This is a genomic window from Kitasatospora sp. NPDC059462, assembly GCF_042749955.1.
GTDB lineage: Bacteria > Actinomycetota > Actinomycetes > Streptomycetales > Streptomycetaceae > Kitasatospora.
The window spans coordinates 1-55,640 of sequence record NZ_JBHYUU010000001.1 but is presented as its reverse complement, the minus strand read 5'-3'; the positions used below and the strand labels follow the sequence as shown (position 1 = coordinate 55,640).

At 73.6% G+C, this 55,640-nt stretch carries 39 protein-coding genes, 3 pseudogenes and 1 riboswitch; of the genes and pseudogenes, 34 read left to right on the top strand and 8 right to left on the bottom strand.

The features are described from left to right. Positions 1-100: 100 nt before the first annotated feature. The 4 genes and pseudogenes from ACFXAM_RS00210 to gcvT form a co-directional block, all read right to left on the bottom strand. On the bottom strand, positions 101-1,468 hold the full coding sequence (locus tag ACFXAM_RS00210) for an L-serine ammonia-lyase (protein WP_380286671.1): 1,368 nt from the start codon (positions 1,466-1,468) through the stop codon (positions 101-103). A gap of 199 nt (positions 1,469-1,667) precedes the next feature. After that, positions 1,668-2,936 carry a serine hydroxymethyltransferase gene (gene glyA, locus ACFXAM_RS00205; protein ID WP_380286670.1) on the bottom strand — a complete coding sequence of 423 codons (1,269 nt, stop codon included), beginning with the start codon at positions 2,934-2,936 and terminating at the stop codon, positions 1,668-1,670. Between the two features lie 106 nt (positions 2,937-3,042). Further along, positions 3,043-3,396 (bottom strand): annotated as a pseudogene (gene gcvH / locus ACFXAM_RS00200) (glycine cleavage system protein GcvH); the annotation flags it as partial. Between the two features lie 86 nt (positions 3,397-3,482). Continuing rightward, complete coding sequence (gene gcvT, locus ACFXAM_RS00195) at positions 3,483-4,604, bottom strand: glycine cleavage system aminomethyltransferase GcvT (RefSeq protein ID WP_380286669.1); 1,122 nt, start codon at positions 4,602-4,604, stop codon at positions 3,483-3,485. Positions 4,605-4,824: 220 nt separating this feature from the next. Beyond that, positions 4,825-4,931: riboswitch (glycine riboswitch) on the bottom strand. A gap of 178 nt (positions 4,932-5,109) precedes the next feature. Between gcvT and ACFXAM_RS00190 the strand changes: the two genes are divergently transcribed. The 8 genes from ACFXAM_RS00190 (at position 5,110) to ACFXAM_RS00155 (ending at position 14,333) form a co-directional block, all read left to right on the top strand. Further along, positions 5,110-5,913, top strand: a complete 804-nt coding sequence (locus tag ACFXAM_RS00190; RefSeq protein WP_380286668.1) for an enhanced serine sensitivity protein SseB — start codon at positions 5,110-5,112, stop codon at positions 5,911-5,913. Positions 5,914-6,088: 175 nt separating this feature from the next. Continuing rightward, positions 6,089-7,036 carry an enhanced serine sensitivity protein SseB C-terminal domain-containing protein gene (locus ACFXAM_RS00185; protein ID WP_380286667.1) on the top strand — a complete coding sequence of 316 codons (948 nt, stop codon included), beginning with the start codon at positions 6,089-6,091 and terminating at the stop codon, positions 7,034-7,036. A gap of 476 nt (positions 7,037-7,512) precedes the next feature. After that, positions 7,513-8,502 (top strand): ABC transporter permease, encoded by a 990-nt coding sequence (locus tag ACFXAM_RS00180; protein WP_380286666.1) that lies wholly within the window; start codon positions 7,513-7,515, stop codon positions 8,500-8,502. Between the two features lie 56 nt (positions 8,503-8,558). Further along, entirely contained in the window at positions 8,559-10,337 is a 1,779-nt protein-coding gene (locus ACFXAM_RS00175) for an ABC transporter substrate-binding protein (RefSeq protein ID WP_380286665.1), read from the top strand. Between the two features lie 98 nt (positions 10,338-10,435). Next, positions 10,436-11,446, top strand: a complete 1,011-nt coding sequence (locus ACFXAM_RS00170; RefSeq protein ID WP_380286664.1) for an ABC transporter permease — start codon at positions 10,436-10,438, stop codon at positions 11,444-11,446. Next, complete coding sequence (locus ACFXAM_RS00165; RefSeq protein WP_380286663.1) at positions 11,443-12,513, top strand: ABC transporter ATP-binding protein; 1,071 nt, start codon at positions 11,443-11,445, stop codon at positions 12,511-12,513. Before ACFXAM_RS00170 ends, ACFXAM_RS00165 begins: the two co-directional genes overlap by 4 nt. A gap of 34 nt (positions 12,514-12,547) precedes the next feature. Continuing rightward, positions 12,548-13,630, top strand: coding sequence for an ABC transporter ATP-binding protein (locus tag ACFXAM_RS00160; protein WP_380286662.1), 1,083 nt, complete (start codon positions 12,548-12,550; stop codon positions 13,628-13,630). A 43-nt stretch (positions 13,631-13,673) separates the two neighbouring features. After that, on the top strand, positions 13,674-14,333 hold the full coding sequence (locus ACFXAM_RS00155; RefSeq protein WP_380286661.1) for a trimeric intracellular cation channel family protein: 660 nt from the start codon (positions 13,674-13,676) through the stop codon (positions 14,331-14,333). Here ACFXAM_RS00155 and ACFXAM_RS00150 read toward each other — a convergent pair. Beyond that, a complete protein-coding gene (locus ACFXAM_RS00150) occupies positions 14,269-15,024 on the bottom strand; it encodes an IclR family transcriptional regulator (protein ID WP_380286660.1) in 756 nt (251 codons plus the stop codon). The genes ACFXAM_RS00155 and ACFXAM_RS00150 overlap by 65 nt on opposite strands. Positions 15,025-15,240: 216 nt before the next feature. Between ACFXAM_RS00150 and ACFXAM_RS00145 the strand changes: the two genes are divergently transcribed. Both ACFXAM_RS00145 and mnmA read left to right on the top strand, forming a co-directional pair. Further along, positions 15,241-16,422 carry a cysteine desulfurase family protein gene (locus tag ACFXAM_RS00145; RefSeq protein WP_380286659.1) on the top strand — a complete coding sequence of 394 codons (1,182 nt, stop codon included), beginning with the start codon at positions 15,241-15,243 and terminating at the stop codon, positions 16,420-16,422. Between the two features lie 17 nt (positions 16,423-16,439). Further along, positions 16,440-17,579 carry a tRNA 2-thiouridine(34) synthase MnmA gene (mnmA, locus tag ACFXAM_RS00140; RefSeq protein WP_380286658.1) on the top strand — a complete coding sequence of 380 codons (1,140 nt, stop codon included), beginning with the start codon at positions 16,440-16,442 and terminating at the stop codon, positions 17,577-17,579. Positions 17,580-17,710: 131 nt separating this feature from the next. On the opposite strand, the gene ACFXAM_RS00135 is transcribed toward mnmA, so the two are convergent. After that, complete coding sequence (locus ACFXAM_RS00135) at positions 17,711-18,490, bottom strand: GntR family transcriptional regulator (protein ID WP_380286657.1); 780 nt, start codon at positions 18,488-18,490, stop codon at positions 17,711-17,713. Between the two features lie 17 nt (positions 18,491-18,507). Here ACFXAM_RS00135 and ACFXAM_RS00130 point away from each other — a divergent pair, with 17 nt between their 5' ends. After that, a complete protein-coding gene (locus ACFXAM_RS00130; RefSeq protein WP_380286767.1) occupies positions 18,508-18,972 on the top strand; it encodes an NUDIX hydrolase in 465 nt (154 codons plus the stop codon). A 28-nt stretch (positions 18,973-19,000) separates the two neighbouring features. Next, positions 19,001-19,558: a Uma2 family endonuclease gene (locus ACFXAM_RS00125; protein ID WP_380286656.1), complete on the top strand. Its 558-nt coding sequence runs from the start codon at positions 19,001-19,003 to the stop codon at positions 19,556-19,558. Here ACFXAM_RS00125 and ACFXAM_RS00120 read toward each other — a convergent pair. Then, on the bottom strand, positions 19,518-22,892 hold the full coding sequence (locus ACFXAM_RS00120; protein WP_380286655.1) for a BTAD domain-containing putative transcriptional regulator: 3,375 nt from the start codon (positions 22,890-22,892) through the stop codon (positions 19,518-19,520). The two genes, ACFXAM_RS00125 and ACFXAM_RS00120, sit on opposite strands and share 41 nt — an antisense overlap. A gap of 154 nt (positions 22,893-23,046) precedes the next feature. On the opposite strand from ACFXAM_RS00120, the gene ACFXAM_RS00115 reads away from it, so the two are divergent. The 22 genes and pseudogenes from ACFXAM_RS00115 (at position 23,047) to cimA (ending at position 55,426) form a co-directional block, all read left to right on the top strand. Beyond that, a complete protein-coding gene (locus tag ACFXAM_RS00115) occupies positions 23,047-23,460 on the top strand; it encodes a DUF4267 domain-containing protein (RefSeq protein WP_380286654.1) in 414 nt (137 codons plus the stop codon). 103 nt (positions 23,461-23,563) lie between these two features. Further along, positions 23,564-24,088, top strand: coding sequence for a TIGR00730 family Rossman fold protein (locus ACFXAM_RS00110; protein ID WP_380286653.1), 525 nt, complete (start codon positions 23,564-23,566; stop codon positions 24,086-24,088). A 13-nt stretch (positions 24,089-24,101) separates the two neighbouring features. Then, positions 24,102-24,791 (top strand): SDR family oxidoreductase, encoded by a 690-nt coding sequence (locus ACFXAM_RS00105; RefSeq protein ID WP_380286652.1) that lies wholly within the window; start codon positions 24,102-24,104, stop codon positions 24,789-24,791. Positions 24,792-24,827: 36 nt separating this feature from the next. Then, positions 24,828-25,838: a methionine synthase gene (locus ACFXAM_RS00100; protein WP_380286651.1), complete on the top strand. Its 1,011-nt coding sequence runs from the start codon at positions 24,828-24,830 to the stop codon at positions 25,836-25,838. Between the two features lie 24 nt (positions 25,839-25,862). After that, a complete protein-coding gene (ligA, locus tag ACFXAM_RS00095; RefSeq protein ID WP_380286766.1) occupies positions 25,863-28,262 on the top strand; it encodes an NAD-dependent DNA ligase LigA in 2,400 nt (799 codons plus the stop codon). Positions 28,263-28,640: 378 nt separating this feature from the next. Next, positions 28,641-30,299 (top strand): annotated as a pseudogene (locus ACFXAM_RS00090) (putative bifunctional diguanylate cyclase/phosphodiesterase); the annotation flags it as partial. Between the two features lie 208 nt (positions 30,300-30,507). Next, a complete protein-coding gene (gene gatC / locus ACFXAM_RS00085) occupies positions 30,508-30,804 on the top strand; it encodes an Asp-tRNA(Asn)/Glu-tRNA(Gln) amidotransferase subunit GatC (protein WP_035845952.1) in 297 nt (98 codons plus the stop codon). Positions 30,805-30,809: 5 nt separating this feature from the next. Next, entirely contained in the window at positions 30,810-32,303 is a 1,494-nt protein-coding gene (gatA, locus tag ACFXAM_RS00080; RefSeq protein ID WP_380286650.1) for an Asp-tRNA(Asn)/Glu-tRNA(Gln) amidotransferase subunit GatA, read from the top strand. Beyond that, positions 32,300-32,560, top strand: coding sequence for a hypothetical protein (locus tag ACFXAM_RS00075; RefSeq protein ID WP_380286648.1), 261 nt, complete (start codon positions 32,300-32,302; stop codon positions 32,558-32,560). The genes gatA and ACFXAM_RS00075 overlap by 4 nt, the downstream gene beginning before the upstream one ends. Before the next feature lie 74 nt (positions 32,561-32,634). Continuing rightward, positions 32,635-34,143 carry an Asp-tRNA(Asn)/Glu-tRNA(Gln) amidotransferase subunit GatB gene (gene gatB, locus ACFXAM_RS00070; protein ID WP_380286647.1) on the top strand — a complete coding sequence of 503 codons (1,509 nt, stop codon included), beginning with the start codon at positions 32,635-32,637 and terminating at the stop codon, positions 34,141-34,143. Between the two features lie 223 nt (positions 34,144-34,366). Next, positions 34,367-34,528, top strand: coding sequence for a hypothetical protein (locus tag ACFXAM_RS00065; RefSeq protein ID WP_380286646.1), 162 nt, complete (start codon positions 34,367-34,369; stop codon positions 34,526-34,528). A 131-nt stretch (positions 34,529-34,659) separates the two neighbouring features. Next, positions 34,660-37,695, top strand: coding sequence for an AAA family ATPase (locus ACFXAM_RS00060; protein ID WP_380286645.1), 3,036 nt, complete (start codon positions 34,660-34,662; stop codon positions 37,693-37,695). 598 nt (positions 37,696-38,293) lie between these two features. Beyond that, positions 38,294-41,218 (top strand): putative bifunctional diguanylate cyclase/phosphodiesterase, encoded by a 2,925-nt coding sequence (locus ACFXAM_RS00055; RefSeq protein ID WP_380286765.1) that lies wholly within the window; start codon positions 38,294-38,296, stop codon positions 41,216-41,218. Between the two features lie 308 nt (positions 41,219-41,526). After that, positions 41,527-43,380: an acetolactate synthase large subunit gene (locus ACFXAM_RS00050; RefSeq protein WP_380286644.1), complete on the top strand. Its 1,854-nt coding sequence runs from the start codon at positions 41,527-41,529 to the stop codon at positions 43,378-43,380. 35 nt (positions 43,381-43,415) lie between these two features. After that, positions 43,416-43,940: an acetolactate synthase small subunit gene (ilvN, locus tag ACFXAM_RS00045; RefSeq protein WP_030302941.1), complete on the top strand. Its 525-nt coding sequence runs from the start codon at positions 43,416-43,418 to the stop codon at positions 43,938-43,940. Positions 43,941-44,049: 109 nt separating this feature from the next. Further along, a complete protein-coding gene (gene ilvC / locus ACFXAM_RS00040) occupies positions 44,050-45,048 on the top strand; it encodes a ketol-acid reductoisomerase (RefSeq protein ID WP_350550163.1) in 999 nt (332 codons plus the stop codon). A 241-nt stretch (positions 45,049-45,289) separates the two neighbouring features. Continuing rightward, on the top strand, positions 45,290-46,873 hold the full coding sequence (gene serA, locus ACFXAM_RS00035) for a phosphoglycerate dehydrogenase (protein WP_380286643.1): 1,584 nt from the start codon (positions 45,290-45,292) through the stop codon (positions 46,871-46,873). A gap of 309 nt (positions 46,874-47,182) precedes the next feature. Continuing rightward, on the top strand, positions 47,183-47,344 hold the full coding sequence (locus ACFXAM_RS00030; protein ID WP_350550157.1) for a hypothetical protein: 162 nt from the start codon (positions 47,183-47,185) through the stop codon (positions 47,342-47,344). A gap of 242 nt (positions 47,345-47,586) precedes the next feature. Further along, positions 47,587-50,961, top strand: a complete 3,375-nt coding sequence (locus ACFXAM_RS00025) for a S8 family serine peptidase (protein ID WP_380286642.1) — start codon at positions 47,587-47,589, stop codon at positions 50,959-50,961. A 109-nt stretch (positions 50,962-51,070) separates the two neighbouring features. Further along, positions 51,071-52,108: a 3-isopropylmalate dehydrogenase gene (locus tag ACFXAM_RS00020; protein WP_380286641.1), complete on the top strand. Its 1,038-nt coding sequence runs from the start codon at positions 51,071-51,073 to the stop codon at positions 52,106-52,108. A gap of 219 nt (positions 52,109-52,327) precedes the next feature. Beyond that, positions 52,328-53,440: a branched-chain amino acid aminotransferase gene (locus tag ACFXAM_RS00015; protein ID WP_380286640.1), complete on the top strand. Its 1,113-nt coding sequence runs from the start codon at positions 52,328-52,330 to the stop codon at positions 53,438-53,440. Positions 53,441-53,800: 360 nt separating this feature from the next. Continuing rightward, positions 53,801-55,426, top strand: coding sequence for a citramalate synthase (gene cimA / locus ACFXAM_RS00010; protein WP_380286639.1), 1,626 nt, complete (start codon positions 53,801-53,803; stop codon positions 55,424-55,426). Between the two features lie 115 nt (positions 55,427-55,541). Here cimA and ACFXAM_RS00005 read toward each other — a convergent pair. Beyond that, positions 55,542-55,640 (bottom strand): annotated as a pseudogene (locus ACFXAM_RS00005) (ATP-binding protein); the annotation flags it as partial.

Below are 55,640 nucleotides of genomic sequence, written 5' to 3'. Positions count from 1 at the left end.
CCGCCGCCCGGGTTCGGGGGTCCCGCCCCGGGGGGGCCCACCCCCCCGCCCGCCCCCCCCCGGGGGGGGGGGGGGGGGCGCGGCCGTCGGCGGGGAGGGGTCAGCACTCGATGACGTTGACGGCGAGGCCGCCGCGCGAGGTCTCCTTGTACTTGATCTTCATGTCGGCGCCGGTCTCCTTCATGGTCTTGATCGCCTTGTCGAGGGAGACGTGGTGGCGGCCGTCGCCGCGCAGGGCCATCCGGGCGGCGGTGACGGCCTTGACGGAGGCCATGCCGTTGCGCTCGATGCAGGGGATCTGGACCAGGCCGCCGACCGGGTCGCAGGTGAGGCCGAGGTTGTGCTCGATGCCGATCTCGGCGGCGTTCTCGACCTGCTCGGGGCTGCCGCCGAGGACCTCGGCGAGGCCGCCGGCGGCCATCGAGCAGGCGGAGCCGACCTCGCCCTGGCAGCCGACCTCGGCGCCGGAGATGGAGGCGTTCTCCTTGAAGAGCATGCCGATGGCGCCGGCGGCGAGCAGGAAGCGGACGATGCCGTCCTCGTCGGCGCCCGGGATGAAGTTCAGGTAGTAGTGCAGGACGGCGGGGATGATGCCGGCCGCGCCGTTGGTCGGGGCGGTGACCACCCGGCGGCCGGAGGCGTTCTCCTCGTTGACCGCCATCGCGTAGAGGGTGACCCACTCCATCGCGTTGGCCGGGCCGATGCCCTCGGCGCGCAGCGCGCGGGCGGCCGCGGCGGCGCGCCGGCGCACCTTGAGGCCGCCGGGGAGTATGCCCTCGCGGGACATGCCGGCCCGCACGCACTCCTGCATGACCCGCCAGATCTCCAGCAGGCCGGCCCGGATCTCCTCCTCGGTGCGCCAGGCCTTCTCGTTCTCCAGCATCAGGCCGGAGATCGACAGGCCGGTCTCCCGGGTGAGCCGCAGCAGCTCCTCGCCGGTGCGGAAGGGGTACTTCAGCACGGTGTCGTCGGGCTTGACCCGGTCGGCGCCGATCGCGTCCTCGTCGACGACGAAGCCGCCGCCGACCGAGTAGTAGGTCTTCTCCAGCACGGTGGAGCCGTCGGCGCGGTAGGCCCAGAGGGTCATGCCGTTGGCGTGGTAGGGCAGCGAGCGGCGCCGGTGCAGCACCAGCTGGCTGTCCGGGTCGAAGTCGATGGCGTGGACGCCGAGCAGGTTGATCCGCTTCTCGGCGGTGATCCGCTCGACGTCGCGGTCGGCCTGGTCGACGTCGACGGTGCGGGGGGAGGCGTTCTCCAGGCCCAGCAGCACCGCCTTGGGGGTGCCGTGGCCGTGGCCGGTGGCGCCCAGCGAGCCGTACAGCTCGGCGCGGACGGCCGTCACCTCGGTCAGCAGGCCCTCCGACTTCAGGCGGCGGGCGAACATCCGGGCGGCCCGCATCGGGCCGACGGTGTGGGAACTCGACGGACCGATGCCGATGGAGAAGAGGTCGAAGACGCTGATGGCCACGGAGGGACGTCCTTGTCTGGTCTCGTGGGTGGTGCCGGCAGGGAGGGAGGACGGCGGTGGCGGGAGGGGGAGGGTCGGGCGCGGTCGGCGGGCTGACACGGGACGGGGCACCGCGCGCACTCTCCAGTGTGCGCGGTGCCCCGGAATCCCCGGTGTCCGGACGGCGTGAGCCCGGTCACCGGCCGCCGAACGACAGGACCTACAGGTTCGGGTAGAGCGGGTACTTCTCGGCCAGGGCGGTGACCCGGGCCTTGAGCGCCTCGGCGGTGCCCTCGTCGAAGGCGGGCTTCAGGGCCTCGGCGATGATGTCGGCGACCTCGCGGAAGTCCTCGGCCAGGAAGCCGCGGGTGGCGAGCGCCGGGGTGCCGATCCGCAGGCCGGAGGTGACCATCGGCGGGCGCGGGTCGTTCGGGATGGCGTTGCGGTTGACCGTGATGCCGACCTCGTGCAGACGGTCCTCGGCCTGCTGGCCGTCGAGCCGGCTGTTGCGCAGGTCGACCAGGACGAGGTGGACGTCGGTGCCGCCGGACAGCACGGAGACGCCGGCCTCGGTGACGTCGGCCTGCAGCAGGCGCTCGGCGAGGATCCGGGCCCCCTCCAGGGTGCGCTGCTGGCGCTCCTTGAACTCCTCCGAGGCGGCGACCTTGAAGGCGACCGCCTTGCCGGCGATGACGTGCTCCAGCGGGCCGCCCTGCTGGCCGGGGAAGACCGCGGAGTTGATCTTCTTGGCGTGCTCGGCCTTGGAGAGGATGACGCCGCCGCGCGGGCCGCCCAGGGTCTTGTGGGTGGTGGTGGTGACCACGTCCGCGAACGGCACCGGGTTGGGGTGCAGGCCCGCCGCGACCAGGCCGGCGAAGTGCGCCATGTCGACCATCAGCAGCGCGCCGACCTCGTCGGCGATCCGGCGGAACTCGGCGAAGTCGAGCTGGCGCGGGTAGGCGGACCAGCCGGCGATGATCAGCTGCGGCCGGTGCTCCTTGGCGAGGCGCTCGACCTCGGCCATGTCGACCTGGCCGCTCTTGTCGTCCACGTGGTACGGCACCACGTTGTAGAGCTTGCCGGAGAAGTTGATCTTCATGCCGTGGGTCAGGTGACCGCCGTGGGCCAGGTTCAGGCCCAGGATGGTGTCGCCCGGCTTGATCAGCGCGAACATCGCGGCGGCGTTGGCCTGCGCGCCGGAGTGCGGCTGGACGTTGGCGTGCTCGGCGCCGAACAGGGCCTTGATCCGGTCGATCGCGATCTGCTCGACCACGTCGACGTGCTCGCAGCCGCCGTAGTAGCGGCGGCCGGGGTAGCCCTCGGCGTACTTGTTGGTCAGCACCGAGCCCTGGGCCTCCATGACCGCCACCGGGGCGAAGTTCTCGGAGGCGATCATCTCCAGGGTGGTCTGCTGGCGGTGCAGCTCGGCGTCGACCGCGGCGGCGATCTCCGGGTCGAGGGCGTGCAGGGACTGGTTCAGAACCGTCATGGTGGGGTCTTCCCGGGAGGAGGGGGGAGGAGGCGCGGGGCGGGCGCGGGGGGGGGGCCGGCCCCGCGGGGGGGCAGGCCGCGGGGGTGGTGTGGGCGGGGGTAACGGCGGCGCTCAGCAGCGGGCCGGTCGACTCGACGCGGACCTTGAACAGCCAGCCACCCTCGAACGGCTCGCCGTTGACCAGGCTGTTGTCGTTCTTGACGTCCTCGTTGACCTCGGTGACCTCACCGGTCACCGGGGAGAACAGGTCGCTGACCGACTTGGTCGACTCCAGCTCGCCACAGGTCTCCCCGGCGGTCACGGTGGCGCCCACCTCGGGGAGCTCCACGTAGACGATGTCACCGAGGGCGTCGGCGGCGTGCTGGGTGATGCCGATCGTGGACACACCGTCGGCGTCGGCGGCGGTCAGCCACTCGTGCTCCTCGGTGTACTGCAGGTGCTGGGGGTTGGTGCTCATGGCGTCATTCTCCAGGATGGGAAGCGGGTACGACGAAGCGGCCCGGCGCGCGGACGTTCCTCGCGGGGGAAACAGGTGGGGAAGGGTCAGCGGGCGCGCTTGTAGAACGGCAGCGCCACGACCCGGACCGGCTCGTGCTTGCCGCGCACGTCCACCGCGACGGTGGAGCCGGGGGCGGCGTGGGCCGCGTCCACGTAGGCCATCGCGATCGGCTTCTCCAGCGTGGGGGAGGGCGCGCCGGAGGTGATCCGGCCGATCGGCTCGCCGTCGGCGGAGACCACGGTGTACTCGGCGCGCGGCACGCGCTTGCCCTCGGAGACCAGGCCGACCAGCACCCGCGGCGGGTTGGCCTCGGCCTCGGCGGCGGCCCGCTCCAGGGCCTTGCGGCCGACGAAGGCGCCCTCGTTGGTGGTCTTGTCGAAGCGCACGACCCGGCCCAGGCCCGCGTCGAACGGGGTCAGGTCGGTGGACAGCTCGTGGCCGTACAGTGGCATGCCGGCCTCCAGGCGCAGCGTGTCGCGGCAGGACAGGCCGCAGGGGACGAGGCCGCGGCCGGCGCCGGCCTCGGTCAGCGCCTGCCAGATCTGCTCGGCGTCGCCCGGGTTGCAGAAGATCTCGAAGCCGTCCTCGCCGGTGTAGCCGGTGCGGGCGAGCAGCACGTCGCGGCCGGCCACCTGGGCCGGGAGGATCGCGTAGTACTTCAGGCCCGGCAGGTCGGCCTCGGTGGTGTCGGCCAGGATCGCGGTGGACTCCGGGCCCTGGACGGCGATCAGCGCGTAGGCGTCGCGGTCGTCGGAGACGACGGCGTTGTAGCCCTTGGCGCGGGCGATCAGCTCGTCCAGCACCAGCTGGGCGTTGGAGGCGTTGGCGACGACCAGGAAGGCGTCCTCGCGCAGGCGGTAGACGATGAGGTCGTCCAGGATGCCGCCGTCCTCGGCGCAGATCATGGTGTAGCGGGCGCGCAGCTCGCCGAGCGCGGAGACGAAGCCGACCAGCGCGTGGTCCAGCATCTCGCCGGCCTGCGGGCCGGTGACGGTGATCTCGCCCATGTGGGAGAGGTCGAACAGGCCCGCCCTGGTGCGGACGGCGAGGTGCTCCTCGCGCTCGCTGCCGTAGCGCAGCGGCATGTCCCAGCCGGCGAAGTCGGTCATGGTGGCGCCGAGGGCGCGGTGGAGCGCGTCGAGCGCGGTGAGGCGGAGGGACGACATGGCCAGGAACTCCTCGGTCGGGGCACTCAGGGGTGCGCACGCCGGGACCGGCCCTGTCTCGGGGGCGGCGGACCCTGCGCGCGGGCATGCGGCGGCTGGGTCTCCCCATCTGTCGTCGAACCTGAGAGCTTCACCGTCCACTGCCCTGTAGGGGACCAGCATGGCGGCTTGCACCGTGGGTGGGCGTACGGCAGGGCCGTGCGCCGCTTTCCAGATGTGCCTAACCCGTGCGGTAGGGGTGCCTGAGAGATTCCGGGGAGGACTTGCTCCTTCGGCGCCGGCTGTGCCGCCTGGACGGGGCACTCCGGACTCTCCCGCGCGGGTTCGAGCGGCCGGTATGGAGTTGGCGGGGCCTGGGTGGATGCCACCGCAGACGCGCACATCATGGCACGTCCGCGGGAATGAGGGGAGGGGGGCCTCCGTCACCGCGGGCCTGACCGCCCGGTGCGGGGCGCCGGAACGCTAGGCTGCGGGCATCGGTGAGCAGAGGACGGTACGGCGGCGGATGGAGTACCCGGTGGAGCAGCAGGGGTGGGGCGGGGCGGAGGCGGCGCCGCCGGGCGGCACGTGGCCGGCCAACGAGCTGGAGCAGGTGCTCACCGCCGCGCTCGGCGACCCGGGTGCGACCCCCCGGGTGATCGAGGTGCTGGCGCGCGGCCAGGTGTGGATCCCGCTGCCGTCGGGCGGCGACCCGCAGGGGCGGTCGCTGGACCTGCCGACGATCGAACTGGCCGGCGACCCCTATGTCCCGGTGTTCTCCTCGCAGGAGGTGTTCCTCCAGCAGGCGCCCGGGATGCCGTTCGCGGTCGCGCCGGTGTGGGAGTTCGCCCGCGGCCTGCCGCTGGGCGTGGGCATCGCGGTCAACCCCGGGGCGGCGGTGGGCATCCCGGTGCCGCCGGAGGGCGTGGCCGAGCTGCGCCGCGGACCGCGCGAGGACCGCTGGGACGCCGGCCCGGACGCGCCGGAGGCTCCCGGCGGCGGCCGGGTGGCGCTGCGCGAGCCGGTGCCGGGCGAGGACCCGGAGGCGTTCCTGACCGCCTGCCGCGGGGAACTCGCGGCGCTGCCGGGAGTGCTGACCGCGCGGCGGGCGCTGGCGAGCGTCGAGGGCGAGCCGACCGTGATGTTCGTGGGCGTCCAGCTGGACCCGCTGGCCCCGGCCGACCCGGGCGCGGTGAACGAGGCATTGGGGCGAGCGCTGGGAACCGCGCCGCTGCCCGGAGGCGTCCACCTCGTACTGCTCGACCTCGCGGACGATCCGGTGGTCGACTGGTTGGTGAACCGGGTCGCGCCGTTCTACGTGCGGGGCTGATCCGGCCCCCGTCCGTCCGTCCGGCACCCGCCGGCCGGGGTGCGGGCGGGGCGGCGGTACGAACCCTGGCACGTCGGCGTGGCGGCGGTCGGCGGCCGCCCCATAGGGTGCGTGCTGACGGCCGCCGGGCCGCCGGTGACGGACGAGGAACGAAGAAGCGCAGCGAGGTGGGCGCATGAGTGCGGGATCGGTAGCTGGCGGTGCACCGGGGCCCTGGGGCCAGGCGCCCACCGGACGCCCGGATCCGGGCGCGCTGGAGCGCGCGCTGCGCGAGGTGGCGCCGGAGCGCTACGAGGCCTACGAGACGATGCTGCACGCGCTCGCCGAGGGCCGGGTCTGGATGCTGCTCTGGCACGGCACGCCGGGCAGCGCGGACGCCCAGTACGGGAACATGGAGATCAGCGGCCACGGCTACGCGCCGGCCGTCACCTCGCCCGAGCAGCTGGCGGCCTCCGGCTGGGCGCGGGCCCACGAGGTGATCTCCGGCAAGGAGGTCGCGGCCTCGCTCTACCGCACCCGCTGGGGCCTGTGGCTGAACCCGCACGCCCCGGGCGGCGGGGTCGGCGTGCCGTGGGCGGACCTGCGGCGGGTCGCGGCGGGCCTGGACCGGCTGCCGGCCGGGCCGCTGAAGCTGAGCGAGCCGCAGGTGCCGGCCCAGCAGTTCTTCGCGCTGCTGGAGCGCCAGGCGGTCGAGGTGCGCGCGGTGAAGGCGCTGCGCCGGGCCTGGGTGCGGCCGTCGGTGGGCGAACCGTACCTCGCCATCGGCCTGGACCTGTACGAGAGTTCACCGCCCACGGTGGAGGCCGTGCGGGCGCTGATGCAGCGGGCGATCGCGGTCGCTCCGGAGGGCCTCGCGGTCTCGACGGTGGCGATGGCGGACGAGTACGACCCGGTGGCGCTGTGGATGCGGGCCAACGCGCGCCCGTTCTACGACCGCGAGGCGGGCGGGCACGGCCGGGCGCAGACGGGCCCGTACCCGCCGGTGCCCCCGCCGCCGTACACCGCGCAGCAGGGCCCGGCGCAGGGTCAGGGCTTCGGCTACGGCACCCATCCGCCGGCGCAGGGCTGGCCCGGGCAGCAGCCGCCGCCGCAGCAGCCGTGGCCCGGATACCCCGGTCGCTGACCGGCGGAACGCGCCCGGAACCCTCCACAGGAACCGGCTTGACGTCACGTCAGGCCGGTTTCGGCGTTTTTCCGGACGATCTCGCCGAAGGGGGTGGCAGACATCTTGACATGGCTGTTACAGCTGTGTGAAGAGGGATATGCCGAAGATCGTGGAGGTGCATGCGGACAGATCACAGTTGGGCATCTGTCGGTTGGCAGGGCTGGCGCAAGCCAGTTCGGATGGCAGAGAGTTCTGCAACAGCCCACCGCGCGTGGTTGGCGCCTCACAAAGGCGAACGCGCTGGCGGACCGCATGATCCACGTGACGCCCATCCCGCGTGGCAGCAGTACTGAGCACGCCGTACCGCTGGGAACACCCCCGTACCTGCACTTCCGCACGTCCGCACCCAAAGCACGTCCGCACCAGCCGAGCCGCCGATCCCGGCGTCCGGCACCCGTGGGCCGGCCACCGTCGGCGAGGGGACCGAACTGACCATGACCGCACCCATCAAGACCGCCGGCAACGCACCGGAGGCAGACGCCGCCGCGAGCCCGGCCAAGAAGATCGAGGGCCGCTCGCTCGGCCAGATCGCCTGGACCCGCTTCAAGCGGGACAAGGCCGCCGTCGCCGGCGGCATCGTGGTGATCCTGCTGATCCTGCTCGCCGTGCTCGCCAAGCCGATCGAGTCGATCTTCGGCCTGGATCCCGACGCCCTCCACCAGGACCTCCTGGACGCCGACCTCGGCGGTCTCCCGCTGGGCGACTGGGGCGGCATGAGCTGGGACCACCCGCTCGGCGTCGACCCGCTGCAGGGCCGTGACCTGCTGACCCGTGTGATCGAGGGCTCCTGGGTCTCCCTGCTGGTCGCCTTCGGCGCGACCGTGCTGTCCAACACCATCGGCACCGTGCTCGGCATCATGGCCGGCTACTACGGCGGCTGGGTGGACGCCGTGATCAGCCGGGTGATGGACGTCTTCCTCGCCTTCCCGCTGCTGCTCTTCGCCATCGCGATCTCCACGTCGCTGCAGGGCGGCGCGTTCGGCCTGCACGGCCTGCCGCTGCACATCCTGGTGCTGATCTTCGTGATCGGCTTCTTCAACTGGCCCTACATCGGCCGCATCGTGCGCGCCCAGACCCTCTCGCTGCGCGAGCGGGAGTTCGTGCACGCAGCCCGCAGCCTGGGTGCCCGGGGCCCGTTCATCCTGTTCAGGGAGCTGCTGCCCAACCTGGTCGGCCCGATCCTGGTCTACGCGACCCTGCTGATCCCGACCAACATCCTCTTCGAGGCCGGTCTGAGCTTCCTCGGCGTCGGCATCCAGCCCCCGCAGGCCTCCTGGGGCGGGATGCTCCAGGACGCGATCCGGTACTACCAGGTGGATCCCCAGTACATGGTGGTCCCCGGTCTGGCGATCTTCATCACCGTGCTCGCCTTCAACCTGCTCGGCGACGGGCTGCGTGACGCCCTCGATCCCAAGAACAACTGACCGAGCGTCAGGATCCCTCGTACAGCCACCACTTCCCCAAGGGGTTGATCTCACCCATGCGTAGGTCCCGTACCGTCGCGCTGACCGCCATGGCCGCTGCCGCGGTCCTGGTCGTCACCGGCTGCTCGTCGAGCTCGAAGAGCGGCGACGCCAAGTCCACCGCCACCGGCACCGAGGCCGCGGGCGGCTCCGGGGCCAACGCGGCCACCAAGAACATCGTCAACGCCTCGGACAAGAAGGGCGGGACGGTCACCTTCGAGATGAAGGGCACCCCGGACTCGCTCGACCCGGGCAACACGTACTACGCCTACATCTACAACTTCTCGCGCCTGTACGGGCGTCCGCTCACCACCTTCCAGCCGGGCGCCGGCGAGGCGGGCAACAAGCTCGTCCCGGACCTCGCCGAGTCGCTCGGCCAGGTCAGCGCGGACGGCCTCACCTGGACGTACAAGCTGCGCAAGGGCCTGAAGTACGACGACGGCACCCCGATCACCTCGAAGGACGTCAAGTACGCCGTCGAGCGCTCCAACTTCGCGCCGGACGTGAACTCCAACGGCCCGACGTACTTCAAGGAACTGCTGGTCGACAACGAGGGCACGCCGTACGCGGGCCCGTACAAGGACAAGACCGGCGACCTGAAGTCGATCGAGACGCCGGACGACACCACGATCGTCTTCCACCTGAAGCACGCCTTCGCGGACTTCGACTACCTGGTCAGCGCCCCGCAGACGGCCCCGGTGCCGCAGGCCAAGGACACCGGCGCCGACTACGTGAAGAAGATCGTCTCGTCCGGCTCCTTCAAGTTCGAGTCCTACGAGGACGGCAAGCAGGCCGTCCTGGTCCCGAACACCAACTGGGACCCGAGCACCGACCCGATCCGCAAGCAGCTGCCGGACAAGATCGTGCTCAAGATGAACATCGACCAGTCCACCATCGACAAGGACCTGCTGGCCGGCAACGCCCAGGTCGACCTGGTGGGCGGCGGTGTCGACCCGCAGACCCAGGCGCAGATCCTGCAGAACCCGAAGCTCAAGGCGAACACCGACAACGCCTACGGCGGCCGCCTGGTCTACATGGCGATCAACACCGACGTCGCGCCGTTCGACAACATCGAGTGCCGCAAGGCCGTGCAGTACGCGGTCGACAAGGTCTCGGTGCAGACCTCGCTCGGCGGCCCGATCCGCGGCCAGGTCGCCAACACCGTGCTCCCGCCGGACATCCCGGGCCACCAGGACTTCAACGCCTGGGAGACCAAGGACAACAAGGGCGACGAGGCCAAGGCCAAGGAGGCCCTGAAGGCCTGCGGCAAGGACGGCGGCTTCAGCACCGTGCTCTCCGCCCGCACCGAGCGCGCCACCGAGGTCGCCGCCGCGACCTCGATCCAGGCCGCGCTGAAGAAGGTCGGCATCAACGCCGAGATCCAGCAGTACCCGCAGGGCAAGTACCTGGCCGACAGCGCGGGCGCCCCGGCGTTCGCCAAGGAGCACAACATCGGCCTGATGATGATGCAGTGGGGCGCCGACTGGCCGACCGGCTACGGCTTCCTGCAGCAGATCGTCGACGGCCGCGCGATCAAGGCCTCGGGCAACAGCAACCTGGCCTCGCTGAACGACCCCGCGGTCAACAAGCTGCTCGACGACGCCGCGACCAACCCGGACCGGGCGGCCCGCGAGAAGATCTACGGCGACATCGACAAGAAGGTCATGGACCAGGCGGTCTACGTCCCGCTGACCTACTTCAAGGTCTTCCTGTACCGCCCGGACAACGCCACCAACCTCGCGTCCACGCCGGCCTTCTCGGGTGAGTACGACTACCTGAACATCGGCACCAAGTAAGAGCCTGGCTCCGCATCCCTGAAGGCAGGTGAAGGCAGCGGCGCCCGCCGCCGTCCGGAGGACCCCGGACGGCGGCGGGCGGCCGGAGCCGACCAACTGTGTTTGCCTACATCATCCGCAGGATCCTCGCGGCCGTGGTGCTGCTGCTGGTCGTCAGCGCGGTCACCTTCGCGATCTTCTTCCTGCTCCCGCGCCTCGCCGGCGAGACGGTCGACCAGCTGGCCACCCAGTACATCGGGAAGAATCCTTCCCCCGAGGCGGTCCAGGCGGTCAAACAGAACCTCGGCCTCGACCAGCCGCTGTACACGCAGTACTGGAACTTCCTCAAGGCACTGGTCACCGGTGCCGAGTACAAGTTCGGCCCGGAACCGGCCACCTGCCACGTGCCCTGCTTCGGCTACTCCTTCAAGAACCACCTGGAGGTCTGGCCCGAGCTGTCCAAGCGGATCCCGGTGACCCTCTCGCTGGCCATCGGCGCCGCGGTGATCTGGCTGGTCTCCGGCGTCGCCACCGGTGTCGTCTCCGCGCTCAAGCCGCGCTCGATCTTCGACCGGCTCTCGATGGGCATCGCGCTCGCCGGCGTCTCGCTGCCGGTCTTCTTCACCGGCGCGCTGCTGCTCACGGTGTTCAGCTACGAGTGGCCGATCCTGGACAACCTGGAGTACACCAACTTCACCGACAACCCGGTGATGTGGGCCCGCAACCTGATCCTGCCGTGGATCTCGCTGGCCTTCCTCTACTCCGCGCTCTACGCCCGGCTCACCCGCGCCGGGATGCTGGAGACGATGAGCGAGGACTACATCCGCACCGCCCGGGCCAAGGGCCTGGCCGAGTCCAAGGTCGTCACCCGGCACGGGCTGCGCGCCGCGCTCACCCCGATCGTCACCATCTTCGGCATGGACCTCGGGCTGCTGCTCGGCGGCGCGCTGATCACCGAGCAGGTCTTCTCGCTCCAGGGCGTCGGCCAGTTCGCCGTCCAGGCGATCACCGACAACGACCTGCCGAAGATCCTCGGCGTCACGCTGCTCGCCGCCTTCTTCATCGTCCTCTGCAACCTCGTGGTTGACCTCCTGTACGCCGCTGTCGACCCCCGGGTGAGGCTGTCGTGACCGAGCTCCAGAAGACCCCGGCCCGCGCGGCCGCCCCGGGCGGCCAGGAGCCCTTCCTCTCGGTGCGGGACCTGCGGATCCACTTCGACACCGACGACGGCCTGGTCCGTTCCGTCGACGGGGTCAGCTTCGACCTCGCCAAGGGCCGCACCCTCGGCATCGTCGGCGAGTCCGGCTCCGGCAAGTCCGTCACCTCGCTCGGCATCATGGGCCTGCACCGCTCCAAGCGGGCCCGGATCACCGGCGAGATCCGGCTCGACGGCGAGGACCTCATCGCGGCCGGACCCGAGCGGGTCCGCGAACTGCGTGGCCGGCAGATGGCGATGATCTTCCAGGACCCGCTCACCGCGATGCACCCCTACTACACGGTGGGGCAGCAGATCGTCGAGGCCTACCGGGTGCACCACCCGCAGGCGAGCAAGAAGCAGGCCCGGGCCCGCGCCGTCGAGATGCTCGACCGGGTCGGCATCCCGCAGCCCGACCGCCGGGTCGACGACTACCCGCACCAGTTCTCCGGCGGCATGCGCCAGCGCGCGATGATCGCCATGGCGCTGGTCAACGACCCCTCGCTGCTGATCGCCGACGAGCCCACCACCGCCCTGGACGTCACCGTCCAGGCGCAGATCCTGGACCTCATCCGGGACCTCCAGGAGGAGTTCGGCTCGGCGGTCATCATCATCACCCACGACCTCGGGGTGGTCGCCGAGCTCGCCGACGACATCCTCGTCATGTACGGCGGCAAGTGCGTCGAGCGGGGCCCGGCCGAGACGCTCTTCGACGCGCCCGAACACCCCTACACCTGGGGCCTGCTGGGCTCGATGCCGCGCCTCGACCGGGAGCTGCAGGACCGGCTCGTCCCGGTCAGGGGCACCCCGCCCAGCCTGATCAACGTGCCGTCCGGCTGCGCCTTCCACCCGCGCTGCCCCTACGCCGGGCTGACCGGCGGGCGCTCCTCGGAGGAGACCCCGGGCCTCACCGAGGTCGCGCCCGGACACCACGCCGCCTGCCACCTCGCGCTCGCCGAGCGGCACCGCATCTTCGCCGAAGAGATCGCGCCCCGGCTGTGAGCCCGGCCTCGTACCACCATTCTGGAGAGAACCGATGACGGACACTCAGGCGGCGGGTCCCGACCCCATGAAGAAGGTGCCCGCGCAGGCGCCCGCCCCGGACCGGCAGCCGCTGCTCAAGGTGACCGGCCTGGTCCGGCACTTCCCCATTCACAGCGGCCTGCTGCGGCGCCAGACGGGCGCCGTCCGGGCGGTCGACGGCATCGACTTCACGGTCAACGCCGGCGAGACCCTGGGCGTCGTCGGGGAGTCCGGCTGCGGCAAGTCGACGATGGGCCGGCTGGTCACCCGGCTGGACGAACCGACCGGCGGGAAGGTCGAGTTCGAGGGCACCGACATCACCCACCTGGGCGTCGGGGCGATGCGGCCGCTGCGCCGCGACATCCAGATGATCTTCCAGGACCCGTACTCCTCGCTGAACCCCCGGCACACCGTCGGCACCATCGTCGGCGCGCCGTTCAAGCTGCAGAAGGCCGAGCCCGAGGGCGGGATCAAGAAGGCCGTCCAGGAGCTGCTGGAGCTGTGCGGGCTCAGCCCCGAGCACTACAACCGCTACCCGCACGAGTTCTCCGGCGGCCAGCGCCAGCGCATCGGCATCGCCCGGGCGCTCGCCCTGCGGCCCAGGATGATCGTGGCGGACGAGCCGGTCTCCGCGCTCGACGTCTCGATCCAGGCCCAGGTGGTCAACCTGCTCGACGACCTCCAGCGGGAGCTCGGCCTGACCTACCTGATCATCGCGCACGACCTCTCGGTGGTCCGGCACGTCTCCGACCGGGTCGCGGTGATGTACCTCGGCAAGATCGTCGAGATCGCCGACCGGGACTCGCTCTACCGCACACCGATGCACCCGTACACCACCGCGCTGATGTCCGCAGTGCCGGTGCCCGACCCGCGCCGCCGTCAGCGCGCCGGGCGCGAGCGCATCCTGCTCAAGGGCGACGTGCCCTCGCCGATCAACCCGCCCAGCGGCTGCCGCTTCCGCACCCGCTGCTGGAAGGCGCAGGAGATCTGCGCGAGCCAGGAGCCGCCGCTCGCCGCCGGCAGGGAGGGGCACCAGGTGGCGTGCCACTTCCCGGAGAACGCCGTCCCGGGGGAGAAGCTGCTCGCCTCCGCCTGACCGTCGGACCGGAGGGGAGGCTCGGCCGGGTCACACTGGTGCGGTGACCTCGCAGATCTTCCCCTCCGACGTGCAGCAGTCGCTGGACCTCGTCGGCATCTTCGTCTTCGCCCTCTCCGGGGGGCTGCTCGCCGTCCGCAAGAACATGGACATCTTCGGCATCTGTGTGCTCGCCGAGGTCACCGCGCTCGGCGGCGGCGTGATGCGCGACCTGGTCATCGGGGCCACCCCGGTCGCCGCCTTCACCAACCTGGGCTACTTCGTCGACCCGCTGATCGCCGCCCTGGTCGTCTTCTTCCTGCACCCCGAGGTCGAACGGATCAACCGCGCCGTGCAGACCCTCGACGCGCTCGGTCTCGGCCTGTTCTGCGTCACCGGCACCGCCAAGGCCCACGACTACGGCCTCGGCGCCGTCTCCGCCGTCGCCCTCGGCATGGTGACCGCTGCCGGGGGCGGCGTGATGCGCGACGTCCTGGCCGGCGAGATCCCCTCGCTGCTGCGCTGGGACCGCGAGATCTACGCCGTGCCCGCGCTGGTCGGCGCCGCGCTGGTCGCCGTCCTGATCGCGCTCGACAGCCTCACCGCCGTCACCGGCACCGCAGCCGCGCTCACCGCGTTCGTCCTGCGGATGCTCGCCCTCAAGTACGGCTGGCGCGCACCGCGGGCCTGGCACCGCAACGGTTCTCGCACCAGCGAGGAGTAGGCGAGCCGCCGTAGGCCAGCGAGATCGCCTCCGCCGTGCAGAGCAGCTCGGGCACCAGCCGCACCAGCTCGGCCGGCGACACCCGGTCCGTCGGCGCCGAGATCGCGCACGCCGCGACCGCCCGCCGGTCGCTGCCCGCCACCGGCGCGGCGACGCAGGTCACCGCCTCCAGGTGCTCGGCCGACTCCGCCGCCCAGCCCCGCCGGCGCACCGCCGCCAGATCGGCCGAAAGCTCCTCCTCGGCCAGGCCGTCCTGCGGCAGCCCCGCCAGCAGCACCCGGCCGATCGCCGTCCCGTTGGCCGGCGCGCGCCGCCCGATCCGGGTCGGCCGGCCCGCCGCGCTGCTCCACCGCCCCGCCAGCTCGTCCAGGTACAGCACCTCGTCGTCCTGCAGCACCGCCAGCTGCACCGTGCAGCCGCAGCGCTCGTGCAGCGACGCCAGGAACGGCGCGGCGACCTGCCGGACGTCGATCTCCTGGAGGGCCCGCTGCGCCAGCGACAGCACCCGTCCGCCCAGCCGGTAGCGCCGGTCGGACAGCCGGTGGACGAACCCGTGCTCCTCCAGCGTGCGCAGCAGGCGCAGCGCGGTGGACTTGTGCACGCCGATCGAGGTGGCGGCCTGCTCCAGGGTGACCGGGCCGTCGCCGAGCGACCCGAGCAGGGTCAGCGCGCGATCGACCGACTGCGACATCCCGTCCCCCCGACTCCCGGTTCCGCTCACGCCGCGTGGTGGTGGCCGTCAGGCTAACCGCTCGCGGGCCCCGCGCCGTACCGGGGCTGCCCGGAGGGGCAGCGTCGCGGTGCGCGGCGTCCGGTGGCCGGATCGGTGCGCTGCGGCGTGACGCGGCCGACCCGTGCGTCCGTGCCGGTCCGGCTCCGGCCGGGGGGCCTCTACAATCGGATGGTTATGCCATACCTGGACCATGCGGCGACCACGCCGATGCTGCCCGAGGCGATCGCCGCGATGACGGCGCACCTGGGGGTCGTCGGCAACGCCTCCTCCCTGCACGCGTCCGGCCGCCGGGCCCGCCGGGTGGTCGAGGAGGCCCGCGAGTCGCTGGCCGACTCGCTCGGCGCCCGGCCCAGCGAGATCGTCCTCACCGGCGGCGGCACCGAGTCCGACAACCTGGCCGTCAAGGGCCTGTACTGGGCCCGCCGCGGCGCCGACCCGGCCCGCACCCGGGTGCTCTGCAGCCCGGTCGAGCACCACGCGGTGCTGGACGCGGTGCACTGGCTCGCCGAGCACGAGGGCGCCACCGTCGACTACCTGCCGGTGGACGCGCTCGGCCGGGTCCACCCGGCGGCGCTGCGCGAGGCGATCGAGCGCGATCCGGGCTCGGTCGCGCTGGTCACCGTGATGTGGGCGAACAACGAGGTCGGCACCGTCCAGCCGGTCGCCGAACTCGCCGCCGTGGCCGCCGAGTACGGCATCCCGGTGCACGCCGACGCGGTGCAGGCGCTCGGCCAGGTCCCGGTGTCCTTCGCCGACTCCGGGCTGACCGCGCTCACCGTCACCGGCCACAAGATCGGCGGCCCGTTCGGCATCGGCGCGCTGCTGCTGTCGCGCGGTGCGGCGCCCGTTCCGCTGCTGCACGGCGGCGGCCAGGAGCGCGACGTCCGCTCCGGCACCCTGGACGCGCCCGGCGCGGCCGGGTTCGCCGCCGCGGCGACGGTCGCCGTGGAGCGGCGCGCGGAGCACGCCGTGACGCTGGGCGCGCTCCGTGACGAGCTGGTCGCCTCGGTGCTGGCGGCCGTCCCGGACGCGGTGCTCAACGGCGACCCGGCGGCCGAGGGGCGGCTGCCCGCCAACGCGCACTTCTCCTTCCCCGGCTGCGAGGGCGACGCGCTGCTGATGCTGCTCGACGCCCAGGGCATCGAGTGCTCCACCGGCTCGGCCTGCTCGGCCGGCGTCCCGCAGCCCAGCCACGTGCTGCTGGCGATGGGCGTCGACCCGCTGCTGGCCCGCGCCTCGCTGCGGTTCTCGCTCGGCCACACGTCGGGCCGGGAGGACGTCACCGCGCTCGCCGGGGCCATCGCCCCGGCCGTCCAGCGCGCCCGCAACGCGGGCCTGGCGGCCGTCCGGCGGTAGGTACGCTTGGTGGCATCATGACTGACTTCCCGGGTGCCCCGACCGCTCCGTCCGCCACTGGCCGCCTGCGCGTGCTCGCGGCGATGTCCGGCGGGGTGGACTCCGCCGTCGCCGCCGCCCGCGCCGTCGAAGCCGGGCACGAGGTGACCGGCGTGCACCTGGCGCTCTCCAGCAACCCGCAGTCCTTCCGGACCGGTGCGCGCGGCTGCTGCACCATCGAGGACTCCCGGGACGCGCGCCGGGCCGCCGACGTGATCGGCATCCCGTTCTACGTCTGGGACCTCGCCGAGCGCTTCCGCGAGGACGTCATCGACGACTTCGTCGCCGAGTACGCGGCCGGCCGCACCCCCAACCCGTGCCTGCGCTGCAACGAGAAGATCAAGTTCGCCGCCCTGCTGGACAAGGCGATCGCGCTCGGCTTCGACGCCGTCTGCACCGGCCACTACGCCCGGATCGTGGACCTCCCGGACGGCTCGCGCGAGCTGCACCGGGCCGTGGACGCCGCCAAGGACCAGTCCTACGTGCTCGGCGTGCTCGACGCCGACCAGCTCGCCCACTCGCTGTTCCCGCTCGGCGACACCACCAAGGACGTCATCCGCGAGGAGGCCGAGCGGCGCGGCCTGGCCGTCGCCAAGAAGCCGGACTCGCACGACATCTGCTTCATCGCGGACGGCGACACCCAGGGCTTCCTGGCCAAGCACCTCGGCACCGCGACCGGCGACATCCTGGACGTCGACGGCACCAAGCTCGGCGAGCACGACGGCGCGTACGGCTTCACCATCGGCCAGCGCAAGGGCCTGCGGATCGGCCGCCCGGCCGCCGACGGCAAGCCGCGCTACGTCCTCGACATCTCCCCGGTGAACAACACCGTGACGGTCGGCCCGGTCGAGGGCCTGGACGTCACCGGCCTGACCGCCATCCGCCCCCGCTGGTGCGGCACCGAGCCGCTCGCCGACGGCCGCTACACCGCCCAGCTCCGCGCCCACGGCGAGGAGGTCCCCGTCACCGCCTCCGTCGTCGACGACGCCCTCCACGTCACCCTCGACACCCCCGCCCGCGGCATCGCCCCCGGCCAGGCCGTCGTGCTCTACGACGGCCCCCGCGTCATCGGCTCCGCCACCATCGCCACCACCCACCGCCCCACCGTCACCGCCTGATCCCGCACCCGGGCCGGCACCGCCCGCGCCGCCGGCCCGGCAGCGCGGGCGGCGTTCAGCGAGAGCGGTTGATCAGCACCAGAGCCGCTGCATGAGTCAACCTGTCGCGGGAGAATCCCGCGACATGCTCCTCAGTCCCGCGCGGGGAAGCGGTAGTCGAGGACGAACTGGTCGGCGGCCATGACGGTGTCGCACACCTCCACCACTCGGCCATCCGTGGAGATGGCGTCGCGCAGGAGGTGGATCACCGGCGCGCCCGGGCTCAGGGCGAGGGCCTTGGTCTCGGGCTTGGTCGCGAGACGGGCTCGCACGGACTCGGTGAACTCGGCGAGGGAGTACCCGTGTTCTTCGAGCCGGGCGTAGATGCCGCCGCCACCGGGGTTCTCGGCGAAAACCTCCGGGATGTCCTTGGCCACGTCCCACGGGAGGTAGGAGGTGGCTTCCTCCGTCGGGACGCCGTCCCGGAAGTACCGGCGTTTGCGGGCCAGTACCTGGGTGCCGACGGGAAGGCCGAGGCGCTCGGCGATCTCCGGCGGTGCGGGTGTGGGTCCCACGAACAGCACTGCCACGGACGGGACACCGCCCGACGCCTCCGCCTCGGCGAGGTAGGCGGCCTTGCCGGCCTTGCGGTGGGTGCGGCGGAAGCGGTCCGCGGACTTGCGCTGAACCGGTGGGCGGGAGCGGACGAAGGAGCCGCGGCCGTGGTGCGTCTCGATCAGCTGGGCCGTTCGAAGCTCTGCGATGGCCTTGCGCACTGTTCCGGACGCCACTCCGTACCGCTGCATGAGCTCGGCTTCGCTGGGCACGGTCGCGCCGGGCGCAAGCACTCCCGACGTGATCTGCGCGGCGAGATCGGCCGCGATCTGCAAGTACTTCGCTGTGGCCGCCGAGGCCACGTCACCATTCGCCATAGTCCTTCAAGGCTCCTATTCTCCTGCACATGAGTAACAGCGTCGGGAAGTCCGAGTCAACGCCGCTCCACTCGGTGTCCGTCGCGGGGGTGGTGGTGCGGGAGGACGGCAGGGTGCTGGCGATCCGGCGGGCCGACAACGGGACGTGGGAGCCGCCGGGCGGGGTGCTGGAGGTGGCGGAGACCGTCGAGGACGGCGTGCGGCGGGAGGTGTTCGAGGAGACCGGGATCAAGGTCGGCGTGCAGCGGCTGACCGGCGTCTACAAGAACGTGAGCCGCGGAATCGTCGCCCTGGTGTTCCGCTGCCGCCCGGAGAGCGGCAGCGAGCGGCTCTCGGACGAGTCGACCGCCGTCGACTGGCTCACGCCGGGCGAGGTCTCCGACCGCATGGCCGAGGTGTACGCGGTGCGCGTGCTGGACGCGCTCCGGGACGGCGCGGTACCGGTCGTGCGGGCCCACGACGGGCGGCAGGTGCTTGGCTGACGGTCGTGAGCCGCGTGGAGGGTGCGGCATGAGCTTCTACGAGCGGTACCACGACTTCGTCGAGGAGCTGGAGCGGATCGCCCCGGAGGGCGTCCGGATCGAGTGGTCCGGGGACGTTCTGCTCGTCCAGGCGTCGCCGCCGAACGTGCACCAGCTCGACCTTGCCTTGCTGCGCGGGCAGTTCGAGCGGCATGCCCCCGATGGGCACCTCCCCGGTGAACGTACGAGGATCGTCAGCCCGGACGTCTCCAAGGGGCGTGAGCCGGACCTCACCTACCTGCCGGTGGAGGTGCTCTCCGAGCCCGGCAACCGGGCGCCGGCGGCCGAGGCGCTGATCGCCGTCGAGATCGTCTCGCCGTCGAACCCGGGCAACGACTGGATGGACAAGCTGCACGACTACGCCGTGATGCGTGTCCCGCTCTACCTGATCGTGGATCCGCGCCGGCACACCGTGACGTTGTTCTCCGAGCCCGGCCACGACCGGTACCACACCCGCAGTGACCGGAAGTTCGGCGACGAGATCCACATCCCGGAGCCCTTCGGGTTCACGCTGAGCCTGGCGGCGCTGCTGCCGTACAAGGACTGACCCGCCCCAGGGTGGTGCCCCAGCGGTCGGCGATGGCGGTCGCGTGCGCGAAGTGGGCGGCCGCCTCGGTGTCGCGGCCGAGGAGGCGGGCGAGTTCTCCGAGGGTCCGGGCGACGGGGCGGACGGCCAGGGTGAAGCCCGCGGTGGGCGGGGGTGCGTCGCGGTGGGGGAGGAGGGTGCGGTACAGCTCCTCGGCCCGCGCCCGGTCGGCGAGGGCCACCGCCGCCATGGCGCGGAAGGTCGCGCAGACCGTGAGGAGGTAGTCGGTGCGCAGCGGACCGACCCGGGCGAGGACGGCGCGGGCCTCCTCCCGCTCCCCGGCGGCGCACAGGGCCGCCGCGAGGAGGTCCGCCATCGGCGGGCCGTACTCCTCGGTCAGCCGCCGGGCCTGCGGGACGAACTCGCCGAGCCTGCCCTGGGCGGCCCGGATCGTCGCCGTCGCGACCTGGAGGAAGCCGTCGGCGTGCGGGGAGCCCTGCCGGGCCATCCCGGCGGTGGCTTCGGCGTACAGCCGCTCGGCGTCCTCGCCGCGCCCCTCGATCAGCGCTCGCGTCGCCAGCGCGGTCCGGCCGACCACGACGGGCCCCGGCATGCGGTACGTCCGGGCCAGTTCCACGCAGGTGTCGATGTGGCCGTACGCGCCGGCGACGTCGCCTTCGGCGGCCGCGGCGGTCGCCAGGCTGGACAGGCCGAACCAGCGGAGGGCGGGCAGGTCGTGTGCCGTGGCGAGCCGGACGAGCTCCGCGCTCCGGACCGCCAGTTCGCGTCCCTCGCGGTCGGCGTCGAGCTCGCGGACCAGGGCCGCGAGCGCCCGCGCGCGCAGGCCGGGGTCGCCCGCGGCCGTCGCGAGGTCGACGGCCTCCTCGGCGGCGGCCCGCGCCCGCGGGTCCCGCACGTCGGACAGTTCGGCGCAGTAGGCGAGCAGCAGCCCGCACCGGGCGGACGGGGTGGGGAGGGGCCGGTCCAGCGACCGGCGGAGCAGGGCGACGACGGGCTCGTCGACCGCGCCGTACGGCCGGGTCTGCCACGGCGTCGGCTCGGACCACGCGGTGAGCGCGCGGATCAGCAGTTCGCTCCGCCCGGTGCCGACCGCGTGGTCGATCGCCCGCTGCCGGGTCGCGCGGGCGGCCATCACCGCCCCGGCCCGGACCTGGGCGCGCAGCAGCCTGCCCAGCAGGTCGACGCGTTCCGCCTCGCGGTCTGCCGAAGGGTCGGCCGGGGTCCGTTCGAAGCAGTCCAGCGCGGTGGCGAGCAGCTCGGCCGCCGTGTCGTGGGCGTAGCGGCCGGCCGCCAGCCCGGCCGCGCGCAGGCAGTGGTGCACGGCCTTGGCGGCCGTGGCCGACGCCGCCGACCGCGCGAAGTGGTGGGCCAGCGCCGAGACGTCACCCGAACCGAGCCGCTCCAGCCCGGCCGCTATCCGCCCGTGCATGCGCCGGGCCCGCAGGCCGCTCAGATCGGCGAGCAGCGTGTCGCGCACCAGCGCGTGGGTGAACCGGACCCGGCCCGGGGCGGGTTCGGTCAGCAGTCCGGCGACCAGGCCGCAGTCCAGCGCGCCCAGGACCCCGTTCTCGTCGGTGTCCGCGGCGTCGACCAGCAGCTCGACGTCCGCTTCGCGTCCGACGACCGCGGCCAGCCGCAGCACCGGCACCACCGCCTCGGGGAGACGTCCGAGCCTGCGGCGCAGCACGTCCCGGACGCCTTCGGGGACTTCGGACAGGGCCACCAGCGCGCCTTCGCCGCTGAGCAGCCGGGCGCTCTCCCGCAGGTAGAAGGGGTTTCCGCCGGTGCGTTCGGCGAGCGCGGCGACCGTCCCGGCGTCCACCGGCCCGCCGCCCGCGGCCTCGATCACCGCGGCGACGGCCGACGCGGGCAGCCCCGGCAACGGCAGCCGCAGCGGCGAGCGCCGGGCGAGCGCGGCGAGCCGGTCGGTGAGCGGGCCCCCGGTCTCGTTCGGCCGGTAGGCGGCGACGATCAGGACCGGTGTCGCCGGGGGCAGCTCGGTCAGGGCCGTCAGCAGGGCGAGCGTCTCGGCGTCGGCCCCGTGCAGGTCGTCCAGCAGCAGGGCCAGCGGCCGCTCGCGGGCCACCGCCGCGAGCCAGCGTGACACCGCGCGGTGGAGGCGGAACCGGCCGGCGGCCGCGTCCTCGTCGGGCTCCCGGCCGGACGGGCGGTCGGACAGCAGCGGGGCGAGGACCTCGGCCGACCCGGCCGGGGGCGGCGCGGCGGCGGCGATCGTGCGCAGCGCCGTCACCCAGGGCCACCCGGGCGGCGCGCCCTCGTCGTCGGGTGCCCGGCCGGCCGCGACCAGCCAGCCGTCAGCCTGCAGCCGCTCGCCGAGCCGCTCCAGCAGCGCCGACTTCCCCAGCCCCGCCTCGCCGGTGACCAGCGCGACGCCGGGCCCCGCGCCGGCCGCCCGGCCGGCGGCCTCCAGCAACCGGGCGAGTTCGGTCTCGCGGCCGACGAACAGCGGTGCGTCGGTGCCGGGCCGGCGGGGCGGTGCCGGGGCCTCGCGCCCTTCGGACGGGCCCGGCGCCCGGTGCCCCGGTGGCTCCGTCGCGGCGCGCAGCACGGCGGTGCGTCCGCCCAGGACGGCCGCTTCGAGCGCGGTCAGCGCCGGCCCCGGATCGAGGCCCACCTCTGCCGCCAGGACGGCGCGGGCCCGGCGCAGCGTCGCCAGCGCGTCGGCCTGGCGGCCCGCCGCCCACAGCGCGAGCGCGTGCAGGCGCCAGCCCTCCTCGCGCAAGGGCTGCTCGCGGGTGAGCAGTTCGGCCTCGGGGACGGTCACGGCGGCCTGCGCCGAGCGCAGTCCGGCGGCGACGTTCAGCTCGCGCGCCACCAGTCGCAGCTCGTCCAGGCGGGCGATCTCGGCGCGGGCCCAGGAGTCGTCGGCGAACTCGGCGTACGCCCCGCCCCGCCACAGCGACGGCGACAGCGCCTCGCCGAACAGGCGCCGCGCGGTGTCCGGCTGCCGCGGTGCGGCGTCGCGCGCCTCGCGCAGCAGCCGCTCGAAGCGCCCGGCGTCGACGGCCTCGCCGGGCAGCCGCAGCGCGTATCCGGGGGGTGCGCTGACCAGCAGCGCGGCCGGAGTGCGCGGCGCCCGGCCGGGCTCCAGCAGCCGGCGCAGGTTCGACACGTACGCCTGCAGCGACGTCACCGCCCGGGCCGGCGGGGCCCCCTGCCAGACCTCCTCGACCAGCCGGTCGACCGAGACGACCTCGCCGCGCGCCACCACCAGCCGGGCCAGGACCGCGCGTTGCCGCCGGCCGCCGAGCGGGAGGGGCCCGCCGTCCAGCTCGGCGGCGAAGGAACCCAGCACGCGTATGGAGACCGTCACCCGGCACAGCGTAGACGGCCCGATCTCCTCCAAGTCGCTTCCAAACGGCCTCCATGCGCCCCCGGCGAGGCTTCTCGCACGGACACCGGGAAGGCGCCGGCGCCGACCCGTCCGGACCTCCTCCTCGAACCTCCTCACGAAAGGCAGGAAGGCCATGAAGCGCTTCACCACCGTCCTCTCCGTCCTGAGCGGCCTGTTCCTCCTCTACATCGGCCTCCTCTTCCTGCTGGACCCGCAGGGGTCCGCGGCCGGGTTCGGCCTGCCGAGCCGGCCCGAGCACGAGGGCACCGGCTTTCTCATCGTGAAGGGCGGGCGCGACATCGGGATCTGCCTGGGCGTCTTCGCGCTCCTGCTGACCGGCCACCGCAAGGCCCTCGGCTGGGTGCTGCTGGGGCTCACCTTCGCGCCCCTCACCGACATGCTGACGGTCCTCGGCAACCACGGGTCGACCGCCATCGCGTTCGGCGTCCACGGCGCCGCGGCCGCGACGGTCGCCCTGAACGCCGCCCTCCTCCTGCGCGAACGCCCCGCCGCGCCCGCCGTCCGAACGGGGGCCGTCCACCGCTGAACGAGACCTCCGGGGGGCGTCGGGGGCACCCGCCCGGGACCGGCCCCGGGCGGGGCCAATTCGGTCGTGGGCGGGTCGGCGGGCGTGATAGACCGGGGGGACTATGAATATCTGTGTCTTCTGTTCCGCCGCCTCGCTCGACGACCGTTACTCCGCCCCCGCCGCCGAGTTCGCCCGGCTCCTCGGGGAGGGCGGGCACACCCTCGTCTGGGGCGGCTCGCACGCCGGGCTGATGGGGGAGCTGGCGGACGGGGTGAAGGCGGCCGGCGGGCAGCTGGTCGGGATCTCCGTCGAGTTCCTGAAGCACAAGGCGTACGAGGGGGCCGACGAGCTGGTCACCACGGCCGACCTCGCGGAGCGCAAGGCGCTGCTGCTGTCGCGGGCGGACGCGGTCGTCGTCCTCGTCGGCGGGCTGGGCACTCTGGACGAGGTGACCGAGGTGCTGGAGCTCAAGAAGCACGCGCTGCACGACAAGCCGGTGGTCGTGCTGGACACCGAGGGCTTCTACGCGGGCCTGCGCACCCAGATGGAGCGGATGGACGCGGAGGGCTTCCTCCCCCGCCCGCTCGCCGAGCTGATCACCTTCGCCGACACCCCGGCCCAGGTCTTCGAGCAGCTGAAGGCCTGAGAGGATCGGACCCATGGCCACTCATCTGATCACCGGCGCCGGCTCCGGCATCGGCGCCGTCCTCGCCGAACGTCTCGCCGAGCGCGGCGACGAGCTCTGGCTGCTGGCCCGGGACGCCCGCCGGGCCGCCGAGCTGCGCGAGCGCTTCCCCGGCGCGAAGACCCTGGTCGGCGACCTCGGCGACCCGGCGAAGCTCTCCTGGGCCTTCGGCCACCAGGCGCTGCCGGTCGAGCTGGACTCGCTGCTGCACGTGGCCGGCGTGGTCGAGCTCGGCCCGGTCGGCGAGCTGCCGGTCAAAGCCTGGCAGGACACCCTGAACGTCAACCTGGTCGCCCCCGCCGAGCTGACCCGGCTGCTGCTGCCCTCGGTGCGGCTGGTGAAGGGCCACGTGGTGTTCGTGAACTCCGGCGCGGGCCTGCGCGCGAGCGCCGACTGGTCGGCGTACGCGGCGGGCAAGCACGGCCTGAAGGCGCTCGCGGACGCGCTGCGGCTGGAGGAGCACGGCAACGGCGTGCGGGTCACCTCCGTCTACCCGGGCCGCACCGCCACCGCGATGCAGGTCAAGGTGCACCAGCAGGAGGGCAAGGCGTACGACGCCGGGCAGTGGATCGAGCCCGAGTCGGTGGCCAGGGCGGTCCTGGCGGCGCTGGACGCCTCCCGGGACGCGGAGATCACCGACATCACGGTCCGCCCCGGGCGCTGAGCGAGCCGGGGCGGCGCGCGCACTAGGCTCGGGCGGGTGAGCAACGGACACCCCTTCCCCGACCTGGTCGGCGCCGCCACCGGCGTCGGCTCGCTGCCCGGCACCGACGCCCGGGAGGCCGCCAAGACGTCCACCGGCGCGCTGGAGCACCTGCCGTTCCTCCCGGAGCTGCCCGCCCGCGGGCCGGGCGCCGACATGATCGGCCGCTCCGCCGGCCTGCTGGTCGAGCTGTTCGCGCAGACCGAGCCGAGCGGCTGGCGGTTCACCGACCGCCCCGGCCGGGACACCCGGCGCGCGCACTCCTGGCTGGGCGAGGACCTCGACGCCCTGGAGGAGTTCACCCAGGGCTACCGGGGCGCGCTGAAGGTGCAGGCGGTCGGCCCGTGGACGCTGGCCGCGTCCGTCGAGCTCAAGTACGGCGAGAAGGCGCTCGCCGACCCCGGCGCCTGCCGGGACATCGCCGGTTCGCTCACCGAGGGCCTGCGCCGCCACCTCGCCGACGTCCGCAGGAGGGTGCCCGGCGCGCAGGTGGTGCTCCAGCTGGACGAGCCCTCGCTGCCCGCCGTGCTGGCCGGCGAGGTGAGGACCGCCAGCGGCTTCCAGCGGCTGCGCGCCGTCGACCGGCAGCTCGCCGAGGAGGCGCTGCGGGACGTCATCGGCGCCCTGGACGCGCCGGTGGTGGTGCACTGCTGCGCGCCCCGGGTGCCGCTGCCGCTGCTGCGCCGGGCCGGGGTGGCCGGCGTCTCGCTGGACTTCTCGCTGCTGACCGAGCGTGAGGACGACGACCTCGGTGAGGCGGTCGAGGCGGGCACCGTGATCCTCGCCGGTGTCGTCCCCTCCACTGACCAGGCACTGTCGGACCCGGCCGGTAGTGTCCAGGGTGTCAGGACGTTGTGGCGCAGGCTCGGGTTCTCCCCGGAGCTGCTGGGCCGCCGTGTGCTGGTGACGCCCACCTGCGGGCTGGCCGGGGCCTCCCCGGCCCATGCCCGCGCGGCGTTGTCACTCAGCGTGAAGGCGGCCCGGAGCCTGGTGGACAACCCGGAATGAGAGATTGACGGAGGGCTTGCGGTGGTGGCTGTCGAGGGCTGGGAGGACGTTCCGGCGGAGGTGCGCAAGCGGCACGCCGAGCTGGCGGCCGAGATCACCGACCACCGGGCCCGTTACTACGAGCAGGACGCGCCGGTCGTCAGCGACGCCGAGTTCGACGCGCTGATGCGCGAGCTGGAGGGACTGGAGGCCGAGCACCCGGCGCTGGTCACCCCGGAGTCGCCCTCGCAGAAGGTCGGCGGCGCGCCCACCCTGCTGTTCGCCCCGGTCGAGCACCGGGAGCGGCTGCTCAGCCTGGACAACGCGATGGACGACGAGGAGCTCGCCGCCTGGGCCGAGCGGGTCGCCACCGAGCTGTCCGGCATCGAGTACCACTACCTGTGCGAGCTCAAGGTGGACGGCCTGGCCGTCAACCTCACCTACGAGAACGGCCAGCTGGTGCAGGCGGCGACCCGCGGCGACGGCCGGGTCGGCGAGGACATCACCGCCAACGTCCGCACCATCAAGGAGATCCCGCACCGGCTCCGGGGCGACGACGTCCCGGAGCTGGTGGAGATCCGCGGCGAGGTCTACTTCCCGACCGAGGCCTTCGAGGCGCTGAACGCCTCCTTCTCGGAGGAGAACGAGCGCCGCCGGGTGGAGAACGAGGAGCGCGCCAAGGAGGGCAAGCGCCCCCGGGCGATGATCCGGCTCTTCATGAACCCGCGCAACGCCGCGGCCGGCTCGCTGCGGCAGAAGGACCCGCTGGTCACCGCCTCCCGCCCGCTGCACATGGTGGTGCACGGCATCGGCGCGCGCTCCGGCTTCGACATCGACAACCAGTCGCACGCCTACGACCTGCTGCGCGAGTGGGGCCTGCCGACCGCCCGGCACAACAAGGTGGTCGGCACGCTGGAGGAGGTGCGGGCGTTCATCGAGCACTTCGGCGAGCAGCGGCACTCGGTCGAGCACGAGATCGACGGCGTGGTCGTCAAGGTGGACGAGATCGCGCTGCAGGGCCGGCTCGGCTCCACCTCCAAGTCCCCGCGCTGGGCGATCGCCTGGAAGTACCCGCCGGAGGAGGTCACCGGCAAGCTGGCCGCGATCAAGGTCGGCATCGGCCGCACCGGCCGGGCCACCCCGTACGCGGTGCTGGCCGAGCCGGTGAAGGTGGCCGGCTCGATGGTGCAGTACGCGACCCTGCACAACCAGGAGATCGTCAAGGCCAAGGACGTCCTGCTCGGCGACACGGTGGTGCTGCGCAAGGCCGGCGACGTGATCCCGGAGATCCTCGGCCCGGTGTACGACCTGCGGGACGGCACCGAGCAGGCGTTCGTGATGCCCTCGCACTGCCCCGAGTGCGGCAGCGAGCTGCGGGCGATGGCCGAGGGGGACATCGACCTGCGCTGTCCCAACGCGCAGTTCTGCCCGGCCCAGATCCGTGAGCGGATCGCCTTCCTCGGCGGGCGCTCGGCACTGGACATCGAGGGCCTCGGCTACGTCGCGGCGACCGCGCTGACCCAGCCGCTGCAGCCGGCCGAGGCGCCGGTGGGCAACGAGGGCGACATCTTCGGACTGTCGGTCGAGCAGCTGCTCCCGATCAAGGTGCTGGTGCGCGACCAGAAGACCGGCATGCCGAAGCTCGACGACGAGACCGGCGAGGAGAAGGAGGTGTTCTTCTTCGCCACCACGACCGGTGCGCCGAAGAAGAACACCGGGCTGATGCTGGAGAACATCGAGAAGGCCAAGGACCGCCCGCTCTGGCGGTTCCTCAACGGCCTGTCGATCCGGCACGTCGGCCCGGTGGCCGCCCAGGACCTCGCCCGGGAGTTCCGCGACCTGGACGCGATCTTCGCGGCCGGTGAGGAGCGGCTGGCCGCCACCGAGGGCGTCGGCGCCGGCACCGCGCGCTCGATCATCGAGTGGTACCAGGTGGACTGGCATCGGGAGATCGTCGAGAAGTGGCGCGCCGCCGGTGTCCGCTTCACCGAGGAGGCGGCCGAGGAGGAGGGCGAGCGTCCGCTGGAGGGGCTGACGGTCGTCGTCACCGGCACGCTGGCCGGGCACACCAGGGACGGCGCCAAGGAGGCGCTGACCTCGCGGGGCGCGAAGGTGACCGGCTCGGTGTCGAAGAAGACCCACTTCGTGGTGGCCGGCGACAACCCCGGCTCCAAGTACGACAAGGCGGTCCAGCTGGGGCTGCCGGTCCTCGACGACGCGGGCTTCGCGATCCTGCTGGAGCAGGGGTCGGCCGCCGCCCGGGTCCACCTGGGGCTGCCGCCGGAGCCGGAGGAGGAGCCGGTGAAGAAGGCCCCGGCGAAGAAGGCGCCGGCGAAGAAGAAGGCGGCCGCCGGGAACGCCGCCGAGGGGGCGGAGCAGCAGCCCGCCGCGGAGTCCGCCGAGGAGCCCGCCGAGCAGCCCGCCGCGGAGCCCGTCGAGGACTGACCCCACGCGCGGAAGCCCCGAATCCGGCTTGTTATCGTCCTGATGCAACGTCACCGGGTGCCGCACAGTGTTAGCGGGCATCGTGTCACTGTGCGGCACCCGGGGGGCGTGGCGGCGTATGTCCGGTTGTCTGAAAGTCTGCCCGTCGGGTGAAGCCACGCATACCCTGGAGCGCAACAGAGTGTCAGCAGGGGTGGGGGTACCGGCTGAGCCGGACTCCGCGGGGCCGCTCCCTGCCCGGCAGGCTGCCGGTACCGGTACGGTGCCTCACCGCTAGGCGGCCTGACGGGGCGGGCCCGACGGAGGACAGGGCTTATGGATCGTACGACCGGCGGCGCGCCCACACGCCCGCCGCAGGGGGTGGCGGGGGCCGTCCTGCTGCTCGGCGTGCTGCTGGCCGGCGCGGCGCCGCTCATCCCGCTGGCCGTGCTGGTCTACCGCTACGAGGCCGAACTGCTGCCGCTGTTCGCGGTGCCGCTGGCCGTGCTGGTCGCCGCCTGGCGGATCGCCCGGGACCGCGCGCGCGACCAGCTCACCGATCCGCTGACCGACCTGCCCAACCGCCAGGCCCTGCTGCTCGCCGCCCAGGAGGCGATCGCCGAGCACTCCGAGGGCTACAGCGTCGGTCTGATCCTGCTCGACCTCGACCGCTTCCGGTCGCTCAACGACACCCTCGGCCACACCGCCGGCGACCGGCTGCTCGTGCACATCGCCCGCCGGCTGCACCGCGCCCTGCGCTCCGGCGGGGCGGCCGGCAGCGCCACCCGCGAGTCCATCGACGACGTCTTCGCCGGACTGCCCCGGCACTACCGCGGCCGCCCGATGGTGGCCCGGATGGGCGGCGACGAGTTCGCCGTGCTGCTGCCCGGCATCGGCTGCCCGGACTCGCTGGAGAAGGTCGCCAAGGCCCTGATCGCCGAACTGGCCGCGCCGATCCGGCTGGACGGCCTGCTGCTCGTCCTGGAGGCGAGCGCCGGCGTCTGCGTCTTCCCGCAGCACGCCCAGGACGCCGAGTCGCTGCTGCGCCGCGCCGACGTCGCGATGGGCCACGCCCAGCGCGGCCGCACCTCGGTCGAGCAGTACGACGAGACGCAGGACGCCGACACCCCGTACCGGATCGGCCTGCTGGGCGACCTGCGGCGGGCCCTGGAGACCGGCGAGGTGCAGCTGCACTACCAGCCCAAGGTGGCCTTCGACGGCCGGGTGGTCGGGCTGGAGGCGCTGCTGCGCTGGGAGCGACCCGGCCAGGGCCGGGTCTCGCCGGACGAGTTCGTCGGCCTCGCCGAGTCCAGCGGGCTGATGCCCCGGCTGACCGACTACGTGCTGGAGGCCGCCGTCGGCCAGCTCGCCCACTGGCGCGAGCAGGGCCTCCAGGTGCAGGTCGCGGTGAACGTCTCGCCGCGCGACGTGCTCAACCCCGGCTTCGCCCAGCGGGTCGCCGGCCACCTCGTGCGCCACCAGGTGCCGGCCCACGCGCTCCAGCTGGAGATCACCGAGCGGCTGCTGCTGGACGACTCCCGACGGGCCGCCGACACCCTCGCCGAACTGCGCGGCTACGGGGTCGGGATGTCCCTGGACGACTTCGGGACCGGCCACTCCTCGCTGGTGCGGCTGCGCAGCCTGCCGGTCGGCGAGCTGAAGATCGACCGCTCCTTCGTCTCCCGGATGGCCACCGACGACCACGACGCGGCGGTGGTCCGCTGCTCGGTCGAGCTGGCCCACTCGCTCGGCCTGACCGTGGTCGCCGAGGGCGTCGAGGACGACGAGACCTGGGAGCGGCTGAACTGCATGGGCGTGGACGCGGTGCAGGGCTGGCTGGTCTCGGCGGCGCTGCCGGCCGAGCAGGCCACCGCCTGGCTGCGGGTGCACCGCACCGGCGCCCCGCCGGTGGAGCGGCTCGCCGCCGCTCCCGTCGCCGAGCGGCTGCCGCCGGTGATCAAGCCCGCCCTGCCGCCGGTGATCCAGGCGGTGCAGGCCGCCGCGGTGGAGATCCAGGCGCCGCCCCGGCACAGTTGGGCGCCGACCCGCCCGCAGTGAGCGGCGGTGAACGGCGGTGAACGGTGGTGCGCGGCGGCAGTGACCCCGGCCCACCGCTGGTCGTTGGCCGGTGGCCGGGCCGCGCCCCATAGGATGGTCACCACAGACCACGAGGACGGGAGTGCCTGACCGGCCGCTCCCGGCCCGGGCCCGGCGCCGTCGGAAGGCGGATCCGGGCCTCACCAGAACTCACCCTGAGGATCGCTGCATGCCTGGCATCACGCGCGAGGAGGTCGCCCACCTCGCTCGGCTGTCGCGTCTTGAGTTGCAGGCCGAAGAGCTGGACCACTTCGCCGAGCAGCTCGACGTGATCATCGGCGCGGTCGCCCGCGTTTCCGAGGTCGCCGGACAGGACGTCCCGCCCACCTCCCACCCGCTGCCGCTGACCAACGTCATGCGCGCGGACGAGGTCCGGCCGTCGCTCACCCCGGAGCAGGCGCTGGCCGGCGCCCCGGCCGCCGAGGAGCAGCGTTTCCGTGTGCCGCAGATCCTCGGGGAGGACTGACCGAGATGACCGACCTGATCCGTTACACCGCCGCCGACACGGCCGCCGCCATCGCCAAGGGCGAGGTCTCCGCCGTCGAGGTCGCGCAGGCGCACCTGGACCGCATCGAGGCCGTCGACCAGAAGGTCAACGCCTTCCTGCACGTCGACACCGAGGGCGCGCTGAGCGCCGCGCGGGCCGTCGACGAGAAGCGCGCCAAGGGCGAGGAGCTGGGCCCGCTGGCCGGTGTCCCGCTGGCGCTGAAGGACGTCTTCACCACCAAGGGCGTGCCGACCACCTGCGGCTCGAAGATCCTCGAAGGCTGGATCCCGCCGTACGACGCCACCCTGACCTCGCGGCTCAAGGACGCCGGCGTCGTCATCCTCGGCAAGACCAACATGGACGAGTTCGCGATGGGCTCCTCCACCGAGAACTCGGCCTACGGCACCACCGGCAACCCGTGGGACCTCTCCCGGATCCCCGGCGGCTCCGGCGGCGGCTCGGCGGCCGCGCTGGCCGCCTTCGAGGCCCCGCTGGCGATCGGCACCGACACCGGCGGCTCGATCCGCCAGCCCGGCGCCGTCACCGGCACCGTCGGCGTGAAGCCGACCTACGGCTCGGTCTCCCGCTACGGCCTGGTGGCCTTCTCCAGCAGCCTGGACCAGGGCGGCCCGTGCGCCCGCACCGTGCTGGACGCGGCGCTGCTGCATGAGGCGATCGCCGGCCACGACCCGCTGGACTCCACCTCGATCGACGCGCCGGTGCCGGCCGTCGTCGAGGCCGCCCGGATGCGTGACGTCCGCGGCATGCGGATCGGCGTGGTCAAGGAGTTCGCCGGCGAGGGCTACCAGGCCGGCGTCATGCAGCGCTTCGACGAGTCGGTGGAGCTGCTGCGCGAGCTGGGCGCCGAGGTCGTCGAGGTCTCCTGCCCGTCGTTCACCCTGGCGCTCCCCGCGTACTACCTGATCGCGCCCAGCGAGGCCTCGTCCAACCTGGCCCGCTTCGACGCGATGCGCTACGGCCTGCGGGTCGGCGACGACGGCACCCGCTCCGCCGAGGACGTCACCGCGCTGACCCGCGAGGCCGGCTTCGGCCCCGAGGTCAAGCGCCGCATCATCCTCGGCACCTACGCGCTCTCCTCGGGCTACTACGACGCCTACTACGGCTCGGCCCAGAAGGTGCGCACGCTGATCTCCCGCGACTTCGACGCCGCCTTCGCCGGCGTGGACGTCCTGGTCTCGCCGACCACCCCGACCACCGCCTTCCCGATCGGCGAGCGCGCCGACGACCCGATGGCGATGTACCTGGCCGACCTCTGCACGATTCCGTCCAACCTTGCGGGCAACGCGGCGATGTCGCTGCCCTGCGGCCTGGCGCCGGAGGACAATCTCCCGGTCGGCCTGCAGATCATCGCACCCGCGATGGCGGACGACCGCCTGTACCGCGTGGGCGGCGCCGTCGAGGCCGCACTCAACGACAAGTGGGGGCACACCCTGCTGGAGGAGGCACCGGCACTGTGAGCAAGATCGAGAAGGCGAAGGCCCAGTCTGCGTCTTTGAAGGGGTGGAAGCACTCGAAGCCCGGGCTGTGGCTGTCGATCGGGACCAGCGCGTTCGGCGCGATCTCCATCGCCAAGGACGTCCGCAAGGCCCGCGACGAGAGCGACACCCTCAAGCTGGTCAACGCCCTCGTCGGCGCCGCCGCCCTGGTCACCGGCACCGCCCTGCTGGTGCGCGAGCTGCGCCGCCTCGGCGACGACGACGTCCTGCTGGGCTAGCCCGTGGGGCCCGGCGGGTACCGCGGTACCGGCCGGGCCCGCACCACCGAAGACTTTTGAGTGAAGGGGACGCTGTGAGCGTCAAGAACCTGGTCTCCTACGAGGACGCTCTCGCGTCGTACGACCCGGTGATGGGCCTTGAGGTCCACGTCGAGCTCGGTACCAAGACCAAGATGTTCTGCGGTTGTTCGACCGAACTGGGTGCCGAGCCGAACAGCCAGGTCTGCCCGACCTGTCTGGGGCTGCCGGGCTCGCTGCCGGTGGTCAACGCGGTGGGCGTGGAGTCGGCCGTCAAGATCGGCCTGGCGCTGAACTGCGAGATCGCCGAGTGGTGCCGGTTCGCGCGGAAGAACTACTTCTACCCGGACATGCCGAAGAACTTCCAGACCTCGCAGTACGACGAGCCGATCGCCTTCAACGGCTACCTCGACGTGCAGCTGGAGGACGGCTCGACCTTCCGGGTGGAGATCGAGCGCGCCCACATGGAGGAGGACACCGGCAAGTCCAGCCACGTCGGCGGCGCGACCGGCCGCATCCACGGCGCCACGCACTCGCTGCTGGACTACAACCGGGCCGGCATCCCGCTGATCGAGATCGTCACCAAGCCGATCACCGGCGCCGGCGAGCGGGCCCCCGAGGTCGCCCGCGCCTACGTCGCCGAGCTGCGCGAGGTGATCCGCTCGCTGGGCGTCTCCGAGGCCCGGATGGACAAGGGCCAGATGCGCTGCGACGTCAACCTGTCGCTGCGCCCGAACGGCACCGAGACCTTCGGCACCCGCTCGGAGACCAAGAACGTCAACTCGCTGCGCAGCGTCGAGCGGGCCGCCCGGTTCGAGATCCAGCGGCACGCCACGGTGCTCACCGACGGCGGCACGATCATCCAGGAGACCCGGCACTTCCACGAGGACGACGGCTCCACCACCTCCGGCCGGATCAAGGACAACGCCGAGGACTACCGGTACTTCCCGGAGCCGGACCTGGTGCCGATCGCGCCGTCCCGCGCGTGGGTGGAGGAGCTGCGCGCCGCGCTGCCCGAGCTGCCCCGGGTGCGCCGGGCCCGGCTGCAGGCCGAGTGGGGCCTGTCGGACAAGGACATGCAGTCGGTGCTGAACGCGGGCGCCGTCGAGCCGATCCAGGAGACCATCGCCGCCGGCGCCCCGGCCGACCAGGCCCGCAAGTGGTGGATGGGCGAGCTGGCCCGCCGCGCCAACGAGACCGGCACCGAGCTGGCCGAGCAGCCGATCACCCCGGCGCAGGTCGCCCGGGTCACCGCGCTGGTCGCCGAGGGCAAGCTGAACGACAAGCTGGCCCGCCAGGTCATCGAGGGCGTGCTGGCCGGCGAGGGCGAGCCGGACGAGATCGTCGAGAAGCGCGGCCTGGCCGTCGTCTCGGACGACTCCGCGCTGGGCGCCGCCGTCGACCAGGCGATCGCCGAGAACGAGGCCGTCGCCGCCAAGATCCGCGACGGCAAGGTCGCCGCGGTCGGCGCGCTGGTCGGCGCGGTCATGAAGGCCACCCGCGGCCAGGCCGACGCGGCCCGCGTGAAGGACCTGATCCTGGAGAAGCTGGGCGTCTCCGCCTGAGTTTCCAAGGCGTCTAAGGCGGTCTAAGGCCTACTTAGCCGTCCGAGGCCCGGTCTTACCCCCTCCCGGGGGTGAGGCCGGGCCTTCGTCGTGTCCCGGGGCGCCGGCCTAAGGCCTCCCGGCCCCGGAAGATCCGGAAGCCTGCCGATGCCCGCCACCCCCCTGGGGGAGGAGTCTCTACTCAGCGAACGGAACCGACGAAGAACCCACGAGGGGAACCACCGTGATCGAGTACGAGCTCATCAAGCAGCAGGAACTGGAACTCCAGGCCCTGGCCGAGCACCAGCGCCTGGTCCGCGCGGCGAAGCCCGCCAAGCGCACCGGGTGGCGGCCGAACATCGGCCTGCGCGTCCAGCGGCGCACCGCGCGCGTCGGCGAATGCTGACGGACCGGCACCGGGGTGCCGGGCGGGGAACGGAGGGGGAGGCGCGACGGGGGAGCGCCTCCCCCTCCGGGCGTTCGAGGGGCGGGATAACCCCTCGGAGGGCAGCGGACCCGTATGGCATGCTCGCCTCCATGCAGCAGATCTCGGTGAGTCCCGTCTTCGTCGGCCGCGATCCGGAGCTCACCGACCTGGCGGACGCGCTGCGCCGGGCCGGCCGCGGCGAGCCGCAGACCGTGCTGATCGGCGGCGAGGCGGGTGTCGGCAAGACCCGGCTGCTGGAGGAGTTCCTGCGCCGGGCCGACGACCGGGGCGTGCTCACCACCGTCGGCGGCTGTCCGGAGGTCGGCGCCGAGGGACTGCCCTACGCTCCGCTGGCCACCGCGCTGCGCCGGCTGCACCGCTGTCTGGGCACCGAGCTGGAGAGCGCCGCGGCCGGGATGGAGGGCCATCTCGCCCGGCTGCTGCCGGACTTCGGCGAGGCCGACGGCGAGCCCAACGACGAGTACGGCCGGGCCCGGCTGTTCGAGCACACCGCGAGGTTGTTCGAACGGCTCGGCGCGGACCGTACCCTCGTGCTCGCCGTCGAGGACCTGCACTGGTCCGACCGCTCCACCCGGGAGCTGTTCGCCTACCTGGTCCGCACCCTGCACCGGGCCCGCGTCCTGCTGGTCGCCACCTACCGCAGCGACGACCTGCACCGCCGCCACCCGCTGCGGCCCTTCCTGGCCGAGCTGGAGCGGCTGCGCACGGTGCGCCGGCTGGAGCTGGAGCGGTTCGGCCCCGGCGAGGTGGCCGCCCAGCTGGCCGGCATCCTCGGCACCGCGGCGCCCGACCGGCAGCTGGTCGAGCGCATCCACCGCCGCTCCGAGGGCAACCCGTTCTTCGTCGAGGAGCTCGCCACCGCCCTGCGGGAGGGCTGCTCGGCCGGGCTCACCGACTCCCTGCGCGACATCCTGCTGGTCCGGGTCGAGGCACTGGACGAGGAGACCCAGCGGGTGCTGCGGATCGCCGCCGAGGGCGGCTCCCTGGTCGAACACGCCCTGCTCGCCGCCGTCCTGGAGGACGAGGAGCGGCTGATCGGCTCGCTGCGCGCCGCGGTCGGCGCCAACATCCTGCGCCCGGACCCGGACGGCGACGGCTACCGGTTCCGGCACGCGCTGGTCCGCGAGGCCGTCTCGGACGACCTGCTGCCCGGCGAGCGGCACCGGATCAACCGCCGGTTCGCCGAGGCCCTGGAGGCCGAGCCGCAGCTGGTCGGCGCCGACGCCCGGCCGGCCCGGCTGGCCAACTACTGGTACCACGCCCACGACCCGGCCCGGGCCCTGCCGACCGCGCTGGACGCCGCCCGGGCGGCCCGCCGCCGCAACGCCTTCGCCGAGCAACTGCGGATGCTGGAACGGGCCCTGGAGCTGTGGGACGAGGTCCCCGGCGAGCAGCTGGCCGGCACCCTGCGCCCGTACGACTGGGCCGAGACCTATCCGCCGTGCTCCTGCGACACGGACCTGCACGACGAGGACTGCGACCGGCTCTGCCGGATCGACGTGCTGGCCGAGGCGGTGGTCGCCGCCCGCCGCAGCGGTGACCGGGAACGCGGGCTGAGCCTGGCGAAGCGGGCGCTCCAGCTCGTCGACGAGAACGACCACCCGGCCCGCGCCGCCTGGTTCCGGATCAACCGCGCCCGGATGCTCGGCCACCTGCGCCGCTCCGGTGACACGGAGGAGATCGCCTACGCGCACCGGCTGGTCGAGCACCTGCCGCCGTCCGCCGTGCAGGCCGAGGTGTTCGCGCTCGGGGCGGGCGCCGGGATGCTCTCCAACCCCCGCCCCGAGCTGGTCGCGCTCGCCGAGCGGGCCGCCCGGATCGCCCGCGAGGTGGGCGCGCCCACCGTCGAGCAGCACGCCCTGATGACCATCGGCGGGCTGCGCAACGACCTGGACGCCGATCCGGAGGCCGCGGTGGCCCAGCTGACGGCGGCGGTCGAGGCCTCCCGCCGGCTCGGCGCCCCGGACCTGCTGCTGCGCGGCCTCAACAACCTGTCCTCGCTGCTGCGCGGCCTCGGCCGGGCCGAGCAGGCCGCGGAGCTCGCCCGGGAGGGGCTGGACTCGGCCCGCCGCAACGGCCTGCAGCGCAACATCGGCACCATCCTGACCGGGAACCTCGCCGAGGCGCTGATGGACCTCGGGCGGATCGACGAGGCCGAACTGGTGCTCGCCGAGGGCGACCTGACCAGCCCGACCGGCACCCACGCGGAGTTCCTGGACCGGCTGCGCGGGGAGCTCGCCCTGCTCCACGGCGACGTGGCCGGCGCCGGCGCGCTGCTCGCCCAGGCCCGGGCCGCCAACCGGGTCGGCCAGATCCAGCACTCCGTGCCGATCGGCCGGCTCGCGGTGCGGATCGCCGCCCGGGCGGGCCGCCCGCTGGAGGCCCGCGCCGAGCTGCTCGCCGCCCTGGCGGGGGCGTTCCCCTGCGGCTACCTGGCCGACTGCTTCCCGCTGCTGGTCGACGGCGCGGGCGTCGAGGCGGACAGCCGGGGCCTGCCGGAGGCCGAACCGGGCCGGGCCGCGGTGCTGGCCAGGATCGTCGAGGTGGCGTCCGGGCTGACCCCGACGGTGCCGCTGCACCACGGCTGGGCCCGGCTGCTGGAGGGCGAACTGGCCCGGGCCGAGGGGGCGGACACCCCGGCGCACTGGGCCGCCGCGGTCGAACGGCTGCGTCCGACCGGGCTGCCGTACCCGCTGGCGTTCGCCCTGCTGCGGGCCGGCGAGGCCGAGGTGCTGGCCGGGCGCCGCGAGGCGGGGGCCGAACTGCTGCGCGAGGCGCGGGAACTGGCGACCGTCCGGGGTGACGCCGGGCTGCGCGCCGAGGTCGACGCGCTGGCCGAGCGGGCGGGGCTGACGGTCGTCGCGGGCCGTCCCGCACCCGCCGCGGCGGCGCCGGCGGGGGACTCCTTCGGTCTCACCCCCCGTGAGCGGGACGTGCTCCGATTGCTCGCGCGGGGGCGCACCAACCGGCAGATCGCCGAGGAACTGTACATCTCGCCGAAGACGGCGAGCGTGCACGTCTCCAACATCCTGGGCAAGCTGGCGGTCGCCGGCCGGGGCGAAGCCGCCGCGCTGGCGCACCGCTTGCGGCTGTTCCCCGAGGATCTGGCCCCGGCCGGCCGCTGACCGCCCGCCGTCCGCCTGCCGCGGGCCGGTCCGCCGGGCCGGGGCCGGCCGTCTGCCGGTCCGGCCGGTGTCGCGCGGGCGCCGCCCCGTGCTCCCGTGCGCGCCGCGTGAGCCCCCGCCCGTGCGCCCCCGCCAACCGGCCCGTTCCGGTGGAATCGGGTGTAATTCCCCACCCCGAGGCCATTACTCTAAGTTGAGTGTGCGTGTCATTGAGTGACCGAAGTGGTGTAGGGTCCCGGACGGGAACATCGGTGTGGCGGGACGGCCGGCAGGCCCCCCGCCCCCTGGGCCACCGCCCCGACGGGGCGCCAGGTCACCGCGTACGGCCACCAGGCGCGCGGCCGGTGGTCCGTGACCCGGGCGCGAGGCCCCGGGCCGGAGGGGGAGAGGTCGAGTGAGCTCCACCGACGCGGTGCTGCCCGGAGCCGGACGGCCGGAGGCACCGGACACCGACCTGCTCACGGGCGGACCGCCGCCCGTGACCGGTCCGACCGCCGGAGCCCCGGCCCCGCCCCCGGGCGGCGCGCCCCGGTCCGCCCTCCGTGCGGCCGCCCCGCCGGCACCCGGGTGCCGCAGACCCGGGCCGCTCCGCCGGGCGCTGCACAGCCGCAGACTGCCCGGGGCCGCCCTCGGCGTGCTCTGCCTCGCCTACGCCCTCGGCGCGGCACTCGGCTGGGGCTCGCGCCAGATCGCCGTCTTCATGGGCGACTTCGGCCTGGCTGCCGCCGCCCTCGCGGCCGCGCTCTCCTGCCTGGCGTACGGCTGCACGGTCGGCGGCCACGCCCGCCCGGCCTGGCTGCTGTTCGGCCTTTCCTCGCTCATGGTCGCCTTCGGCAACGGCACCTGGGGCTGGTACGAGCTGGTCGAACGCACCCCGCTGCCGCCCAACTCGCTCGCCGAGTACGCCTTCCTGCTGTTCGCCCCGCTCGCCATCACCGGCGTCCTGGTGCTCGCCCAGCGCCCGCGCACCGCCGCCGGCTGGCTCTGCCTGCTGCTCGACGGCTGGCTGGTGGCCGGCTCGCTGTTCACCCTCAGCTGGAGCCTCGCGCTCGGCCGCACCGCCGCCGGCGAGGCCGGCTCCCCGCTGCGCCTGGCCCTCAACCTCGCCTACCCGGTGCTGGACATCCTGCTGGTCTCGCTGGTCGTCGGCCTGCGCTTCGGCGGCCGGGACGGCAACCGGGCCGCCGTCCACACCGCCATGGTCGGCCTCGCCGTCACCGTGCTCTGCGACGCCCTGTTCACCTCGCCCGAACTGCGCAGCAGCTACCACTCCGGCGAACTGCTGGACGCCGGCTGGTTCGCGGGCAGCCTGCTGCTCGCCTGGGCGCCGTGGTCCCCGCGCTGGCGCCGCCCGCTGCGCGAGCACCCCGCGCTCGGCGGCCTGCCGCGCCGCCGGGTCGCCACCACCTTCAGCGCGCTCACCCCGTACGCCGCCGCCGCGGTCTGCACCGCCGGGATCCTCTACAACGCCCTCGGCGGCCGCTCGCTGGACCGGGTGGTCGCCTCGGCCGCCTGCACCGTCGGCCTCGCGCTGATCCTGCGGCAGGGCATCATGCTGCTCGACAACCTCTCGCTGGCCCAGGAACTCGCCCACAAGGAGGCGCACTTCCGCTCCCTGGTGCAGGGCTCCAGCGACGTCATCATGATCGCCGGGGCCAACGGGGTGCTCTCCTACGTCTCCCCGGCCGCGCTGGGCGTCTACGGGCGCGATCCGGAGGAACTGGTCGGCGGCAACCTGCTGGACCTCATCCACCCCGAGGACGTCGACCGGGTGCTGCTGGAGGTCCGCCGCTTCCTCGCCCGCGGCCGGCTGGCCGCCCACCGCGACCCGGGCGGCGAGCCGCTGCCCGCGGCCCGGGTGGAGTGCCGGATCGGCTCCGGCGCCGGTGAGTGGCTGCACGTCGAGTCGACCGTCGACCGGTACCGCGACGGCCTCATCCTGAACAGCCGCGACGTCACCGAACGGGTCATGCTCCAGGCCCAGTTGCAGCACAACGCCTTCCACGACCCGCTCACCGACCTGCCCAACCGGGCGCTGTTCACCCAGCGGCTGCGCACCGCGCTGGCCGCCCGCGGCCCGCAGGACGAGGCCGGCGCCGGGGTCGCGGTGCTCTTCCTCGACCTCGACGGCTTCAAGGCGGTCAACGACACCGCGGGCCACCAGGTCGGCGACGAACTGCTCGTCCAGGCCGCCCGCCGGCTCCAGGGCGCCGTGCGCTGCGGGGACACCGTCGCCCGGTTCGGCGGCGACGAGTTCGCCGCCCTGGTCTGCGGCCCGCTCGGCCGCCTCCAGGTCCAGGAGCTCGCCGACCGGCTGCGCACCGCGCTCTCCGAGCCCTACTGGATCGGCGGCAGCGAACTCAGCGTGGCGGCCAGCATCGGCATCGCCTTCGGCAGCCCCGAACGCGGCCCGGCCGCCGATCCGCGGGCCGGGGCCGACGAGCTGATGCGCAACGCCGACCTCGCGATGTACCGCGCCAAGTCCGAGGGCAAGGGCCGGGTCATGCTCTACTCCCCGGCCATGCGCGCCGACCTGGAGCGCCGCACCGAACTGGACGAGCGGCTGCGGGCGGCCGTCCGGGAGGGCGGCTTCGCGCTGCTCCACCAGCCCGTGGTGGACCTCGTGAGCGGCGCGGTCACCGCCGTCGAGGCCCAGGCCCGCTGGCGCTCCGTGCAGGGCCTGCTGCTCACCCCGGCCGAGTTCCTGCGCTCCACCGAACACGGCGACGCCGCCGCCCGGTTCTCCCGCTGGCTGGTCCGCGAGGCGGTCGCCGCCGCCGCGCTGCGCCGCGGCCTGCCCGTCTGCGGCCGCCCCGCCGCCCCGCCGGTCCCGGTCTCGGTGCGGCTCTCCGCCGAACGGCTCTGCGCCCCCGGCCTGTACGAGACGGTGGCCGCCGCCCTGCGCGACAGCGGCCTGCCCGGCGGCCAGCTGATCGTCGAGGTGGCCCGGATGGGCCCGGACGAGCTGGCCGACGAACTCGGCCGCCGGCTCGCCGCGCTGCGCCGCCTGGGCGTCTCCACCGCGCTGGCCGGCTTCGGGGCCGGCGGCGGCTCGCTCGGCGCGCTCGCCCGGCTGCCCTTCGACGGCCTCAAGCTGGACCGCTCGCTGGTCCACGACCTCGGCGACTCCGCGCTCGCCCGCACGCTCGCCGGGCACGCCCTGCGGCTCGGCCGGGACCTCGGTCTGGTCACCGCCGCGGAGGGCGTCGACCTGCCCCGCCAGGTGGCCGTGCTGCAGGAGTTGGGCTGCCGCCAGGTGCAGGGCTCGGCCTTCTCCGCCCCCCTGGACGAGACCAGGCTGCGGCGCGCCCTGGCCCGCCGCGTCTACCCGGTGCCGCGGCCGCCCGGCCCGCTGCCGGCCCGGCGAGCGTACCTGGCCGCGGACACCCGGACGAGTGGGCGCGCGGAGGGCGGCCAGGGACGTGTCGTAGCTCACCACAACCCCTCCGACCTGCCCGAACACCCGGCCGTCGCAGGTCCGGGAGCGGGTCCGCATGGCGAGACTGTCGTCCCACCTGCTTGACAGTCGGGCCGTGACGGGAGGAAGGTCGTTGCCATGCGCACCCGAATTCTCGTACTTGGCGGGCGCGTCGGCTGAGCGGGCCATGCCCCGCTCGTGACAGACCGACGCGCCACCCCTCGCATGCCCTTGGGCACGAGGGGTTTTTTGTTGCACCGACGCCGTTCCACCACTGCAAGACCCCTGGCCCCGAGGCCCCGCGAAAGGGACGATTGGGGCAGAGCCGGCGATCGGCCCGCAAGCGGGACCCCATCCCTCGACCCCGGGGCCCGCAACCACCGGGCCGGCCAGAACCGAGAAGAGACAGGCAGATGACTGAGCACGCCGCAGCCCCCCGCCGTGGGGACACCCCGGCCGCCCACGCTCCCGCTCCGCAGCACGTCGTCGAGACCATGACCGGCGCCCAGTCGCTCATCCGCTCGCTGGAGGCCGTCGGCGCGGACACCGTCTTCGGCATCCCCGGCGGGGCCATCCTTCCCGCGTACGACCCGCTGATGGACTCCACCAAGGTGCGTCACATCCTGGTCCGCCACGAGCAGGGCGCCGGTCACGCCGCCACCGGGTACGCCCAGGCCACCGGCCGGGTCGGGGTCTGCATGGCGACCTCCGGCCCGGGCGCGACCAACCTGGTCACCCCGATCGCCGACGCCTACATGGACTCGGTGCCGATCGTCGCGATCACCGGCCAGGTCGCCTCCCAGGCGATCGGCACGGACGCCTTCCAGGAGGCGGACATCTGCGGCATCACCATGCCGATCACCAAGCACAACTACCTGGTCACCGACCCGGCCGAGATCCCCCGGGTGATCGCCGAGGCGTTCCACATCGCCGCCACCGGCCGCCCCGGCCCGGTCCTGGTCGACATCGCCAAGGACGCCCTGCAGGCCACCACCACCTTCCGCTGGCCGGCCGAGACCTCGCTGCCCGGCTACCGCCCGGTGACCAAGCCGCACGCCAAGCAGATCCGCGAGGCCGCGAAGATGCTGGTCACCTCCAAGCGCCCGGTGCTGTACGTCGGCGGCGGCGTCATCAAGGCCGGTGCCACGGCCGAGCTGCGGATCCTCGCCGAGCTGACCGGCGCCCCGGTGGTCACCACCCTGATGGCGCTCGGCGCGTTCCCGGACAGCCACCCGCAGCACCTGGGCATGCCCGGCATGCACGGCTCCGTCCCGGCCGTCACCGCGCTGCAGAAGGCGGACCTGCTGTTCACCCTCGGCGCCCGCTTCGACGACCGGGTCACCGGCAAGCTGGACAGCTTCGCGCCGTACGCCAAGGTCGTCCACGCCGACATCGACCCGGCCGAGATCGGCAAGAACCGCCCGGCCGACGTGCCGATCGTCGGCGACGCCCGCGAGGTGCTGGCCGACCTCATCGTCGCCGTCCAGGCCGAGTTCGACGCCGGCCACAAGGGCGACTACGGCGACTGGTGGGAGCGGCTCGACGAGTGGAAGCGGACCTATCCGGTGGGCTACGAGCCCGCGGCGGGCGGCCAGCTCTCCCCGCAGCAGGTCATCGAGCGGATCGGCCGGCTGGTCGGCCCGGACGCCATCTACGCGGCGGGCGTCGGCCAGCACCAGATGTGGAGCTCGCAGTTCATCCAGTTCGAGAAGCCGGCCACCTGGCTCAACTCCGGCGGCGCCGGGACCATGGGCTACGCCGTGCCGGCCGCGATGGGCGCCAAGGCGGGCCGCCCGGAGACCGCGGTCTGGGCGATCGACGGCGACGGCTGCTTCCAGATGACCAACCAGGAGCTGGTCACCTGCGCCCTGAACGGCATCCCGATCAAGGTCGCGGTCATCAACAACGGGTCGCTGGGCATGGTCCGGCAGTGGCAGACGCTGTTCTACAACCAGCGCTACTCCAACACCGTGCTGCACTCCGGCCCCGGCCACGACGGCATCGAGCCGCCCGCCCAGGGCACCCGGATCCCCGACTTCGTCCTGCTCGCCGAGGCGATGGGCTGCGTCGGCCTGCGCTGCGAGCGCCCCGAGGACCTCGACGCGGTGATCAAGCAGGCGATGGAGATCGACGACCGCCCGGTGGTCATCGACTTCATCGTCCACCAGGACGCCATGGTCTGGCCGATGGTCGCGGCCGGCACCAGCAACGACGAGATCCAGTTCGCCCGCGGGGTGCGCCCCGACTTCGGCGACGACCTCGACTGAGCCCCTTCCGGAACGACCAAGGGAACCCACGACCCATGTCCAAGCACACCCTGTCCGTCCTGGTCGAGAACAAGCCCGGCGTGCTCGCCCGGATCGCCGCGCTGTTCTCCCGTCGGGGCTTCAACATCGACTCCCTCGCCGTCGGCCCCACCGAGCATCCGGACGTGTCCCGGATGACCATCGTGGTCAACGTCGAGGACCTCCCGCTGGAACAGGTCACCAAGCAGCTCAACAAGCTCGTCAACGTGATAAAGATCGTCGAACTCGACCAGTCCGCTGCGATCCAGCGGGAACTGGTCCTGGTGAAGGTCCGCGCCGACAACGAGACCCGGTCGCAGATCGTCGAGATCGTCCAGCTGTTCCGCGCCAAGACGGTCGACGTGTCCCCGGACGCGGTGACCATCGAGGCCACCGGCAGCTCGGACAAGCTGGAGGCCATGCTCCGGATGCTGGAGCCCTACGGCATCAAGGAGTTGGTCCAGTCCGGCCTGGTCGCCATCGGACGCGGCGCCCGTTCGATCACGGACCGCTCGCTGCGCGCCCTCGACCGCAGCGCCTGACCCGCGCCGCGTCTCACACCCTGATTACCGCCCCACCCCTTCACCGGGTCCGCATACGGTAGGAACCGACGCAGACCCAGGCAAACCACTCGCAAGGAGATGTGCCCCCGTGGCCGAGCTGTTCTACGAAGACGACGCCGACCTGTCCATCATCCAGGGCCGCAAGGTCGCGGTCATCGGCTACGGCAGCCAGGGCCACGCCCACGCGCTGTCCCTGCGCGACTCGGGCGCGGACGTCCGGGTCGGCCTGAAGCCGGAGTCCAAGTCCCGCCAGAAGGCCGAGGAGGCCGGTCTGCGCGTGGTCACCCCCGCCGAGGCCGCGGCCGAGGCCGACGTCATCATGATCCTGGTCCCGGACCCGATCCAGGCCGACGTCTACGAGGCGGACATCGCCCCGCACCTGAAGGCCGGCGACGCCCTGTTCTTCGGCCACGGCCTGAACATCCGCTTCGGCTTCATCAAGCCGCCGGCCGACGTCGACGTCTGCATGGTCGCCCCGAAGGGCCCGGGCCACCTGGTCCGCCGCCAGTACGAGGAGGGCCGCGGCGTCCCGGCGATCGTCGCCGTCGAGCAGGACGCCTCCGGCAAGGCCTTCGACCTGGCGCTGTCCTACGCCAAGGGCCTGGGCGCCACCAAGGCCGGCGTCATCAAGACCACCTTCACCGAGGAGACCGAGACCGACCTGTTCGGTGAGCAGGCCGTCCTCTGCGGTGGCACCGCCGCCCTGGTGAAGGCCGGTTTCGAGACCCTGGTCGAGGCCGGCTACCAGCCGGAGATCGCCTACTTCGAGTGCCTGCACGAGCTGAAGCTCATCGTCGACCTGATGTACGAGGGCGGCCTGGAGAAGATGCGCTGGTCGGTCTCCGAGACCGCCGAGTGGGGCGACTACGTCACCGGCCCGCGGATCATCACCGACGCCACCAAGGCCGAGATGAAGAAGGTCCTCGCCGAGATCCAGGACGGCACCTTCGCCAACACCTGGATCGCCGAGTACAAGGCCGGTCTGCCGAAGTACAACGAGTACAAGAAGGCCGACGAGGACCACCTGCTGGAGACCACCGGCAAGAAGCTGCGCAAGCTGATGAGCTGGGTCAAGGAAGAGGCCTGAGCGGCACCGGGCGCACGCTGAGTCGGACCCTCTCGATTTTGTAACGCCCTTGTACAACTAGGCTGCTCCCGTCCGGGTGATTTCGCCGGACGGGAGCAGCCGGGTATCCAGCCCGTCGATACACTTCCGAGTGCGCGTCAGGCCCACAGCGTCGTGCGTCTACCTACGCGGCATGCCACCTTCCCCCGCCCTCCACGCCACCTTCGTGCTCGGGGGAACCGGACAGTTAGGACACACTGTCGTGAGCAAATCCGTAGTTCTGATCGCCGAAGAGCTCTCGCCCGCCACGGTCGACGCCCTTGGCCCCGACTTCGAGATCCGCCACTGCAACGGCGCGGACCGCACCGAGCTGCTGACCGCGATCGCGGACGTCGACGCCATCCTGATCCGCTCCGCCACCAAGGTCGACGCCGAGGCGCTGGCCGCCGCGCGCAAGCTCAAGGTCGTCGCCCGGGCCGGCGTCGGCCTCGACAACGTGGACGTCTCCGCCGCCACCAAGGCCGGCGTCATGGTCGTGAACGCGCCGACCTCCAACATCGTCACCGCCGCCGAGCTCGCCTGCGGCCTGCTGATCTCCGTCGCCCGCAACATCGCGCCGGCCAACGCCGCGCTCAAGGGCGGCGAGTGGAAGCGCAACAAGTACACCGGCGTCGAGCTGAGCGAGAAGGTCCTCGGCGTCGTCGGCCTCGGCCGGATCGGCGTGCTGGTCGCCCAGCGGATGTCGGCGTTCGGCATGAAGATCGTCGCGTACGACCCCTACATCCAGGCCGCCCGCGCCGCGCAGATGGGCGTCAAGCTGGTCTCGCTGGAGGAGCTGCTGGAGGTCTCGGACTTCATCACCGTCCACCTCCCGAAGACCCCAGAGACCCTCGGCCTGATCGGCGACGAGGCGCTGCACAAGGTCAAGCCGACCGTCCGGATCGTCAACGCCGCCCGCGGCGGCATCGTCGACGAGGAGGCGCTGCTCAGCGCCCTGCGCGACGGCCGGGTGGCCGGCGCCGGCCTGGACGTGTACGCCAAGGAGCCGTGCACCGACTCCCCGCTGTTCGCCCTCGACAACGTGGTGGCCACCCCGCACCTGGGCGCCTCGACCGACGAGGCCCAGGAGAAGGCCGGCATCGCCGTCGCCCGCTCGGTGCGCCTGGCGCTGGCCGGCGAGCTGGTGCCGGACGCGGTCAACGTCCAGGGCGGCGTGATCGCCGAGGACGTCCGCCCGGGCCTGCCGCTGGCCGAGAAGCTCGGCCGGATCTTCACCGCGCTGGCCGGCGAGGTGGCGGTGCGGCTCGACGTCGAGGTGCGCGGCGAGATCACCCAGCACGACGTCAAGGTGCTCGAACTGTCCGCCCTCAAGGGTGTGTTCGAGGACGTCGTGGCCGAGACGGTGTCCTACGTCAACGCCCCGCTGTTCGCCCAGGAGCGCGGCGTCGAGGTGCGGCTGACCACCTCCAGCGAGAGCCCCGAGCACCGCAACGTCATCACCGTGCGCGGCACCCTCGCGAACGGCGAGGAGATCGCCATCTCCGGCACGCTGGCCGGCCCCAAGCAGGTCCAGAAGATCGTCGGCGTGGACGCCTTCGACGTGGACGTGGCGCTGACCGACCACATGGCCTTCTTCAAGTACGAGGACCGCCCGGGCGTCGTCGGCGTCCTCGGCCGCCACCTCGGCGACGCCGGCATCAACATCGCCGGCATGCAGGTCGCCCGCGACGGCAGCGGCGCGCTGGCCTCCCTCACGGTGGACAGCGAGATCCCGCAGGACGTGCTGTCGGCCATCGCCGCCGAGATCGGCGCCCGCTTCGCGCGCTCGGTCGACCTGGGCGCCTGATCCCGCGACGCCCCCCGCACCACCCCTCACCAGGGCCCGGACCACCGCACGGACGGCGGTCCGGGCCCTGGTGCGTTCCTCCGGGTGACGGTCGTCTCAGATAGTAGGAAATCCAAGTATCCGGGCAGACACCGCACGGCCGGGGCCGTACCGTGGTGGAAGCCGTACGGTGTGCCGCCCCTGTAGCCAGGGTGTGCGGCCCGTGCGTGCCCGTACGCCCGATGGGCAGGTGATCCCCGCCCGGTGTACCCCCCTCCTCCCCACCGCCGCGTCCGTTCCGACGGCGCGTATCGAACCAAGGAGCCCGGTATGCCCCCCACCGCCGACCGCCACGCCGCTTCCGCCCCCGCCGCCCCGCAGACCCGCGTCCCGCGCCGCCGCCGGGCCGCCGAGCGGAACCCCTTCGCCGCCGCCGCGCTCCAGCGCGCGCTGGACCGCCGCGACAACGGCGGCGTGACCGGCCACCACTGAGCCGCCGCCCGGGCCCCGGGCGTCCGGGCCGCCCGGTGGCGTTCATCCGCCGAATGGGCCGAACGGGCTGACGGAGCATCACTCCAAGGGGTGCAACTTGCCACCGTTCGGGGGAGGTTGCTCGCCCCGACCGGCGCGATATTCCTAATTTGGGGCCCCCGGAAGGGTGATCGACGGCCGCACGGGCGGGCGTCAGCGGCACGGGACGCGGATCACTTCCCCCGGCCGGGGGAGAGGACCTCATGCGTCGTCCCACCGTCCGCCGGCCACTCGCCCGGATCGGCCTCGCGCTGGCCCTGCTGGCCGGCGCCGGACCGGCCCTGCTGACCGGCGCCGCCCCGGCCGCCGGCCACCCGCCCGCGAGCCCGGTGGCCCCGGCCACCGGCCCGCCCGTCCCGGTCCTGCTGGAACTCGCCACCGAGCCCGTCGCCCCCGTCTGGCGGCGGGCCGGTGACGAGGCCCGCCGCCGGCAGCGCTCCCCGGAGGCCGCCCGCCGGGAGGCCGCCCTGGCCGGCGCCGCCCAGCGGGCCCGCGCCTCCGCCGCGCTGGACCGGGTGGCCGACGCCGTCCACGGCGCGGTGCCCGCCGCCCACGAGCTCTACCGCACCCGCACCCTGGTCACCGGCCTCGCGGTGAGCGCGCCGGCCGGCCGGCTGCCCGCGCTGCGCACCCTGCCCGGGGTCACGGCCGTGCACCCGATCCTCCGCAAGCGGCGCGACAACGCGTACTCGGTGCCGGTCACCGGCGCGCCCGAGGTCTGGGCGCAGGCCCTGTCCGGCACCACCGGGGAGGGCATCCGGATCGGCGTCGCCGACAGCGGCATCGACTACACCCACGCCGACTTCGGCGGCCCCGGCACCGAGGAGGCGTTCCGGTCCGTCGACGGCGCGAAGCCCGCGCCCGCCGGACTCTTCCCCAACGCCAAGGTCATCGGCGGCCGCGACCTGGTCGGCGACGACTACCAGCCCGACCCGGACGCCGCGCACTACCAGCCCGACCCGCACCCCGACGACAACCCGATCGACTGCGACCGCAACGGCCACGGCACCCATGTGGCCGGCACCGCCGCCGGCCTCGGCGTCACCGCCGACGGGCAGCCCTACCGCGGCCCCTACCGTCCCGGCCTGGACCCGGCCGGCTTCAAGGTCGGCCCCGGCGCCGCGCCCGGCGCCCGGCTCTACGCGATCCGGGTCTTCGGCTGCGACGGCTCCACCGACCAGCTCGGCCACGCCCTCGACCTGGCCGCCGACCCGGACGGCGACGGCGACCCGGGCGACCGGCTCGACGTCCTCAACCTCTCGCTCGGCAGCCGCTTCGGCTCCACCGACGACGCCGACGCCCTCGCCGTCGACCGGCTCGCCGAGCTCGGCACCGTGGTGGTCGCCGCCGCGGGCAACGAGGGCGACGTCTACGGCATCGGCGGCAGCCCCGGCACCGCCGCCCGGGCCGTCGCCGTCGCCGCCTCGGTCGACCCGCACGGGGACGCCGACGGCATCACCGTGCTCGACCCGCCGTCGCTCGCCGGCGTGCTGCCGGCCCACTGGAGCGCCCGCTACCGGGACTGGTCCACCGCCGACGTCGGCGGTGAGCTCGCGCTGCCCGCCGACCAGGCCGACGGCTGCACGGCCTTCTCCGAGGCCGACCGGCAGCGGCTCGCCGGGCGGATCGCGGTGCTCGCCTGGAGCACCCGCGAGTCCGAGCGCGCCTGCGGTTCGGGCCCGCGCGCCGACCACGTCGCCGAGGCGGGAGCGGCCGGCGCGCTGCTGGCCGCCGACGACGACCACCTCGCCGAGATCGCCGGCAACGACCGGGTGCCGCTCGCCCTGCTCGGCCGCGCCGACGGCGAACGGCTGCGGGCGGGCGCCGCCGCCGGGCCGGTCCGGGTCCGCCTCGCCGCACCCGGCAACCCGCTGCACGGCGCCGCCGCCCAGGACCAGCCGCAGCGGCTCGACACCCTCACCGACTTCACCTCGCGCGGGATCGGCGTGCCCGGCGTCGTCAAGCCGGACCTCGCCGCCCCCGGCGAGACCGTCTGGTCGGCCCTGGTCGGCAGCGGCACCGGCGGCCAGCGCGAGGACGGCACCTCGATGGCCACCCCGCACGTCGCCGGGCTGGCGGCGCTGGTGCGCGCCGTGCACCCGGACTGGAGCGTCGAGCAGGTGAAGGCCGCGCTGATGAACACCGCGGGGGACACCTGGCTCGGCGACGGCGCCACCGGCCCGGTCTACGGGCCCGAGCGCACCGGAGCCGGCCGGGCCGCCGTGGACCGCGCGGTGCGCACCCCGGCCGTCGCCTACGCGGCGGGGGAGGGCGCGGTCGAGGGCGCGGTCGGCGTCTCCTTCGGCCCGCTCGCCGTCACCGGGCCGCTCGCCCTGGTCCGCGAGGTCGAGGTGCGCAACCTCTCCGCCGCCCCGGTCGCCTACCGCACCGGCTACGCGGCCGCCACCGACGCGCCCGGCGCCGCCTTCGAGCTCGCGCCCGGGCGGGTCGAGATCCCGCCCGGCGGCGCCGCGCGGGTGCGGATCACCCTCCGGGTGCCCGGTGCGCTCGGCCGCGCCCCCGATCCGACGACCGCGACCGTCCAGGGCGGCCAGGCCCGCAGCTACCGGGGCGAGCTCTCCGGCCGGCTGCTGCTCACCCCGGAGGACCCGGCCGCCCCCGGGCTGCGGGTGCCGCTGTTCGCCGCCCCGCGGGCAGCCTCCGAGCTGGCCGCCACCGCCCCGGTCCGCACCGTCCGCGACGGCGCGCTGGCCGTCCTCACCGGCAGCGGCACCCCCGGCGGCGGGCCCGGCCTGGTCAGCGCCTTCGCGCTGGGCGGGGAGGGCGGCCGCTGGCCCGACTGCCCGCCGGACAGCGGCGCGGGCGTCGGCCCCGGCGCGGGCATCGTCCCGGAGGGCAGCACCGGGGAGGCCGAGCACCTCCAGGACCTCTGCGTCGAGCACCCCGGCGACCGGGCCGCCGGCCTGCGCGCCGTCGGCGCCGCCACCGACGCGCCCGCCGTCACCGGCGACCCGCTCGCCGAGGGCCGGCTCTACCTGGGCGCCCGGGTGTGGGCGCCGGCCGCCACCCCGGTCGGGCTGTTCGCCGTCCGGGCCGCGCTGGACACCGACGGCGACGGCGTCACCGACGTGATCGTCAAGGCCGACCGGCTGCGCGGCAGCGACGTCCTGGTGGCCCGCGCCCTGGACGCCCGCACCGGCACCGAGCTGGACGTCCAGCCGCTCAACGCCCGCTGGGGGGACACCGACACCGCGCTGCTGGACTCCGACGCGGTCGTGCTGCCGGTCCGGCTGGCCGTCCTGCCGGGCATCGGCCCCGGCCGCAGCACCGTCCACTACGCGCTGTGGACCGGTCTCACCGGCTCCGGGACTCCCGATCCGGCCGAGGCCTTCTCCGCGATCGGCCTCCAGGGCACCCGGCCCACCCTCCCCGTCGACGTCCTCCATCCCGCCGTCGACATCCGCACCGGCCCCGGCGGCCCCGCCGCGATCGCCGCCCCGGTCCACCCCGGCACCGTCCTCGACATCCGCCGCAGCGGCCCCGCCCAGGCCCGGGTCCTGCTCCTCCACCACCTCGACCCGGAGCCCGGCCGCAGCCAGGTCCTGACCCTGCCGTAGCCCGGCCCAGGGGCGCCCGGCGACCGTCGGGCGCCCCTCGGACGGGGCGGTTTGTCCGAATGGCGGACGCGGGATGTCAGGCTCTGGGACACCGGAGTAGCCTCCGAGCATGTCTCGCACGATTCGTCTCGCAGTCGTCCCCGGTGACGGAATCGGCCAGGAAGTGGTGGCCGAGGGTCTCAAGGTCCTGGGGGCGGTGCTTCCCGCCGATGTGAAGCTGGAGACCACCGAGTTCGACCTCGGGGCCCGGCGCTACCACCGCACCGGTGAGACGCTCCCGGACAGCGTCCTGGCGGAGCTCAAGGCCCACGACGCGATCCTGCTCGGTGCCATCGGCGACCCGAGCGTGCCGTCCGGGGTGCTGGAGCGCGGGCTGCTGCTCAAGCTGCGGTTCGCCTTCGACCACCACATCAACCTCCGTCCGGGGCGGCTCTTCCCCGGGGTGAAGTCCCCGCTGGCCGGTGACCCGCAGATCGACTTCGTGGTCGTCCGCGAGGGCACCGAGGGCCCGTACGTCGGCAACGGCGGCTCGCTGCGCACCGGCACCGAGCACGAGGTGGCCACCGAGGTCAGCCTCAACACCGCGTTCGGCATCGAGCGCGTGGTGCGCGACGCCTACCGGCGGGCCCAGGCGCGTCCGCGCAAGAAGCTGACCCTGGTGCACAAGAACAACGTGCTGGTGCACGCCGGCCACCTGTGGACCCGGATCTTCGAGCAGGTCGGCCGGGAGTTCCCCGAGGTCACCACCGACTACCTGCACGTCGACGCGGCGACCATCTTCTTCGTCACCCAGCCCGAGCGGTTCGACGTCATCGTGACCGACAACCTGTTCGGCGACATCCTGACCGACCTGGCCGCCGCCGTGACCGGCGGGATCGGCCTGGCCGCCAGCGGCAACATCAACCCGAGCGGTGCCTTCCCGTCGATGTTCGAGCCCGTGCACGGCTCGGCGCCGGACATCGCCGGCCAGGGCAAGGCCGACCCGACCGCCACCGTGCTGTCGGTCGCCATGCTGCTCGACCACCTCGGGTACCCCGCCGAGGCCGCCCGGATCGAGGACGCGGTCGCCGCGGACCTCACCGGGCGCACCGGGGCCCGCACCACCGCCCAGGTCGGCGACGCGCTCGCCGCCCGAGTATCCGCCTAGGAGGCCGGAACCCGACAAACGGTGTTCCGGCCCCCGCGGGCCGGACCCCATAACGGCAGCTTGCGGATCTCCAAGGAGCCCGCGGCTGTTCGGCACGGCCCTCTGGATGCGAGTATCGACAGTGGGCCGTGCCGTCGTGCGTCCGTTCCGTCCGAAACAGGCGGAACGTTCATCCGGCGGAGCGGCCCGGACCAACCCCACGGTGAAGGACACACAGCCATGAGCACGCCCACCCAGGCGCCCATCACGTTCGACCTCAAGCCCTCCGCCCACCCGCTCTCCCCGGCGGAGCGCGAGGCCCGGCTGGCCAACCCGGGCTTCGGGCGCGTGTTCACCGACCACATGGTCACCATCCGCTGGACCGAGGGCGTGGGCTGGCACGACGCCCAGCTGGCGCCCTACGCGCCGATCGAGATGGACCCGGCCAACATGACCCTCCACTACGGTCAGGCGATCTTCGAGGGCCTCAAGGCCTACCGCCAGGCCGACGGCTCCATCGCGACCTTCCGCCCGGAGGCCAACGCGGCCCGCTTCCAGGCCTCCGCCCGCCGCCTGGCCATGCCCGAGCTGCCGGTCGAGGCCTTCGTCGAGGCCGTCGAGCTGCTCGTCCAGCAGGAGCAGGCCTGGGTCCCGACCGAGCCGGAGCAGAGCCTCTACCTGCGCCCGTTCATGTTCGCCACCGAGGTCGGCCTGGGTGTCCGCCCGGCCAACTCCTACCTCTTCATGATCATCGCCTCGCCGGCCGGCGCCTACTTCCCCGGTGGCGTCAAGCCGGTCTCGGTCTGGCTCTCCGAGGACTACGTGCGCGCCGCGCCCGGCGGCACCGGCGCCGCCAAGTGCGCCGGCAACTACGCCGCCTCCCTGGTCGCCCAGGCCGAGGCCGCCGCCAAGGGCTGCGACCAGGTCGTCTGGCTCGACGCCGCCGAACACCGGTGGATCGAGGAGATGGGCGGCATGAACCTCTACTTCGTCTTCGGCGAGGGCGCGGACGCCCGGATCGTCACCCCCGAGCTGTCCGGCGCCCTGCTGCCCGGCATCACCCGCGACTCGCTGCTGCAGCTCGCCGCCGACCTCGGCCACGCCGTCGAGGAGCGCCGGATCTCCACCGACGAGTGGAAGCAGGGCAACGCCGACGGCACCCTCACCGAGGTCTTCGCCTGCGGCACCGCCGCCGTCATCACCCCGGTCGGCTCGGTGAAGTCCAACGGCGGCGACTGGACCGTCGGCGCCGGCGAGCCCGGCCCGGTCACCATGGAGCTGCGCCGCGCCCTGCTCGCCATCCAGGGCGGCCAGGCCCCCGACACCCACGGCTGGCTGCACAAGATCGTCTGACGCCCCCGCCGCGGCCCGTCCGCCCCCCGCCGTCCCGTCCCGGATGGCGAGACGGGCGGGCCGCGATCCGGATGATGTGCCTACACTGCGAGCGTGTCCTCGCTGTCGCTGATTATTAGCAGCAGGCGCGCCGGTCCGCAGTGACCGCCACCGCACCACCCGATGCGGGGCGACCACCAGCGTCCAGACCCGCGCGCAGACCTCTCGCACCCGCGAGGGGTCTTTTTGTTTCCCCGGACCGGCCGGAGGCCCCCACAAGGGGCCCAGGGACACCGGGTGCGCGCGGGATGCTGGACAGTGGAGCCGGATTCAGAACCGGCAGAGCAGTAGCCGACCTCCCGGAACGGAGAACCCAGGGTCATGACCCAGGCGACCAACCTCCCCGACGACGCGTTCCACGTCTTCGACACCACCCTGCGCGACGGCGCCCAGCGCGAGGGCATCAACCTCACGGTGGCCGACAAGCTCGCCATCGCCCGGCACCTGGACGAGTTCGGCGTCGGCTTCATCGAGGGCGGCTGGCCCGGGGCCAACCCCCGGGACACCGAGTTCTTCGCCCGCGCCGCCGAGGAGCTGGACCTCGCGCACGCCCAGCTGGTCGCCTTCGGCGCCACCCGCCGGGCCGGCGGCCGCGCCGCGGACGACCCGCAGCTGGCCGCGCTGGTGAACTCCGGAGCGCCCGTGATCACCCTGGTCGCCAAGTCCCACGACCGGCACGTCGAGCTGGCGCTGCGCACCACCCTCGACGAGAACCTGGAGATGGTCCGCGACAGCGTCGCCCACCTGCGCTCCCTGGGCCGCCGGGTCTTCATCGACTGCGAGCACTTCTTCGACGGCTACCGGGCCAACCGGGCGTACGCGCTCTCCGTGGTCCGCGCCGCCCACGAGGCCGGCGCCGAGGTGGTGGTGCTCTGCGACACCAACGGCGGGATGCTGCCCTCCGGCGTGCGCGAGATCGTCGCCGACGTGTTGGCCGACTGCCACACCTACAAGCCCGGCGCCCGGCTCGGCATCCACGCCCAGGACGACACCGGCTGCGCCGTCGCCAACACCCTGGCCGCGGTCGACGCCGGCGCCACCCACGTCCAGTGCACCGCCAACGGCTACGGCGAGCGGGTCGGCAACGCCAACCTCTTCCCGGTGGTCGGCGCGCTGGAGCTCAAGTACGACCGCCGGGTGCTGCCGCCCGGCAGCCTGGCCGAGATGACCCGGATCTCGCACGCGATCGCCGAGCTGGTCAACCTCACCCCGTCCACCCACCAGCCCTACGTCGGCTTCTCCGCCTTCGCCCACAAGGCGGGCCTGCACGCCTCGGCGATCAAGGTCGACCCGGACCTCTACCAGCACATCGACCCGGAGACGGTCGGCAACACCATGCGGATGCTGGTCTCCGACATGGCCGGCCGCGCCTCCGTCGAGCTCAAGGGCAAGGAGCTCGGCTACGACCTCTCCGCCGACCGGGACCTCGCCGGCCGGGTGGTCGCCAAGGTCAAGGAGCAGGAGAGCCTCGGCTACACCTACGAGTCCGCCGACGCCTCCTTCGAGCTGCTGCTGCGCGACGAGGTGCGCGGCGGGCGCCAGCGGTTCTTCACCCTGGAGTCGTGGCGGACCATCAGCGAGCAGGGCCCGGGCGGCAACGCCGGCAACGAGGCGACGGTCAAGCTCTGGGCCAAGGGCGAGCGGATGATCGCCACCGGCGAGGGCAACGGCCCGGTCGACGCGCTGGACCGGGCGCTGCGGACCGCGCTGGAGCGGATCTACCCGCAGCTGGCGAAGCTGGAGCTGGTGGACTACAAGGTCCGCATCCTGGAGGGCCAGCACGGCACCGGCTCCAAGACCCGGGTGCTGATCGACACCACCGACGGCACCGCCACCTGGTCCACGGTCGGGGTGGCCGACAACGTGGTGGCGGCCTCCTGGCTGGCGCTGGAGGACGCCTACACCCACGGCCTGCTGCGGGTCGGCCTGGAGCCGGACGCGGCGTAGGGCCGGTCCCGCCCGGCGGGGACAGCAGGGCGCGGCCCGTGGACCGGAGGGTCCGCGGGCCGCGCCGTGCGGCCGTGCGTCGTCGGGTGGTGCGTCGTCGGGCAGCGCCCCCGGTTCACCGCAGGCGGGCGAGGAGGGCGTGTTCGACGAGGGTGATGAGGGCGCTCTTGGCGCTGTCGCGGCGTCGGGCGTCCAGGGTGATGACGGGGGTGTC

Bases quoted from the DNA above. Each gene is read 5' to 3' on its own strand.
- glyA (WP_380286670.1), bottom strand. From the start codon at position 2,936: ATGACGGTTCTGAACCAGTCCCTGCACGCCCTCGACCCGGAGATCGCC.
- gcvT (WP_380286669.1), bottom strand. From the start codon at position 4,604: ATGTCGTCCCTCCGCCTCACCGCGCTCGACGCGCTCCACCGCGCCCTC.
- ACFXAM_RS00190 (WP_380286668.1), top strand. From the start codon at position 5,110: ATGGAGTACCCGGTGGAGCAGCAGGGGTGGGGCGGGGCGGAGGCGGCG.
- ACFXAM_RS00185 (WP_380286667.1), top strand. From the start codon at position 6,089: ATGAGTGCGGGATCGGTAGCTGGCGGTGCACCGGGGCCCTGGGGCCAG.
- ACFXAM_RS00180 (WP_380286666.1), top strand. From the start codon at position 7,513: ATGACCGCACCCATCAAGACCGCCGGCAACGCACCGGAGGCAGACGCC.
- ACFXAM_RS00175 (WP_380286665.1), top strand. From the start codon at position 8,559: ATGCGTAGGTCCCGTACCGTCGCGCTGACCGCCATGGCCGCTGCCGCG.
- ACFXAM_RS00160 (WP_380286662.1), top strand. From the start codon at position 12,548: ATGACGGACACTCAGGCGGCGGGTCCCGACCCCATGAAGAAGGTGCCC.
- ACFXAM_RS00150 (WP_380286660.1), bottom strand. From the start codon at position 15,024: ATGTCGCAGTCGGTCGATCGCGCGCTGACCCTGCTCGGGTCGCTCGGC.
- ACFXAM_RS00145 (WP_380286659.1), top strand. From the start codon at position 15,241: ATGCCATACCTGGACCATGCGGCGACCACGCCGATGCTGCCCGAGGCG.
- mnmA (WP_380286658.1), top strand. From the start codon at position 16,440: ATGACTGACTTCCCGGGTGCCCCGACCGCTCCGTCCGCCACTGGCCGC.
- ACFXAM_RS00135 (WP_380286657.1), bottom strand. From the start codon at position 18,490: ATGGCGAATGGTGACGTGGCCTCGGCGGCCACAGCGAAGTACTTGCAG.
- ACFXAM_RS00125 (WP_380286656.1), top strand. From the start codon at position 19,001: ATGAGCTTCTACGAGCGGTACCACGACTTCGTCGAGGAGCTGGAGCGG.
- ACFXAM_RS00115 (WP_380286654.1), top strand. From the start codon at position 23,047: ATGAAGCGCTTCACCACCGTCCTCTCCGTCCTGAGCGGCCTGTTCCTC.
- ACFXAM_RS00110 (WP_380286653.1), top strand. From the start codon at position 23,564: ATGAATATCTGTGTCTTCTGTTCCGCCGCCTCGCTCGACGACCGTTAC.
- ACFXAM_RS00105 (WP_380286652.1), top strand. From the start codon at position 24,102: ATGGCCACTCATCTGATCACCGGCGCCGGCTCCGGCATCGGCGCCGTC.
- gatC (WP_035845952.1), top strand. From the start codon at position 30,508: ATGCCTGGCATCACGCGCGAGGAGGTCGCCCACCTCGCTCGGCTGTCG.
- gatA (WP_380286650.1), top strand. From the start codon at position 30,810: ATGACCGACCTGATCCGTTACACCGCCGCCGACACGGCCGCCGCCATC.
- ACFXAM_RS00060 (WP_380286645.1), top strand. From the start codon at position 34,660: ATGCAGCAGATCTCGGTGAGTCCCGTCTTCGTCGGCCGCGATCCGGAG.
- ACFXAM_RS00050 (WP_380286644.1), top strand. From the start codon at position 41,527: ATGACTGAGCACGCCGCAGCCCCCCGCCGTGGGGACACCCCGGCCGCC.
- ilvN (WP_030302941.1), top strand. From the start codon at position 43,416: ATGTCCAAGCACACCCTGTCCGTCCTGGTCGAGAACAAGCCCGGCGTG.
- ACFXAM_RS00030 (WP_350550157.1), top strand. From the start codon at position 47,183: ATGCCCCCCACCGCCGACCGCCACGCCGCTTCCGCCCCCGCCGCCCCG.
- ACFXAM_RS00025 (WP_380286642.1), top strand. From the start codon at position 47,587: ATGCGTCGTCCCACCGTCCGCCGGCCACTCGCCCGGATCGGCCTCGCG.
- ACFXAM_RS00020 (WP_380286641.1), top strand. From the start codon at position 51,071: ATGTCTCGCACGATTCGTCTCGCAGTCGTCCCCGGTGACGGAATCGGC.
- ACFXAM_RS00015 (WP_380286640.1), top strand. From the start codon at position 52,328: ATGAGCACGCCCACCCAGGCGCCCATCACGTTCGACCTCAAGCCCTCC.
- cimA (WP_380286639.1), top strand. From the start codon at position 53,801: ATGACCCAGGCGACCAACCTCCCCGACGACGCGTTCCACGTCTTCGAC.